Annotated in this window: 56 protein-coding genes and 2 pseudogenes (1 of these 58 only partly in view); 28 read left to right on the top strand and 30 right to left on the bottom strand. The window is 71.5% G+C overall.

The features are described from left to right. Window positions 1-440 carry the 5' portion of a peptidoglycan-binding domain-containing protein gene (locus tag ABT254_RS36270; protein WP_351479989.1) on the bottom strand. Its footprint begins 508 nt before the window's first position, so the window shows 440 of its 948 coding nt (coding positions 1-440); its start codon is at window positions 438-440; the stop codon falls past the left edge of the window. Window positions 441-608: 168 nt separating this feature from the next. Between ABT254_RS36270 and ABT254_RS36265 the strand changes: the two genes are divergently transcribed. Next, window positions 609-2,690 (top strand): MDR family MFS transporter, encoded by a 2,082-nt coding sequence (locus ABT254_RS36265; RefSeq protein ID WP_351479986.1) that lies wholly within the window; start codon window positions 609-611, stop codon window positions 2,688-2,690. Here ABT254_RS36265 and ABT254_RS36260 read toward each other — a convergent pair. Then, window positions 2,683-3,180: a GNAT family N-acetyltransferase gene (locus ABT254_RS36260; protein WP_351479983.1), complete on the bottom strand. Its 498-nt coding sequence runs from the start codon at window positions 3,178-3,180 to the stop codon at window positions 2,683-2,685. The genes ABT254_RS36265 and ABT254_RS36260 overlap by 8 nt on opposite strands. A 50-nt stretch (window positions 3,181-3,230) precedes the next feature. Further along, window positions 3,231-3,935 (bottom strand): hypothetical protein, encoded by a 705-nt coding sequence (locus ABT254_RS36255; protein WP_351479980.1) that lies wholly within the window; start codon window positions 3,933-3,935, stop codon window positions 3,231-3,233. Between the two features lie 64 nt (window positions 3,936-3,999). Here ABT254_RS36255 and ABT254_RS36250 point away from each other — a divergent pair, with 64 nt between their 5' ends. From ABT254_RS36250 to ABT254_RS36240, 3 genes are all read left to right on the top strand, one after another. Continuing rightward, a complete protein-coding gene (locus ABT254_RS36250; protein WP_351479977.1) occupies window positions 4,000-4,491 on the top strand; it encodes a CGNR zinc finger domain-containing protein in 492 nt (163 codons plus the stop codon). A gap of 102 nt (window positions 4,492-4,593) precedes the next feature. Then, entirely contained in the window at window positions 4,594-5,265 is a 672-nt protein-coding gene (locus ABT254_RS36245) for a hypothetical protein (protein ID WP_351479974.1), read from the top strand. 5 nt (window positions 5,266-5,270) lie between these two features. Then, on the top strand, window positions 5,271-5,738 hold the full coding sequence (locus ABT254_RS36240; protein WP_351479972.1) for a hypothetical protein: 468 nt from the start codon (window positions 5,271-5,273) through the stop codon (window positions 5,736-5,738). Here the strand turns inward: ABT254_RS36240 and ABT254_RS36235 are convergent. Then, the gene (locus tag ABT254_RS36235) at window positions 5,727-6,188 is read right to left on the bottom strand and encodes a DnaJ family domain-containing protein (protein WP_351479969.1); all 462 of its coding nucleotides are present in this window, start codon (window positions 6,186-6,188) and stop codon (window positions 5,727-5,729) included. The two genes, ABT254_RS36240 and ABT254_RS36235, sit on opposite strands and share 12 nt — an antisense overlap. An 81-nt stretch (window positions 6,189-6,269) precedes the next feature. Here ABT254_RS36235 and ABT254_RS36230 point away from each other — a divergent pair, with 81 nt between their 5' ends. Next, window positions 6,270-6,662, top strand: a complete 393-nt coding sequence (locus ABT254_RS36230) for a hypothetical protein (protein WP_351479966.1) — start codon at window positions 6,270-6,272, stop codon at window positions 6,660-6,662. A 23-nt stretch (window positions 6,663-6,685) separates the two neighbouring features. On the opposite strand, the gene ABT254_RS36225 is transcribed toward ABT254_RS36230, so the two are convergent. Together ABT254_RS36225 and ABT254_RS36220 are read right to left on the bottom strand one after the other, a co-directional pair. Further along, window positions 6,686-7,357, bottom strand: coding sequence for an O-methyltransferase (locus ABT254_RS36225; RefSeq protein WP_351479963.1), 672 nt, complete (start codon window positions 7,355-7,357; stop codon window positions 6,686-6,688). A gap of 101 nt (window positions 7,358-7,458) precedes the next feature. Beyond that, entirely contained in the window at window positions 7,459-8,592 is a 1,134-nt protein-coding gene (locus ABT254_RS36220; protein ID WP_351479960.1) for a DUF2330 domain-containing protein, read from the bottom strand. A 166-nt stretch (window positions 8,593-8,758) separates the two neighbouring features. On the opposite strand from ABT254_RS36220, the gene ABT254_RS36215 reads away from it, so the two are divergent. Continuing rightward, window positions 8,759-10,810, top strand: coding sequence for a bifunctional glycosyltransferase 87/phosphatase PAP2 family protein (locus ABT254_RS36215; protein WP_351479957.1), 2,052 nt, complete (start codon window positions 8,759-8,761; stop codon window positions 10,808-10,810). Window positions 10,811-10,865: 55 nt separating this feature from the next. Here ABT254_RS36215 and ABT254_RS36210 read toward each other — a convergent pair whose 3' ends face one another. Next, window positions 10,866-12,101 carry a cytochrome P450 gene (locus tag ABT254_RS36210; RefSeq protein WP_351479954.1) on the bottom strand — a complete coding sequence of 412 codons (1,236 nt, stop codon included), beginning with the start codon at window positions 12,099-12,101 and terminating at the stop codon, window positions 10,866-10,868. A gap of 249 nt (window positions 12,102-12,350) precedes the next feature. Between ABT254_RS36210 and ABT254_RS36205 the strand changes: the two genes are divergently transcribed. The 4 genes from ABT254_RS36205 (at window position 12,351) to ABT254_RS36190 (ending at window position 14,963) form a co-directional block, all read left to right on the top strand. Next, window positions 12,351-13,520 carry a steroid 3-ketoacyl-CoA thiolase gene (locus ABT254_RS36205; protein WP_351479951.1) on the top strand — a complete coding sequence of 390 codons (1,170 nt, stop codon included), beginning with the start codon at window positions 12,351-12,353 and terminating at the stop codon, window positions 13,518-13,520. A gap of 49 nt (window positions 13,521-13,569) precedes the next feature. Further along, window positions 13,570-13,809 carry a hypothetical protein gene (locus ABT254_RS36200; protein WP_351479948.1) on the top strand — a complete coding sequence of 80 codons (240 nt, stop codon included), beginning with the start codon at window positions 13,570-13,572 and terminating at the stop codon, window positions 13,807-13,809. A gap of 91 nt (window positions 13,810-13,900) precedes the next feature. Next, window positions 13,901-14,449: a GNAT family N-acetyltransferase gene (locus ABT254_RS36195; RefSeq protein WP_351479945.1), complete on the top strand. Its 549-nt coding sequence runs from the start codon at window positions 13,901-13,903 to the stop codon at window positions 14,447-14,449. 55 nt (window positions 14,450-14,504) lie between these two features. Beyond that, window positions 14,505-14,963: a hypothetical protein gene (locus tag ABT254_RS36190; protein WP_351479942.1), complete on the top strand. Its 459-nt coding sequence runs from the start codon at window positions 14,505-14,507 to the stop codon at window positions 14,961-14,963. A gap of 25 nt (window positions 14,964-14,988) precedes the next feature. Here the strand turns inward: ABT254_RS36190 and ABT254_RS36185 are convergent, their stop codons facing one another. After that, window positions 14,989-17,271: a helix-turn-helix domain-containing protein gene (locus ABT254_RS36185; RefSeq protein WP_351479939.1), complete on the bottom strand. Its 2,283-nt coding sequence runs from the start codon at window positions 17,269-17,271 to the stop codon at window positions 14,989-14,991. Between the two features lie 118 nt (window positions 17,272-17,389). Here ABT254_RS36185 and ABT254_RS36180 point away from each other — a divergent pair, with 118 nt between their 5' ends. Beyond that, window positions 17,390-18,223, top strand: coding sequence for an alpha/beta fold hydrolase (locus ABT254_RS36180; RefSeq protein WP_351479936.1), 834 nt, complete (start codon window positions 17,390-17,392; stop codon window positions 18,221-18,223). 19 nt (window positions 18,224-18,242) lie between these two features. Here the strand turns inward: ABT254_RS36180 and ABT254_RS36175 are convergent. Then, window positions 18,243-18,819 (bottom strand): annotated as a pseudogene (locus ABT254_RS36175) (YoaK family protein). Window positions 18,820-18,922: 103 nt separating this feature from the next. Between ABT254_RS36175 and ABT254_RS36170 the strand changes: the two are divergent. Further along, a complete protein-coding gene (locus tag ABT254_RS36170) occupies window positions 18,923-20,179 on the top strand; it encodes an alpha/beta hydrolase family protein (protein WP_351479933.1) in 1,257 nt (418 codons plus the stop codon). A 16-nt stretch (window positions 20,180-20,195) separates the two neighbouring features. On the opposite strand, the gene ABT254_RS36165 is transcribed toward ABT254_RS36170, so the two are convergent. From ABT254_RS36165 to ABT254_RS36140, 6 genes are all read right to left on the bottom strand, one after another. After that, window positions 20,196-20,615: an aggregation-promoting factor C-terminal-like domain-containing protein gene (locus ABT254_RS36165; RefSeq protein ID WP_351479931.1), complete on the bottom strand. Its 420-nt coding sequence runs from the start codon at window positions 20,613-20,615 to the stop codon at window positions 20,196-20,198. Window positions 20,616-20,928: 313 nt separating this feature from the next. Next, window positions 20,929-21,741, bottom strand: coding sequence for an ECF transporter S component (locus ABT254_RS36160; RefSeq protein WP_351479928.1), 813 nt, complete (start codon window positions 21,739-21,741; stop codon window positions 20,929-20,931). Then, entirely contained in the window at window positions 21,738-23,522 is a 1,785-nt protein-coding gene (locus ABT254_RS36155) for an ABC transporter ATP-binding protein (protein ID WP_351479926.1), read from the bottom strand. The genes ABT254_RS36160 and ABT254_RS36155 overlap by 4 nt, the downstream gene beginning before the upstream one ends. After that, window positions 23,519-24,658: a CbiQ family ECF transporter T component gene (locus tag ABT254_RS36150; protein WP_502972106.1), complete on the bottom strand. Its 1,140-nt coding sequence runs from the start codon at window positions 24,656-24,658 to the stop codon at window positions 23,519-23,521. The genes ABT254_RS36155 and ABT254_RS36150 overlap by 4 nt, the downstream gene beginning before the upstream one ends. An 85-nt stretch (window positions 24,659-24,743) precedes the next feature. Beyond that, window positions 24,744-25,388, bottom strand: a complete 645-nt coding sequence (locus ABT254_RS36145; protein WP_351479921.1) for an SCO2322 family protein — start codon at window positions 25,386-25,388, stop codon at window positions 24,744-24,746. Beyond that, window positions 25,385-26,629: an SCO2321 family membrane protein gene (locus ABT254_RS36140; protein WP_351479918.1), complete on the bottom strand. Its 1,245-nt coding sequence runs from the start codon at window positions 26,627-26,629 to the stop codon at window positions 25,385-25,387. The genes ABT254_RS36145 and ABT254_RS36140 overlap by 4 nt, the downstream gene beginning before the upstream one ends. A 325-nt stretch (window positions 26,630-26,954) precedes the next feature. Here ABT254_RS36140 and ABT254_RS36135 point away from each other — a divergent pair, with 325 nt between their 5' ends. Beyond that, window positions 26,955-27,614 (top strand): phosphotransferase, encoded by a 660-nt coding sequence (locus ABT254_RS36135; protein WP_351479915.1) that lies wholly within the window; start codon window positions 26,955-26,957, stop codon window positions 27,612-27,614. A gap of 5 nt (window positions 27,615-27,619) precedes the next feature. On the opposite strand, the gene ABT254_RS36130 is transcribed toward ABT254_RS36135, so the two are convergent. The 3 genes and pseudogenes from ABT254_RS36130 to ABT254_RS36120 all read right to left on the bottom strand — a co-directional run bounded on the left by ABT254_RS36130 (window position 27,620) and on the right by ABT254_RS36120 (window position 29,545). Next, entirely contained in the window at window positions 27,620-27,955 is a 336-nt protein-coding gene (locus ABT254_RS36130) for a RidA family protein (RefSeq protein WP_351480016.1), read from the bottom strand. Between the two features lie 72 nt (window positions 27,956-28,027). Beyond that, window positions 28,028-28,474 (bottom strand): annotated as a pseudogene (locus ABT254_RS36125) (nuclear transport factor 2 family protein); the annotation flags it as partial. Between the two features lie 42 nt (window positions 28,475-28,516). After that, entirely contained in the window at window positions 28,517-29,545 is a 1,029-nt protein-coding gene (locus ABT254_RS36120) for a Strvi_7410 family MBL fold metallo-hydrolase (RefSeq protein ID WP_351479912.1), read from the bottom strand. 189 nt (window positions 29,546-29,734) lie between these two features. On the opposite strand from ABT254_RS36120, the gene ABT254_RS36115 reads away from it, so the two are divergent. From ABT254_RS36115 to ABT254_RS36105, 3 genes are all read left to right on the top strand, one after another. Continuing rightward, window positions 29,735-31,192 carry an aldehyde dehydrogenase gene (locus ABT254_RS36115; protein WP_351479910.1) on the top strand — a complete coding sequence of 486 codons (1,458 nt, stop codon included), beginning with the start codon at window positions 29,735-29,737 and terminating at the stop codon, window positions 31,190-31,192. Between the two features lie 6 nt (window positions 31,193-31,198). Continuing rightward, window positions 31,199-31,432 (top strand): ferredoxin, encoded by a 234-nt coding sequence (locus ABT254_RS36110; RefSeq protein WP_351479907.1) that lies wholly within the window; start codon window positions 31,199-31,201, stop codon window positions 31,430-31,432. Between the two features lie 313 nt (window positions 31,433-31,745). Further along, window positions 31,746-32,609: a tetratricopeptide repeat protein gene (locus ABT254_RS36105; protein ID WP_351479904.1), complete on the top strand. Its 864-nt coding sequence runs from the start codon at window positions 31,746-31,748 to the stop codon at window positions 32,607-32,609. A gap of 19 nt (window positions 32,610-32,628) precedes the next feature. Here ABT254_RS36105 and ABT254_RS36100 read toward each other — a convergent pair whose 3' ends face one another. After that, window positions 32,629-33,279 carry a TetR family transcriptional regulator gene (locus ABT254_RS36100; protein ID WP_351479901.1) on the bottom strand — a complete coding sequence of 217 codons (651 nt, stop codon included), beginning with the start codon at window positions 33,277-33,279 and terminating at the stop codon, window positions 32,629-32,631. A gap of 210 nt (window positions 33,280-33,489) precedes the next feature. Between ABT254_RS36100 and ABT254_RS36095 the strand changes: the two genes are divergently transcribed. From ABT254_RS36095 to ABT254_RS36085, 3 genes are read left to right on the top strand one after another with little or no spacing between them, the layout of a single operon-like run. Further along, window positions 33,490-34,905, top strand: a complete 1,416-nt coding sequence (locus ABT254_RS36095; protein WP_351479899.1) for a glycosyltransferase family 4 protein — start codon at window positions 33,490-33,492, stop codon at window positions 34,903-34,905. Next, on the top strand, window positions 34,899-35,633 hold the full coding sequence (locus ABT254_RS36090; RefSeq protein ID WP_115908450.1) for a class I SAM-dependent methyltransferase: 735 nt from the start codon (window positions 34,899-34,901) through the stop codon (window positions 35,631-35,633). The genes ABT254_RS36095 and ABT254_RS36090 overlap by 7 nt, the downstream gene beginning before the upstream one ends. Beyond that, window positions 35,630-36,712 (top strand): prenyltransferase/squalene oxidase repeat-containing protein, encoded by a 1,083-nt coding sequence (locus ABT254_RS36085; RefSeq protein WP_351479896.1) that lies wholly within the window; start codon window positions 35,630-35,632, stop codon window positions 36,710-36,712. The genes ABT254_RS36090 and ABT254_RS36085 overlap by 4 nt, the downstream gene beginning before the upstream one ends. Before the next feature lie 10 nt (window positions 36,713-36,722). On the opposite strand, the gene ABT254_RS36080 is transcribed toward ABT254_RS36085, so the two are convergent. The 4 genes from ABT254_RS36080 to ABT254_RS36065 all read right to left on the bottom strand — a co-directional run bounded on the left by ABT254_RS36080 (window position 36,723) and on the right by ABT254_RS36065 (window position 40,012). Then, window positions 36,723-37,010, bottom strand: coding sequence for a hypothetical protein (locus ABT254_RS36080; protein WP_351479893.1), 288 nt, complete (start codon window positions 37,008-37,010; stop codon window positions 36,723-36,725). A 55-nt stretch (window positions 37,011-37,065) separates the two neighbouring features. Next, window positions 37,066-38,076 (bottom strand): LLM class F420-dependent oxidoreductase, encoded by a 1,011-nt coding sequence (locus tag ABT254_RS36075; RefSeq protein ID WP_351479890.1) that lies wholly within the window; start codon window positions 38,074-38,076, stop codon window positions 37,066-37,068. Between the two features lie 116 nt (window positions 38,077-38,192). Continuing rightward, a complete protein-coding gene (locus tag ABT254_RS36070; protein WP_351479887.1) occupies window positions 38,193-38,960 on the bottom strand; it encodes a DUF5336 domain-containing protein in 768 nt (255 codons plus the stop codon). Window positions 38,961-39,043: 83 nt separating this feature from the next. Then, window positions 39,044-40,012, bottom strand: coding sequence for an N-acetylmuramoyl-L-alanine amidase (locus tag ABT254_RS36065; RefSeq protein WP_351479884.1), 969 nt, complete (start codon window positions 40,010-40,012; stop codon window positions 39,044-39,046). Between the two features lie 137 nt (window positions 40,013-40,149). Here ABT254_RS36065 and ABT254_RS36060 point away from each other — a divergent pair, with 137 nt between their 5' ends. Both ABT254_RS36060 and ABT254_RS36055 read left to right on the top strand, forming a co-directional pair. Continuing rightward, window positions 40,150-40,425, top strand: coding sequence for a type II toxin-antitoxin system Phd/YefM family antitoxin (locus ABT254_RS36060; RefSeq protein WP_123964784.1), 276 nt, complete (start codon window positions 40,150-40,152; stop codon window positions 40,423-40,425). Then, window positions 40,422-40,682, top strand: a complete 261-nt coding sequence (locus tag ABT254_RS36055; protein ID WP_351479880.1) for a Txe/YoeB family addiction module toxin — start codon at window positions 40,422-40,424, stop codon at window positions 40,680-40,682. The genes ABT254_RS36060 and ABT254_RS36055 overlap by 4 nt, the downstream gene beginning before the upstream one ends. A 90-nt stretch (window positions 40,683-40,772) precedes the next feature. Here the strand turns inward: ABT254_RS36055 and ABT254_RS36050 are convergent, their stop codons facing one another. Next, on the bottom strand, window positions 40,773-41,423 hold the full coding sequence (locus ABT254_RS36050; RefSeq protein WP_351479877.1) for a class I SAM-dependent methyltransferase: 651 nt from the start codon (window positions 41,421-41,423) through the stop codon (window positions 40,773-40,775). 193 nt (window positions 41,424-41,616) lie between these two features. Continuing rightward, a complete protein-coding gene (locus ABT254_RS36045) occupies window positions 41,617-43,350 on the bottom strand; it encodes an MFS transporter (RefSeq protein WP_351479874.1) in 1,734 nt (577 codons plus the stop codon). 215 nt (window positions 43,351-43,565) lie between these two features. Here ABT254_RS36045 and ABT254_RS36040 point away from each other — a divergent pair, with 215 nt between their 5' ends. The 4 genes from ABT254_RS36040 (at window position 43,566) to ABT254_RS36025 (ending at window position 47,684) form a co-directional block, all read left to right on the top strand. Continuing rightward, on the top strand, window positions 43,566-44,756 hold the full coding sequence (locus tag ABT254_RS36040) for a lipid-transfer protein (RefSeq protein WP_351479870.1): 1,191 nt from the start codon (window positions 43,566-43,568) through the stop codon (window positions 44,754-44,756). 73 nt (window positions 44,757-44,829) lie between these two features. After that, entirely contained in the window at window positions 44,830-46,260 is a 1,431-nt protein-coding gene (locus ABT254_RS36035) for an MFS transporter (RefSeq protein ID WP_351479867.1), read from the top strand. Between the two features lie 63 nt (window positions 46,261-46,323). Then, a complete protein-coding gene (locus ABT254_RS36030; protein ID WP_351479864.1) occupies window positions 46,324-46,866 on the top strand; it encodes a SigE family RNA polymerase sigma factor in 543 nt (180 codons plus the stop codon). A gap of 29 nt (window positions 46,867-46,895) precedes the next feature. Next, window positions 46,896-47,684: a hypothetical protein gene (locus ABT254_RS36025; protein WP_351479861.1), complete on the top strand. Its 789-nt coding sequence runs from the start codon at window positions 46,896-46,898 to the stop codon at window positions 47,682-47,684. A 15-nt stretch (window positions 47,685-47,699) separates the two neighbouring features. On the opposite strand, the gene ABT254_RS36020 is transcribed toward ABT254_RS36025, so the two are convergent. The 5 genes from ABT254_RS36020 to ABT254_RS36000 form a co-directional block, all read right to left on the bottom strand. Next, complete coding sequence (locus tag ABT254_RS36020; RefSeq protein ID WP_351480014.1) at window positions 47,700-48,332, bottom strand: response regulator; 633 nt, start codon at window positions 48,330-48,332, stop codon at window positions 47,700-47,702. 5 nt (window positions 48,333-48,337) lie between these two features. Further along, window positions 48,338-48,559 (bottom strand): hypothetical protein, encoded by a 222-nt coding sequence (locus tag ABT254_RS46605; protein ID WP_502972109.1) that lies wholly within the window; start codon window positions 48,557-48,559, stop codon window positions 48,338-48,340. A 106-nt stretch (window positions 48,560-48,665) separates the two neighbouring features. Beyond that, the gene (locus ABT254_RS36010; protein ID WP_351479858.1) at window positions 48,666-49,943 is read right to left on the bottom strand and encodes a sensor histidine kinase; all 1,278 of its coding nucleotides are present in this window, start codon (window positions 49,941-49,943) and stop codon (window positions 48,666-48,668) included. A 17-nt stretch (window positions 49,944-49,960) separates the two neighbouring features. After that, window positions 49,961-50,677 carry an ABC transporter permease gene (locus tag ABT254_RS36005; RefSeq protein ID WP_351479854.1) on the bottom strand — a complete coding sequence of 239 codons (717 nt, stop codon included), beginning with the start codon at window positions 50,675-50,677 and terminating at the stop codon, window positions 49,961-49,963. Continuing rightward, window positions 50,677-51,612, bottom strand: coding sequence for an ABC transporter ATP-binding protein (locus ABT254_RS36000; protein ID WP_351479851.1), 936 nt, complete (start codon window positions 51,610-51,612; stop codon window positions 50,677-50,679). The genes ABT254_RS36005 and ABT254_RS36000 overlap by 1 nt, the downstream gene beginning before the upstream one ends. Window positions 51,613-51,867: 255 nt before the next feature. On the opposite strand from ABT254_RS36000, the gene chsH3 reads away from it, so the two are divergent. Genes chsH3 through ABT254_RS35985 form a run of 3 tightly spaced genes read left to right on the top strand, consistent with a single transcriptional unit; the run spans window position 51,868 to window position 54,805 of the window. After that, a complete protein-coding gene (chsH3, locus tag ABT254_RS35995) occupies window positions 51,868-52,725 on the top strand; it encodes an enoyl-CoA hydratase ChsH3 (protein WP_351479848.1) in 858 nt (285 codons plus the stop codon). A 29-nt stretch (window positions 52,726-52,754) separates the two neighbouring features. After that, on the top strand, window positions 52,755-53,831 hold the full coding sequence (locus ABT254_RS35990) for a Zn-dependent alcohol dehydrogenase (RefSeq protein ID WP_351479845.1): 1,077 nt from the start codon (window positions 52,755-52,757) through the stop codon (window positions 53,829-53,831). 11 nt (window positions 53,832-53,842) lie between these two features. Beyond that, window positions 53,843-54,805, top strand: a complete 963-nt coding sequence (locus ABT254_RS35985) for a 3-oxoacyl-ACP reductase (protein ID WP_351479843.1) — start codon at window positions 53,843-53,845, stop codon at window positions 54,803-54,805. The last annotated feature ends 99 nt before the right edge of the window (window positions 54,806-54,904 follow it).

Genomic DNA, 54,904 nt, shown 5'->3' with positions numbered 1-54,904 from the left:
AACAGCCCGCTCGCCATCCCGGCCGCCGTCATCACCGCGACGACCGCCCCGCCGACACCGAGCAGCACCGTCCGGTGTCTGCGGCGCCCCCTGTCCGCCGCGTCGTCCTGGTCGTGCGGGCCCTCGGTGCCCTCGGCACCCGTGCCCTCGAACAGGCGCAGATCTTCGGCGCTCGCCACCTCCGCGCCCACCGGCCGTAGCGGCATCGTCGCCTCGACCGCGGGCGCGGGAGGAGGTGCGACGGGCTCGCTGCCCGTGCCCTCCAGTTCGACATACGGCCGTATCCGAAGCGGGTCGAAGTCCTCCGCCGCGGCCTGCTCGGCCGTACGCGCGTCGCGCAGGGCGTCGGACGCCCGTTGAGTGCAGCCGCAGGACGGGGTGTTGTCGGCCGCTCTGGGCGCTCCGCACTCCGGGCACTGGTGACCTTTCGGGTCTGTCACGCGTTCGTCCCTCCCTTCACGCTCCCCTCGCGAACTTCAGAGGTTATCCAGATCATCTTCACGCTGCGGCCGTAGCCCCCGGAATATCGGGTTCCAACAGGACTCAACAGGCCATAACCGGTCACACCGATCACCATGGACGTGTAACGAGAGCGGCAGGAGGTCTTCATGGCCGAGGACGCGCACGGTATGACGGCGAATGTGCGAGACGCACAGGCATCCGGAAAGCCGCCGCAGCGGGGCAGCGCCACCCAGGAGCACGTGTCGGGGAACGTACTCGTGTCGATCGGCGCCCTGCTCCTCGGGATGCTGCTCGCCGCCCTCGACCAGACCATCGTGTCGACCGCGTTGCCCACCATCGTCAGCGACCTCGGCGGCCTCGACCATCTGTCCTGGGTGGTCACCGCGTATCTGCTGGCCTCGACCGCCGCGACCCCGCTGTGGGGCAAGCTGGGCGACCAGTACGGTCGCAAGCGGCTGTTCCAGACCGCGATCGTGATTTTCCTCATCGGTTCCGCGCTCTGCGGAATGGCGCAGAACATGCCCCAGTTGATCGCGTTCCGGGCGGTGCAGGGCCTGGGCGGCGGCGGGTTGATGGTGCTGTCGATGGCGATCGTCGGGGATGTCGTCGCGCCGCGCGAACGCGGCCGTTACCAGGGCCTGTTCGGGGCCGTCTTCGGCGCGACGAGCGTGCTGGGGCCGCTGCTCGGCGGGCTGTTCACCGAACACCTCAGCTGGCGCTGGGTCTTCTACGTCAACCTTCCCGTCGGCGTCGTCGCGCTCGCCGTGATCGCGACCGCGCTGCGCATCCCGCGCCGGACCGCGCAGCACGTCATCGACTACCTCGGCACCTTTCTCATCGCCGCGGTCGCCACCTGTCTGATCCTGGTCGCCTCGCTCGGCGGTACCACCTGGGGCTGGGGCTCGACACAGATCGTCGGGCTGATCCTGCTGGGCGTCGGACTGGCCGTCGCGTTCGTCGCCGTGGAGCGGAGGGCCGCCGAACCCGTCCTGCCGCTCAAGCTGTTCCGCATCCGCACCTTCGCCCTCTCCGCGGTCATCAGCTTCGTCGTCGGCTTCGCCATGTTCGGCGCGATGACCTATCTGCCGACCTTCCTCCAGGTCGTCCAGGGCGTGACGCCGACCATGTCGGGGGTGCACATGCTGCCGATGGTGTTCGGCCTGCTGCTGTCGTCCACGGCCTCCGGCCAGATCGTCAGCCGCACCGGCCGCTGGAAGGTTTTCCCGATCGCGGGCACGGGCGTCACCACCCTCGGTCTGCTGCTCCTGCACCAGCTCGACGAGAACAGCTCCACGGCCGAGATGAGCGCCTACTTCTTCGTCTTCGGCCTCGGACTCGGCCTGGTCATGCAGGTGCTGGTCCTCATCGTGCAGAACGCCGTCTCGTACGAGGATCTCGGCGTCGCCACCTCGGGCGCGACCTTCTTCCGCTCGATCGGGGCCTCCTTCGGCGTGGCGATCTTCGGCACGGTCTTCGCGAGCCGCCTCGGCGACAAGCTGACGGACGCCTTCAGCGGCACCCGGCTGCCCGCGGGTCTCTCCGCGGACGCCCTCAAGTCCGACCCGCGCGGCATCGGCTCACTGCCGCCCGCCCTGCGCGAGCCCGCCCTGCACGCGTACGCGGCGGCCATCACCGACGTCTTCCTGTACGCCGCGCCCGTCGCCCTCCTCGGGTTCGTCCTGGCCTGGTTCCTCAAGGAGGACAAGCTGCGCGGGTCCGTCACCGCGCCCGATGTCACGGAGACCCTGGCCAGCAATCCCGTCGAGCGGTCCTCGTACGACGAGGTGTGCCGCGCGCTGTCCCTGCTGGGCACGCGGGAGGGCCGGCGCGAGATCTACCGGAAGATCACCGAACGGGCGGGCTACGACCTGCTGCCCGCGGCGAGCTGGCTGCTGCTGCGGATCAAGAAGCAGGGCTGGGCGGAACCGGCCGTGCTCGCCGAGCGCAGCACGGTGCCGCTCCAGGTCGTCATGGATGCGGCCCGGCAGGTCGAGGAGCGGCGCCTTGCCATCCGGGAGGGCCTCGACATGGTCCTCACCGACCAGGGCCTCGTGGTGGCCGAACGGCTCGCGCAGGCCCGTGAGGAGTCGCTCGCGGAACTGCTCGGCGACTGGTGGGGCCCGGACCGGCCGACCGACCTGAACCGGCTGGTCAAGGAACTCAACGACGAGATGTGCGGCTCGGACCGGGAGCAGCCGCACAAGGAGTCGGCGGCGAAGGTCAGTTGAGGTCCTTGCGGAACCAGTGCTCGGCGTAGATGTCGTCGTTGTGCGGCTCGGTCTCCGTGTAGCCGAGCCGTGCGTACAGGGAGCGGGCCTCCACGAGGTCGCTTCGGGTGTCGAGGATCAACTGGCCGGCGCCGAGGTCCCGGGCGGCCTCCTCGGCGGCGCCCACGAGGAGCGCGGCCCCGCCCTTGCCGCGCATCCCCTCGTACACGAACACCCGGGTGAGCTCGGCGGTCGTGGCGTCCAGCAGCCGTACACCCGCCGACCCGGCGGGCTCACCGCCGTACCGTGCGATCAGCAACCGTCCGGTCGGCGGCGCGAGTTCGGCACCGGTGCGGGCCGCGATCTCCCGCTCCAGCTCGGCCGGATCGGTCCGCCGGCCCTCGTGCAGGAGGTAGTAGCGGTCGCTGACCTCCGTGTAGTACGCCCGCCAGAGGTCCGCCGCCACGGGGCAGTCGTAGGGCTCGGGGGCGATGGTCCAGGTCGTCGTCATCCGGCCATTCTGCGGAACCGGCGTGTCGCCCACGCAAGCGAATATGCGGATCAGTCCTCGGACAGGAGCCAGCCGATGCGCAGTTCCTCCGCGGCGGGGCGGAACGTCCGTATGAGTTCGGCGCGTTCCGGGTCGGACTCCGGAAGGCTGTCGGCGAGGAGGGCCTGCGCGGCGACCGTCTGGGGACGGGCGCCGAGGGCGGCGCGCAGGTGGAGTGAGCGGCGCAGCATCGCGAGTCGCTCGGCGGGCTCCTTGTGCGGGGCGAGGTGGCGGATGATGTAGGACTCGAAGTAGCCGTCGCCGGTCTTCGTGGCGATCTCCAGAGCCGACTCGTAGAGGGGGAGCGCGCCGGCCGGGTCCTCGTCGATGTTGTCCAGCAGGACGGCCCAGTGGTACTCGGCCCAGGCGCGCTGCTTCTCGTCGCCGCTCTCGGCCGCCGCGCGGTAGCCGGCCTCGGCCGTGGCGCGGTCGTCGGGGCGGGGGGCGACACCGGGGGCGAGACGGGGGTCGCGGCCGAACAGCAGTCGGCTGTAGGCCAGTCGCGCGGTGAGCAGATGCGCGGTCGGCGATGCCGGATCGAGCGCGGTGACCGCCTTCTCGGCCTCCTCGTGGCCCTCGGTCCGGAAGAACCAGCGGTCGACAGCGATCTCCGCGCGCAATTCGGGATCGGCGTCCGCGCCCAGGACGGCGAGCGCGGCGTCCCACTCTCCGAGCATCGTCAGACGCCGGGCCGTGTAGGTGTCGTCAGCTATCATGGCGCCTACATTAAGAAGCGGCGATGTAGGTGGTCAAGTGCAATACGGTGACTACATTGGGAACGTGACACGGCTGGCCGTCGAGTTGGCCAACACCGGGACCCTCGACGAGCGGGGCGAACTGGTCGCCACCTTCTTCGCGGAGCACGGGATCACCCCGCCGCCGGACGGCGACTACGGCGAACTGCCGGACCTCGTGCGCAGGGCGCTGGCGCAGGCGGTCGACGGCACCGCCCCCGACGCCGTGCACCGGCTGCTGCGCGACTATCCGCCGGAGATGCACCTGTCCGACCATGACGGACTCGGCGGCTGGCACATCCACTTCAGCCGCAACGGCACCCCGGCCCGACGCTGGGCCGGTCAGCTGATCGCGGCCCAGCTCGCCCTGGTCGTGGCCGGGGAGCCGGTGGTGACGCTGGGACGGTGCGCCGCGGCAGGCTGCGGGAACTACTTCGTCGACCAGTCCCGCAACCGCACCCGCCGCTTCTGCTCCAACGCGTGCGCGAGCCGCACGACGGTCGCGGCGCATCGGGCCCGGGCGGCGAAGAAGCCGTAGCTCCCGAAGAGGCGTCCGGGTGCCCGCGTCGTTTGAGCGGGGGCTTCCGGGTGACCCGTCCGGAGAACCGGCCCGCCTGGGCCGACACACCGGAAGGCACCCATGTCCACTGGCATGATCATTGCTCTCATCGTGATCGTGGCGGCCGTGGTCGTCGTAGCGGCCGCCCTGACCCTGCGTGCCAAGGGCCCCCGCGGCGGCCGGGACCTGAAGCGGCGCTTCGGGCCCGAGTACGACCGGACGCTGGCCCGGCACGACGGGGACGCCAAGGCCGCCGAGCGTGAGCTCACGGAGCGCGTGCAGCGGCACGGATCGCTGCGCGAGAAGCCGCTGGAGCCGGGCAGGCTGGAGGAGTTCACGGCCCGCTGGACGGCCGTGCAGGAGCACTTCGTCGACGCGCCGCGGGAAGCGGTCGCCGAGGCGGACCGGCTGCTCGCGGAGCTCGCCGCCCTGCGCGGCTTCCCTGACGGCAGCCACTACGAGGAACAGCTCGCCGCCCTCTCCGTCCACCACGCCGACCACGTCCACGGCTACCGGCACATCCACCGTGTCGCACGCGTCGGCGTGAACGGACAGGACGGCGACCGGGCCGACACGGAGGAGATGCGCGAGGCCATGGTGGAGGCCCGGGCCCTCTTCGAGGACCTGACCGCCCCGCCCCGCCGCACCGAGAAGGCTCCGGCGTCCGCCGCCACCCGCACCAAGGCCCACAGGCACGAGAGCCGCGGCCATCTGCCCTGGGCCCTCAACCGACGTCACGCCAAGGGGAGTTGAGCCACATGACGGACGCGACGACCGGCCCCGCAGCCGAAGGCACCGAGGCCGACGACAGGACCAACCGCACCACGGTGACGCCCACCCCGCACGAGGTGACGGAGGAGGCAGGCCAGGGCGAGGCCCACGAGGGCACCACTCCCGTCCGGACCACCGGCACTTCCGCCACCACAACGCCCACCGGCACTTCCGCCACGACAAAGCCCACCAGCGGCCGCCTCCTCCCGCAGGACGAGTGCGACAAGCTGGATCTCCGTCTTCGCCAGGCGGTCTCCGGGTTCGTGGACGGGCCCCGGGACTCCGTCGAGGAGGCCGACCACGTGGTCGAGGAGATCGCCGGGCGGTTCACGGAGGCCCTGACCCGGCGCCGCCGCACCCTGCGCATGTCCTGGCAGGACGGCGAGGACACCGAACAGCTCCGGCTGGCCCTGCGGGACTACCGCAACCTGGCGGAACGACTCCTACACGGGTGACCCGTTCGAAGTACCCGAAGCACCCGTGCCCCTCTCGTCGTCCCCGGCCGTCGCCCGGCGCTCCCGCCACTCCCGTACGACCTCCTCGACGTCGTACGGCTTCATCCCGAGCGGGGGGCCGGGCGGCGGCTTGAACATCATGTCGCGGATCTTGACGTTGACATCCGTGACGATCTTCCGCGCGATCCGCTCCGAGGGCGCCGCATACGCCGCCACCAGCGCGTCCTCGGCCTCCTTGCGCAGGGCGAGCGTGGGCGGCAGCACGGAGAGTCCCTCGCGGGCCATCTTCTGCCTGATCCACCACAGTTCGTCGTACGAGGTGTCGGTACCGGCGGGCAACGGCTTGCCCGCGCCGGGCAGTTGGGCGAAATCGCCGCGTCGTTCGGCATCACGGATCTGTTTGTCGACCCAGGACTCGAACGGCACACCCGGTGGCTTTCGCTCGGTCATGACTCCATTGTGCCGGACGCGGCATGCCCGGGCGATTTATCATGCGGCCGCCGTGTTAGGACACTTCAAGAGGAGCAGCGCGTGCTCGAACTGACCATGGCCACCGTCTCCGGGGCGGAAGAGGGGGCCACGGCCGGCATGCTCATGGCCGACGCACCCAGTGAGCCCGGCGCCGTGCTGCGGGTGGGGCGGGACACCTCCGTGTGCCGTCTCGCGACGCCCGACGACTGGCTGTTCATCTCCCGGGTCCACCTGGAGTTCCTGTGCGGCCCCGAGGGGACCTGGCAGCTGACCTGGCTGCGCGGCTCCCAGGCCGACCCGTCCTCCGAGGTCCGGCTGATCGTCGGCGAGTACGCGCAGCCCCTCGTCTACGGCGGGACCGTGGCGCTGCCCCGAGGCGGCAGCGGCGAGATCGTCGTCCAGGACCGCACCGCCCCGCGCAGCGTCAACGTCGGCTTCTACCACGAGTTCTGACCCAGCAGCCCAGGCCGTGAGGGCTACGCCAGCACGCGCGCCAGCGCGAAGCCGTCGTGGCCCTTGCTGCCCACCGTCTGGATCGCCGTGCCGCTCAACCGCGGGTGCGAGCCGATCAGTTCGACGGCGGCGCGGCTGCCCAGCACGTCGGGCGCCTTGCTGTCCGCGTCGGCGACCCGGCCGCCGCGCACCACGTTGTCCACGACGATCAGGCTGCCCGCGCTGGTCAGCCTGAGGGCCCACTCCACGTAGTTCGGGTTGTTGACCTTGTCGGCGTCGATGAAGACCAGGTCGAAGGGGGGCGGGTTCTCGTCGGCCAGCTTGGGCAGCGACTCCAGGGCGGGGCCGATCCGCACCTGGACGATCCGCTCGAGGCCCGCGCGCGCGATGTTGCGGGCGGCGACCTCGGCGTGCTTGGGGTTGTACTCGAGCGAGATCAGCCGGCCGTCCTCGGGCAGGGCGCGGGCCAGCCAGATGGTGCTGTAGCCGCCGAGGGTGCCGATCTCCAGGATGCTGCGGGCGCCCTGGATCTGGGCGAGAAGTTGCAGGAACTTGCCCTGGAGCGGGGTGACCGAGATCTGCGGGAGCTCGGCGGCGTCACTGTCGCGGAGGGCCGCTTCGAGGGCGTCGTCGTTCCGTGAGAGGTGGGTGGTGAAGTACTCGTCCACGTCGTCCCAGAGCTGCGACTCGCTCATTCGCTGTGCCTTCCGTGTGACTGCTTAGCGCTTCTAACTAGCTGCCCTAATGAATATAGCGGCGGGCCGATGCCCCCTCAGGGAGATCATGACGGCCGGGTTCAGCTGATCGGTGGAGGCGCGTGCACCGGCGGCGGAGGCGGCACCGGGCGCCGGGAACGCCGTACGGCGAACACGGTCACGGCCGCGACCGCGAGGGCGAAGGAGCCGACCACCGTCAGCAGCCACGCCGGGATCCCCGCCACCGTGCGCAGCCGGTCCTCGTAGATCACCTGCTGGAACGGGGTGTCCGCGGACGCCCGGCGCAGCACGTGGTCGCCCGAGATCGACGGCGGGTACGGGAACTCCTGGCCGATCGCGGTCAGGAACGGTGTGCCCGCGGCCAGCTCGGCCAGGGGACCCGATGTCGCGGTGACCCGTCCGGCGTAGGTGACGCGGGGCCGCTCGCCGCCGATCGCGGAGCGGGTCTCCATACGGTGCGCGGCGAGGACGTACAGGCCCAGGGACTGCGGGGTGCGGGCGAGGCGGGACAGGCGCATCGGGTAGACGGGCTGCCCGGACGCGAAGGTGAGGTGCAGGGGGTCGAGCCTGCCGTTCAGCGGGGTGTTCGCGGTGTCGGGGGACAGGCGCACGGCGACGTACTCCCAGCGGTGGCTCACATACGGCTGGAGGGCTTCCTGCAGCCGGGGCGGCATGGCGAAGCCGTTGGTGTCGAGCCAGTCGTCCAGGGCGGCCGGGTCGGTGGCGGTCAGGCGGGCCACGTCGAAGGGGCCGAGCTTCTGGCGGCCGACCACGCCCACGCCGGGCGCGGCCGCACCGGCCCCGGGCGGCCCGGCCGCGCTGCTGCCGTCGCCGGTCGCCAGCGGCCAGTCGCCGTCCTGCGGCCAGAAGTGGTAGCGCTCGCGGTGGACGGGCGCGGTGGTGGCGGCGAGCTGGGTGAACAGCGCCGGATCCCCGAGCCCGACCGTCGCGCGGTGCGGCACCGGCATGACCCAGGCGGCCCGGTCCGCGTCCCCGCCGACCGTCAAACTCATCACGATCTGTTCCCGGCGGCCGTCCCAGCGCACGACGGACTCCTCACGGCCCACGCTCACCCGCCGCTGCCCGTCGGGGATCATCGCGCCGCAGCCGCATGCGTACGCCGGTGCGATCAACGACCCCAGCTGTGTCGCCAGCAGGGTCACCACGACCGCCAGTAACCGCACACGTGTGCATTTCCGCAGGAAACAGACCATTCCCCGAAGCCTCCGTGCTGCCGTGGACAGAGCTTCACACGGTACGGGGGCCGTGGCGGTTCCGGAGGCGATCGCTCATCGGGCGCACTATGGTCATCCCGATAAATAGGGACGATGTAATTCATTGATCGTGAAAAGGGGCGAATGGGCGGGAGGCCGACCAGGCGTGGCGAACGTGGAGCACAGCGGGCGACCGGCGGAAACCCTCGGCGCGACAGCCGTCGGAGGAGCTCCCAGACGCCTGCATGTGATCCGCCTCGGTCTGTGGCTGGTCGCCGCCGTGCTCGCCGTCCGCCAGGTGGCCGCCGTCCTCAGTACCCCCCAGGGTGAACGGCTGACGGATCTGGAGACCTGGGTCGGTCCGCACGGCGTCCTGCATGTGAAGGGTTCGCTGTACGACTCGACGCGGTTCACCGGCACACCGTTCGGCGGACTGGTCCTCAAGCCGCTCACCCGGGCGGCCGAACAGGCCCTCGGCTGGGGCTGGACCTTCGGCACGCTGCTCCTGGTGGTCGCGCTCGGCCTGATCGCGGCCCGTGCGCTGCCGCAGCCGGTGAGCCGCCGGACCTCCCTGTTCGCCGCACCGCTCGCGATCAGCCTGCTGATGCTGTCACTGCCTGTGCGCAGCGCGCTGTGGCTGGGGCAGACCAGCATCATGCCGGTCCTGCTGGTGCTGGTCGGCTGCTTCGTCGTCCGCGGTGAGCGCGCCGGCGGCCTGCTGATCGGGCTCGCGGCCGCCCTCCAGCCGACCGTGCTGCTCTTCTCGCCGCTGCTGTGGTTCACCGGCCGCCGCCGCGCCGCGGCCTCCACCGGGATCACGTTCGCCGCCTGCACGCTGCTCGCCTGGGCCGCGATGCCGCACGACTCCGCCACCTACTGGGTGCACCACATCGCGGGCGCCGGCCTCGGCGGCAGGGCCGACGGCCTCGCCAACCAGTCCCTGCACGGCGCGCTGCTCCGGCTCGGCTGCTCGGGCCCCGCGGAGATCGTGCTCTTCCTCGCGCTGGGTACGGCGGTCGCCGTGCTCGGGGTGCGCCGAGCCGTGCGCTACGCCCGCGACGGGCAGCTGCTCCTCGCGGTCGCCGTCACCGGCTGCGCGGCGATCGCGGTGTCGCCGACCGCCTGGCAGCACCAGCTGCTGTGGGTGCTGCTCGCGGTCGTCGGACGGGTCGGCAGACGGTCCTGCGACCGCTATGTGTGGCCGGTCGCCGTCATCCTGGTGATGACACTGCCGGCGAAGATGCTGCTGCCGCACATGGAGCGGCTGAACTCGCTGCGGGACAACACGGTGCTGATCGCCGCTCTCGCCGCGGCCATCCTCGTGCCGTTCCTGTCCCGCACCTCGCCGTACTACCAGTCCCCGGTCCCGCCCGAGTACGCCGCCCCGGTACCGTCCCGCTTCCGGCACGTGCCCGTCGTCCCGTTCCTGCCCCGCGTCCTCACCCGCCCGAACCTGCTGCTCGAACTCCTCCTGATGCGCGTCACCTACGCCGCCTACCAGCGGATCCGGCTGGGGGTGACCGCAGACCGGGCCACCGCGGAACACCACGGCCACCAGATCCACCGGATCGAGCTGTGGCTGTCCGTCGATTTCGAGCACTGGGTCAACCACACCGTGGCGAAGGTCGACTGGCTGCGCGGCTTCCTCGACTACTACTACCTGTCGTTCCACTTCGGCGTCCCGCTGACCATCCTCGCCGTGCTCTATGTGCGGCGCCCCGTGGACTACCGCTGGGCGCGCTCGGCACTGGGCCTCGCGACCGGGTTCGGTCTGATGGGCTTCTGGCTGTACCCGCTGGCGCCGCCGCGCCTGATGCCGGGGCTCGGCTTCATCGACACGGTGCACGGCGTCCAGGACTTCTCCAAGCCCAACTACGGCACGCTGACCGAGTTCACCAACCAGTACGCGGCCATGCCGTCCCTGCACTTCGCCTGGGCGCTGTGGTGCGGCATCGTGATCGTGACCCTCGCGCCCAGATGGTGGCTGAAGCCCTTCGGTCTGCTGCACCCGCTGTTCACGCTGTCCTCGATCATCGCGACCGGCAACCACTGGTTCCTGGACGCGGTCGGCGGGGCCACCGTGGTCGGGGCGGGCTTCGGGCTGCAGTACCTGGCGTCGGGCCCGCGGGCGGCCACTGCGGCCGCCACCGCCGTAAAGGACGAATCCGCCTCGGACGCGGAGACCGCGCACACCGGCCGGGCGCCCTTAGGGCAGTGACGGGCCGGCGGCGCCGGGAGGCCGCCGGCCCGAGACCATGGCCGGCCGGAGACCGTCAGCGGACCTGGACCTGGAGGTGCTTCACGCCGTTGATCCACGCCGAGCGCAGCCGGGACGGGTCGCCGGCCAGGGTGAGGCCCGGCAGGGCGTCGGCGATCGCATTGAAGATCAGGTCGATCTCCAGGACGGCCAGGGACTTGCCCAGGCAGTAGTGCGGGCCCCCGCCGCCGAACCCGAGATGGGGGTTGGGGTCGCGCAGGACGTCGAAGGCGTCGGGGTCGGTGAAGACCTCCGGGTCGTGGTTGGCGGAGGCGTAGAAGATCCCGACCCGGTCGCCCTTCCTGATCAGCTTCCCGCCCAGTTCGGTGTCCTGGGTGGCCGTGCGCTGGAAGGAGTTGACCGGGGTCGCCCACCGCACGATCTCCTCGGCCGCGGTCTCGGGGCGCTCCCGCTTGTACAGCTCCCACTGCTCGGGGTGGGTCAGGAACGCATGCATCCCGTGGGTGATGGCGTTGCGGGTCGTCTCGTTGCCCGCGACGGCCAGCATCAGCACGAAGAAGCCGAACTCGTCGGAGTTGAGATTGCCCTCGTCCTCGGCCGCCACCAGCGTCGTCACGATGTCCTTCGCCGGGCACTGCTTGCGGTCGGCGGCCATGTTCATGGCGTAGGCGATCAGCTCGGTGGCCGACTCGGCGCCGACCTCCTCGGTGATCGCGTACTCCGGGTCGTCGTACGAGATCATCTTGTTGGACCAGTCGAAGATCTTGGCCCGGTCGTCCTGCGGGATGCCGATGAGTTCGGCGATCGCCTGCAGGGGCAGTTCGCAGGCGACCTCGGTGACGAAGTCGAAGGGGCCACTCTGCGCGCGGGCGTTCCGCGCGATGGTGTGGGCCCGCTCGCGCAGGCGGTCCTCCAGCGCCCGGATGGCACGCGGGGTGAAGACGCGCTGCACGATCTGGCGGACCCGGGTGTGCTCCGGTGGGTCCATGTTGAGCAGGATCAGCCGCTGCGCGTCGATGGCGTCGCGCTCGATGTGCTCGTTGAAGCGGATGATCGCCGTGTTGAGGTACGAGGAGAACAGCTCCGGGTGGGTGGAGACGTACTTGACGTCCGCGTGCCGGGTGACGGCCCAGTACCCCTCGTCCTGGAAGCCGGCGATGTTGCCCGACTGCGGGATCCAGCGGACCGGTTCGGCCCGCCGCAGCTCGGCGAACTCCGGCAGGGGCACACGGTGGTGCAGCAGGTCGGGGTCGGTGAAGTCGAACCCGTCGGGGAGAGCAGGACAGGACATGGGCGACTCCGGCTCGAATTCTGACGGACCATCAGGTTTCAGGTTTGCCGTGAAGGTAGTAACGGGTTCTACAAGAGGCAAGGGGTGCGGCAAGCCGAATTGGAGCCGTATTGCATGCACGACTCTTGCGGTTGTGGACGGGCTGTCAGCAGACTGCTGCCAGAACTAGAACACGTACTAGTTCAGCGTGGCGGGGCCGGCCGGGACGCCCCCGCGCCGCGCGGGTACCGGAGGAGAGGATCCCCCACCATGGCCGCGGAACCCGTGATCGTCGAAGCCGTACGCACTCCCATCGGCAAGCGCGGCGGCGCGCTCGCCAACCTCCACCCCGCCTACCTCCTGGGCGAGACCTACCGCGAACTCCTCGGCCGCACCGGGATGCCGGCCGACGCGGTCGAACAGATCGTCGGCGGCACGGTGACGCACGCCGGCGAGCAGTCCATGAACCCCGCGCGCACGGCCTGGCTGACCATGGGCCTGCCCTACGAGACGGCGGCGACGACGGTCGACTGCCAGTGCGGCTCCTCGCAGCAGGCCTCGCACATGGTGGCCAACATGGTCGCGGCGGGCGTGATCGACGTCGGTATCTCGTGCGGCGTCGAGGCGATGTCGCGGGTGCCGCTGGGGTCGGGGTCGAAGCACGGTCCCGGAAAGCCGTTCCCCGACGAGTGGAACGTCGACCTGCCGAACCAGTTCGAGGCGGCGGAACGGATCGCGCGCCATCGCGGCCTGACGCGCGAGAACGTCGACTCGCTGGGCCTGATCTCGCAGGAGCGGGCCGCCGCGGCCTGGGCCGAGGAGCGCTTCAAGCGGGAGACGTTCGCGGTCCAGGTCCCCACCACGGAGCAGGAACAGCGCGCCGGACAGGGCATGTGGCGGCTGGTCGACCGGGACGAGGGGCTGCGCGACACGACCATGGAGGCGCTCGCGGGCCTGAAGCCGGTCATGCCGACGGCCATCCATACGGCGGGCAACTCCTCGCAGATCAGCGACGGTGCGGCGGCGATCATGTGGGCGTCCAAGCGGATGGCCCGCGCGCTGAAGCTGAGGCCGCGGGCGCGGATCGTGGCCCAGGCGCTGGTGGGGGCCGACCCGCACTTCCACCTCGACGGACCGATCGACGCGACGCGGGCGGTGCTGGGCAAGGCGGGCATGTCCCTGAAGGACATCGACGTCGTCGAGATCAACGAGGCGTTCGCGTCCGTGGTGCTGAGCTGGGCGCAGGTCTTCGAGCAGGACCTGGAGAAGGTCAACGTCAACGGCGGCGCGATCGCTTTCGGACATCCGGTGGGGGCGACGGGTGCCCGGTTGATCACCACCGCGCTCCATGAACTGGAGCGGGCGGACAAGGAGTTCGCGCTGATCACCATGTGTGCGGGGGGCGGGCTGGCGACCGGGACGATCATTCAGCGGCTGTAAGAGGGCAAGTGAGTGGCGCTGATTGACGCGGACTGGTCAACTTGCCCCCATGCTGATCAATGTGATCCTCCGCGTCCTGCCCTTCTACATCCGCGAGCCGCTGATCATCGGCGTCTGCCTGTCCTTCGCCGGCCTGGCCCTCTACTGGTTCGTCCAGGTAGGGGGCTTGGGCAGGGGCGGCTTCGGGCTGCTGTTCCTGGCGATCGCGGTGCTGCGCGCCTACTTCTTCCGCAAGGAGCTGAGATCCCACCGGGCGGCGAAGGCGGGGGCTGCCGGCCCTCAGGCGTAACGCCGGCCCGGCGGGGTTCCCGCGGCGGTGGTCCCACGGTCGGCGGTGGTAGGACGGTGTGGTTGGACTGTGCGCGGTGAGGCGGTCAACCATGGAGGAGGACAAGGGCATGGGCGGCACCCCCGTGGCGGTGCGTGAGATGACGCCGGAGGACGAGCCGGGGGTCGCCGCCCTGTTCGCGTCCTGCGAGGACTACTTCGCCGCCGCGACCGGCGGTCCGGCGCTCCCCGCGGACGTACAGAGCCTGTACTACGCGCTTCCCGAGGGCGCGGACCCCGATCAGAAGCGGCTGCTGGTGATGTGCCGGGGCGAGAGCGTCGTCGGGCTGGTCGACGTCGTGGACCGGCACCCCCATGTCGCCGGCTGCTCGGTGGGGATGTTCCTCGTGGCCCCCGAGGCGCGGCGCGGCGGGATCGGTACGCACGTCGCCCGCCGGCTGCTGGAGGAGGCCGCCGGGCGCGGGATGCGGGACGTGACCGCCACCTGCCCGTCGGGGTGGGAGCCGGGGCTGGGATTCCTGCGAAGCCTGGGCTTCGAGATCGGCCCACCGCGGGAGGCGCCCGGCGGGACCGTGGGCAACCGGCTGCGACGGCCCGAGGAGACCGGGCTGCGCACGGCGCGCTTGCGGCTGGCTCGCTGAGCGATGAGTTTCGCCTGCCTCAGCCGTCTGCACTGACGAGAGGGAGGTGCTCGCGATGCGCGCAGCGGCACAGCAGGAAGCCTTGGAACGGCTGGACGTCCTGGTCGGGGAGTGGGTGGTGGAGGCCGAGTTCCCCGGCCTCGAGGTGCCACCGGGGCGCAGTGTGTTCGAGTGGACCCTGGACGGACGGTTCCTGATCCAGCGGATGGAGGCGCCGAACCCCGCCCCCGACAGCATGGCGATCATCGCCGTCGACCCGGAGACGGGCGGCTACACACAGCACTACTACGACTCGCGGGGCGTCGTACGGCTGTACGCGATGACCTTCGCCGAGGGGACCTGGCAGCTGCTGCGGGACACCCCGGACTTCTCACCCCTGGACTTCCGGCAGCGGTACACCGCGCAGGTCGGCGAGGACGGAGACACCATCCGCGGTGTCTGGGAGATCCTGCGGGACGACTCGGACGGCTGGCAGCAGGACTTCCCCCTGTCGTACCGGAGGATCCGCCGGTGAATCCCGGTGAACTCGTGCGGGCGGCCTACCGTCCGGCCTCCCTGGTCTCCCCGGCCGGGCGGGTCCGGTCGATTGAGCTGGCCGTTCCGGCGGCCGAGTTTCTGTCGCCTATCTCGGTGAACAGGCGGTGGGCGCGGAGGTAGTGCTGGTGGGCCTCGGGGAGTTCGCCGATGTGTTCCAGGGCCGTGGCGAGGCCGGAGTGGACCCTGGCACGGAAGCGGTCGCTGTCCTTGTAGGTGGGCGGGGGAGTGATGGCCCGGAAGGCCTCCACCGCCTCGGGCCAGCGGTGCAGGGCCGACAGGTCGTAGGCCGTCTCGGTCTGGATGAGGGCCTGGGAGAGGGCGTTGAGGCCCGGTACGTCGCCGGCGGAGCCGCCGAGCAGGGCGCGGTGGATGGCCAGTGCCTCCTCGGGGCGGCCGGCCTCGCGCAGTGCGCTGCCGAGCATCCTCCGCGAGATCGCCGCGCCGGTGGTGTCGCTGAGGGCCTCGAAGAGCTCCACTGCCTTTCCCGCCGACTCGGCCGCCTCCGCGGGGCGGCCCAGATTCATGCAGGCACTGTTGATGTACACCCATGCCCAGGCCTGGAGCGCCCTCTCGCCGGTCTCCTCCGCCAGGCGCAGTGCCTGCCGGGCGAGTTCCTCGGAGCGCGCGTACTCGTGGGCGCCCACCCAGTGCGCCCACGCCAGGCAGTTCAGCTGATGCGCCTCGGCCGCGCGGTCGCCGAGAGCGGCCGCGGACCGGACGCCGTACGTGAACAGGGTCCGCCACTCGGGCGACTTCTCCCAGCGGTCGGAGAACCAGTACAGGGTGCGGGCCGTGTGCAGGATCTCCGCATGCCGGTCCGCCGCGAACATCAGGGGCAACGCCCCCACCCAGTGGGCGCGTTCGGCTCTCAGCCACCTCTCCGCCTCCTCGGCGGAGGCGGGTGTGAAGGGGGCGGGCCCGCCCGGCCACGGCTCCGGCGCGCCGGGCGCCTCGAACCAGCGGCCCGCCGCGGAGGCCGAGCGCAGCAGCCAGTCGGCCATGCGGAGCTGGACCTCCCTGACCGTCGACTCCTTCTCCTCGGCGTGCAGTTGCTCGCGGGCGAAGAGCCGCACCAGGTCGTGCAGGTCGTAACGGCCGGGCGTCGGTTCCTCCAGCAGACCGCGGTCGACCAGCACATCCAGGGAGTCCTCGACCGCGAGCGAATCGTCGTCGGTCAGGAGGGCGGCCAGCTCAGGGCCGGTGTCGCGGCCGGGCAGCAGCGCGAGCCGGCGCAACAGCAGCCGGTGGGGGCCGGTGAGCTGGCCGTAGGAGAGGGCGAGGGCGCTGCGCACCGCGAGGTCGCCGGCGATCAGGCCGTTCAACCGCCGTTCCTCGTCGCCGAGTTGGTCGGCCAGACGGGACGGGGGCCAGCCCGGGCGGCTGGAGAGGCGGTTGCCGACGATCCGCAGGGCCAGCGGCAGATGCCCGCACAGCCCGGTCAGCCGGGCGATCGCCTCGGACTGGCCCCCGGTGCGCGCGGACCCGAGGATCCGCTCCAGCAGCACCGCCGACTCATGGCCGCTGAGCCCGCCGAGCCTGATCCGCCGTACGCCTTCGAGACCGGCCAGCGGCCGTCTGCTGGTGACCAGCACGAAACTGCCCTCGGCGTCCGGCAGCAGCGGCCTGGTGCGCTCCTCGTCGGCCGCGTCGTCGAGGACGATCAGCGCCCGCCGGGCGGCCAGGGTGGCCCGGTAGACGGCTTCCCGGGCGACCGGGTCCACCGGGATCCGCTCGGGGGGATGACCGAGGGCCGTCAGCAGCAGCACCAGCGCCTCGGCGGCGGGCAGCGGCGCCTCGCTCATGCCGTGCAGCCGCACACTGACACAGCCGTCCGGGAAGTGCCCGGCCAGCCGCCGCGCGGCCTCCGCGGCGAGCGTCGTCTTGCCCTGCCCGCCCGGCCCGAACAGCACCGCGGCCCGGGTGCCGGCACCGGTGACGAGCGCTTCCAGGTCGGCCAGCTCCTGCTCCCGGCCGGTGAAGTCCGCGACGGTCCGCAACAGATACGGCGACGGGCTCGGGCCGCCGCGTTCCCGGCCCGCGTCGGCCAGGCGCTGGAGGCGCTCACGCTGCTCGCCGTCCAGCGCGAGCGCGGCGGCGAGCGCGTCGACGGTGCGGCGCTGCGGTCCGCGGCTGCGTCCGCGCTCCATGTCGCCGAGCGCGCGGACGCTGACCCCGGACGCCCCGGCCAGCTCTTCCAGCGTCATCCGGGCGGCCCGGCGCAAAGATCGCAGCATCACCCCGAAGGGCGTCCCGCCCCGGGGTGTGTCGGAAACATGACTTGTCATCACGACAATTACAGCAAGCGCTGTCCACTTCTGCCTGCCTTTCTGCCTGGTGACATCCCGTCACGAGTGGTGAGCTGGAACCCGTACCCGAAGTTCCGTCCACGGAGGGGGATCCCACATGCCGTACATCACCGTCGGCGAAGAGAACAGCGCACCCATCGAGCTCTACTACGAGGACCACGGCACCGGGCAGCCGGTCGTGCTCATCCACGGCTACCCGCTCGACGGCCACTCCTGGGAGCGGCAGGTGCCCGCCCTGCTGGAGGCCGGCCACCGGGTCATCACCTACGACCGCCGCGGCTTCGGCCGCTCCTCGCAGCCGACCAAGGGCTACGACTACGACACCTTCGCCGCCGACCTGGACAAGGTGCTGACCACGCTGGACCTGACGGACGCCGTCCTGGTCGGCTTCTCGATGGGCACCGGCGAGGTGGGCCGCTACCTGGGCACCTACGGTTCGGGCCGGGTGGCGAAGGCCGCCTTCCTGGCCTCGCTCGAGCCCTTCCTGCTCAAGACCGACGACAACCCGGCGGGCGTCGACCAGCACGTCTTCGACAGCATCCTGGAAGCCGTCAGCAAGGACCGGTACGCGTACTTCACCGCGTTCTACCAGGACTTCTACAACCTGGACGAGACGCTCGGCAGCCGTATCAGCGAGGAGGGCGTGCGCAACAGCTGGAACGTGGCGGCCGGTTCCTCGGCGCACGCCTCGGTGGCCTGCGTGCCGACCTGGATCACCGACTTCCGCGCGGACGTGGCGAAGGTCGACGTGCCGACGCTGATCCTGCACGGCACCGGCGACCGCATCCTGCCGATCGACTCGACCGGGCGGCCCTTCCGCGCCCTGCTGCCCTCCGCCGAGTACGTGGAGATCGAGGGCGCCCCGCACGGCCTGCTGTGGACCCACGCGGACGAGGTCAACGCGGCACTGCTGAGCTTCCTCAGCAAGTAGTCGGCACCGGGGCGGGAGGTCACTCCCGCCCCGACGCCACCACCGCCAGCACGCCCGCCGTCACCGCCGCGACCAGCAGCGGAATGCCCAGGCCGTGGTGGAGGACCAGCCAGGCACCGAGGCAGGCGCCGGCGGCCATCGCGACGACCGAGGCCGAGCGCCGTGGGGAGCGGTGGCCCGAGCCGCCGCCGGCCCGGGAGTCGGAGGCCAGGCCGGTGAGGGTCATCGTCAGGACCGTCGTGGTCAGGTCGGCGATGCCCAGCTTGCGGACCGTGGCGTTGCGCAGGCGTGAGCCCTCGCCCAGCCGTCGCGCGACCCGCCCTCCGGCCACCGCGCCGAGCAGGAAGCAGACCAGCGAGGTCGCGGTGCGCGGTACGGAGAACCCGGGCGCCCCGGCCGCGGCGAAGCCCAGCACGACCACGTTGCCGGTCATGTTCGCGGTGCTGTGCTTATCTGGGGGACACCCCCAGACCCCCGGCGTGCCCGAGCCCCGGATAACTGACGGCGTCGATCAGCCCGCTGACCACGGTCAGCCCCAACAGCGCGAACACCAGGCGCAGTCCGCGCGCCTCCCGTTCGCTCTCACTCACGCTCATCAACTCTCCGGGCAGCCGGACGGGCAGGGTGGACCCAAGTCCACCACGGACGCGGGGGACTCTCGGATGCCGACATTCGATACGCGTCCGTAGCGTCGACGCCATGACCGATCAGACGCGCAAATCCTGTGAAACACCAGCCAGTTGGCGGCCCCGGAGGGCTCTCGCCGCAGCGGCCGCCCTGCTGCTCGCGGGGCTCGCCGCCGCTCCCGTGGCCACCGCCGCCGAGCAGACGCACCACGCGCCGCGACGAGGAGACCTGGTCTCCGTCACCCCGGTCGCGGGCCGCGACGCCGGGCAGGTCAGGAAGTTCGTGGCCGACCGGGGAGTCGCCGCGGACCCCGTGCGGTACGGCGTACGCGCGTACCGGCTGACCTACCGGACGGTGGACCCGTACGGAAGGCCGACGACCGCGACCGGCCTGCTGACCCTTCCCAACGGCGGCGCCCACCGGCTCGACCTGGTGTCCGACACCCACGGCACGATGGTCAAGCGCAGCTACGCGCCCTCCGCGAGCGAGGACTTCGGCCGGATCCCCTCGTATCTGAGCGCGAGCGCCGGGCGTGCCGTGGCCGCCCCCGACTACCTGGGCCTGGGCAGGGGCCCCGGCCCGCACCCCTACATGGACACCCGCTCCTCCGTCACGGCCTCCGTCGACATGCTGCGCGCGGCCCGCACGGCGGCGGGGCGGCTGGGGCGCCCGCTCACCGGGGATGTCTATGCGACAGGCTTCTCACAGGGCGGGCAGGTCGCGATGGCGCTCGGGCGCGCGCTGGAACAGGGCGCCGGGCACGGCTTCCGGCTGAAGGCCCTCGCGCCGATCAGCGGCCCGTACGACCTGGAGGGCCAGGAACTCCCCGCGCTGTTCGACGGCCGGGTCAACGACACCAGCGGGGTGCTCTACATCTCGTACTGGCTGGTCGCGCAGAACCGTCTCCACCCGATCTACAAGGACCCGGCGGAGGTCTTCCGTGCCCCGTACGCGCGCCGGGTCGAGGGCCTCTACGACGGAAACCACGAGGAGGACGACGTCATCAAGAGCCTCGCCCCCACGGTGAAGGACCTGCTCACGCCCGCTTTCCAGGAACGGCTCCGGCACCCGACGGGCGCGCTGCTGGACGCGACGCGCGCCGCCGACCACACCTGCGACTGGAAGCCGGACGTGCCGGTGCGGCTGTACGCCGGCGCCAACGACACCGACGTGCCCATCGGCAACGCCCGCACATGCGCCCGCACCCTCGCCGGTCAGGGAACGAGGGTGCGGGTGGTCGATCAGGGAGCCGTGGACCACTTCGGCTCCTTCGCCGTGTCGGCTCCGCAGGTGGTGCGGTTCTTCGACGGCGTACGGGCTCGGGGGTGAGCCCGGGGGCGGCGGCTCAGTACCAGCCGTTGGCCTGCCAGAACGCCCAGGCGGCGGTCGGGCTGCCGTAGCGGGAGTTCATGTAGTCCAGGCCCCACTTGATCTGGGTCCTGGGGTTGGTCTTCCAGTCCGAGCCGGCGCTGGCCATCTTCGAGCCCGGGAGGGCCTGGACCAGGCCGTAGGCGCCGGAGGAGGAGTTGGTGGCGGTGACGTTCCAGCCGCTCTCGCGCTCGACGATCTTGCTGAAGGCGTTGTACTGCGCCGCGTTCGGGATCATCTTGTGCGCGATCGCCTGAGCACTGGCGGCCGAGGAGGCGGTCGCGGCGTGAGCGGGAGCCGCGGTCAGCACCATGCCGGTGGCGGCGGCGGCCACGGCGGCGGAGGCGAGGGCCTTCTTCGGGGACGCGATGCGGCGGGCGATGCGGGAGACGAACACGGGGAACCTTTTTCTTCGGGGACAGGGGGTCGCACGCAGTCCGCGGGAGTCGTGAGAGAACCCGGGGGGCATACGTCGGCGCCGTGGCCCTGTGGGCACATCGGCGCCGTGCGACGTCATCCAGAGAAGCAGGCTCGGAAGGGGTCCGCAATGACCGTATTTGCTAGTTGTGGTCGTATGTGGGCGGGGCGGGGTTCGTGTGACCTGGCTCTCAAAGTGCAGGTCAGGGGCGGTTATGGCGTGGACATGGCGTCCGGTTTGCACTACTAGGGCAGGTAGTGGGTGATGTGGGTCATGTGGGGTGCTTCACCGGTCAACGGGGGTCGAAAGTGACCGCCGTCTCGAAAGCCGCCCTGCGGGTGGCTCTGCGTAGCGCCCTGAGCACGGCCGGGCCGAGCGTGAGCGTCAGTACGACGGTGACGACGGCCCGGCCCAGGTCCCAGCCCAGCGAGGTGGCCGCGCAGTACGCGAGGAAACGGGCCAGGTTGGCGGGGACGGCGGCCTGCGGGTCGAAGGCGATGCCCGAGGCGAGCGCGCCCATGAAGGGCCAGCCCGCCAGGTTCATGACCGTGCCGTAGGCGAAGGCGGCGAGGCAGCCGTAGCCGGCGAGCAGGGCGAGCTCGCCCCGGCCGCGCAGACGGTCCGGGCCCGGCAGCAGCCCGGCCCCCATCGTGAACCAGCCCATCGCCAGCATCTGGAACGGCATCCACGGGCCCACCCCGCCCGTGAGCAGCGCGGACGCGAACATGGTGAGCGAGCCGAGGGTGAAGCCGAAGCCCGGGCCGAGCACCCGCCCGCTCAGCACCATCAGGAAGAACATCGGCTCGATGCCCGCGGTCCCGGCGCCGAGCGGGCGCAGGGCCGCGCCGGTCGCCGCGAGCACCCCGAGCATGGCGACCGCCTTCGGGCCGAGCCCGGACTCCGCGATGGTCGCGGCCACGACGGCGACCAGCAGCACCAGCAGACCCGCGAAGAGCCAGGGGGCGTCCTGGGCGTGGGCGCCGAGCTGTGAGCTGGGCGGGGCGAGGAAGGGCCAGCCGAAGGCTGCCACACCCACGGCGCTGACCAGGCCGAGGGCCGTGAGGGAGCGGGGGCCCAGGCGGATGGGGCGGGCCTGCGGTGTCATCCCAGGGCCTCCCGTACCTGCGCGACCGTGAGCCACTGCTGCGGGGCGAGGATCTTGGTGACCTGCGGGGCGAAGGACGGGGACGAGACGACCACCTCGGCCGTCGGTCCGTCGGCGATCACCTCGCCGTCGGCGAGCAGGACCACGCGGTGGGCGAGTTCGGCGGCCAGTTCCACGTCGTGCGTGGCCAGGACGATCGCGTGTCCCTCGGCTGCGAGGTTTCGGAGCAGGGCTACGAGGCGGGCCTTTGCCGCGTAGTCCAGGCCGCGGGTCGGTTCGTCGAGGAGGAGCAGGGGTGGGCGGGCGGTGAGGACGACCGCCAGGGCGAGGGTGAGGCGTTGGCCCTCGGAGAGGTCGCGGGGGTGGGTGACGTCGGTGACGCCGGTGAGCTCCGGGAGGAGGGTCGAGAGGAGGGTGCGGCAGGTGCCGGGGGTGGCGTCGGCGTCGCGGTCGGCTGCGGCGCACTCGGCTGCGACCGTGTCGGCGTAGAGGAGGTCTTGGGGTTCCTGGGGGACCAGGCCTACGTGGCGGATGAGGGTGGGGGGTGGTGTGCGGTGGGGGGTGAGGCCGGCGACGCTCACTGAGCCCGTGGTGGGGTGTGTCAGGCCTACGAGGGTGTTGAGGAGGGTGGATTTGCCGGCGCCGTTGCGGCCCATTAGGGCGAGGGTTTCGCCGGGGGTGATGGTGAGGTCTATGTGGCGGAGGGCTTGGATGGTTGCGCGGCGGACGGACAGGGCGTGGATCTCCGCGGTGGGTTGGACCGTGGCTGGGGGTGTGGGCTTGTGCTTGCGGAGGAGGGCTCGCCATCGGCGGGTGGGGGCTGAGGCAGGGGCGGTGTCGCTGGCCCGCGCTTGCGGGGTGCCGCCTGCGCCCACCCGTGCCGCCCTAGGCGGCACGCATGCCCGCAGGCTACGGGGCCGAGCGGCAGGACTGTCCGCAGGCTGCGGCGGGTCCGCGGGCGGCGTCAGTGCCAGCTGCTCGCGCAGTGCCCCTGCCCGGCGGCGGGCGTCCCGTACCGTCAGTGGGAGTGGGGACCAGTCGGCCAGGCGACCCAGGGCCACCACCGGGGGGTACACCGGTGACACGGCCATCATGTCGGCCGGGAGGCCGAGTTGTAGGGGGGCTCCTGGAGCAGGTAGCAGGGCGACCTGGTCCGCGTACTGGATGACCCGTTCCAGGCGGTGTTCCGCCATCAGGACTGTGGTGCCCAGGTCGTGGACGAGGCGTTGGAGGACCGCCAGGACTTCTTCCGCCGCCGCCGGGTCGAGGGCCGAGGTCGGTTCGTCCAGGACCAGGACCTGGGGGTGCGGGGTGAGGACCGAGCCGATGGCGACGCGTTGCTGCTGGCCGCCGGAGAGGGTGGCGATGGGGCGGTTGCGGAGGTCGGCGAGGCCGAGGAGGTCGAGGGTCTCCTCGACGCGGCGGCGCATCACATCGGGTGCGAGGCCCAACGACTCCATTCCGTAGGCGAGTTCGTCCTCGACGGTGTCCGTGACGAAGTGGGAGAGCGGGTCCTGGCCCACCGTGCCCACCACGTCCGCGAGTTCACGCGGCTTGTGCGTACGGGTGTCACGGCCCGCCACCGTGACGCGGCCCCGCAGGGTGCCGCCCGTGAAGTGCGGGACGAGACCGCTGACCGCGCCGAGGATCGTCGATTTGCCCACTCCTGAAGGGCCGACCAGGAGGACCAGTTCGCCTTCCGGAACCTCGAAGTCCACGCCCCGCACGGTGGGTTCGGCCGCCCCCTCGTACGTCACGGAGACATCCTCGAAGCGGATCACGACGGCTCCTTCGGGGCGATGAGGGCGGGCAGGAGAGCCAGGAGTACGGCGGCCGCCGGCCACAGGGGGAGGGTGGGGGCGACGAGCGGGACGACACCGGGGTGCAGGGCCGCCGGATCGGTGTGGGCGGCGAGGGTGAGCAGCGCGGCGACCGCGGCGCCGGAGGCGGTGACCAGCCAGGCGCGGATGCCCCAGCGGTCCGGGCGGTAACGGGTGCGCGGGCTGCGCCGGCCGCCCAGCCGCAGACCGGCCAGGGCCGAGGCGAGGCCGGCGAGCAGCAGGGGCAGGCCGTACGTGCCGCCTTCGGCGGTGAGCAGTCCGTACGTCCCCGCGCAGACGCCGAGCAGACCGCCGAGGGTGAGGGCGGCGGTGGTGCGGCGTACGGCGGGCGGGACCTCGGCGGTGCGGCCGTAGCCGCGGGCGTCCATCGCGGCGGCGAGCGCGACCGAACGCTCCAACGGCCCCTCCAGGACCGGGAGTCCGACCTGCAGCAGGCCGCGGATGCCGCTGTCCGGTCGGCCGCGCAGACGGCGGGCGGCGCGCAGCCGCTGGACGTCGGCGATGAGGTTCGGCGCGAAGGTGAGGGCGACCACCACCGCGACGCCGGTCTCGTACAGGGCGCCCGGCAGGGACTTGAGGAGACGGGACGGGTTGGCGAGTGCGTTCGCGGCGCCCACGCAGATGAGGAGCGTGGCCAGCTTCAGGCCGTCGTAGACGGCGAACAGGAGCGACTCGGCGGTGACCCTGCCGCCCAGGCGGATGCCCTGCGCCCAGTGGGGGAGCGGGAGTTCGGGGAGCGTGACGATCACATGGGTGCCGGGGATGGGGGAGCCCAGTGCCACCGCGAAGACGAGGCGGATGAGGAGGACGGCGAGGGCGAGTTTGAGGAAGGCGGAATAGGAGTGGGACCAGGGGGTTCGGGGGCGGCAGGTGGCTACGACGTAGGCGGACGCGGCGATGAGGAGGGAGAGGAGGAGGGGATTGGTGGTGCGGGTGGCCGCGGTGCCCAGGCCCAGGGACCAGAGCCACCAGGCGCCGGGGTGGAGTTGTGCGGGGCGGTGGGGGCGGGTGGGATCGCTCACCGGCGCCGGCCGGGCGCCGCCTCTCGTTGGGTCGGGAGCCGCCCTGGGCGGCACGAATGCCCGCAGGCTACGGGGCCGAGTGGCACGATTGCCCGCAGGCTGCGCAGGCTGCGCAGGCTGCGCGGGCTTGGCGGCGCGGCTATGCATGGTTGCGTCGCCGTGCCTGCCACAGCGCTGCCGCGCCCAGCAGTGCGACCGCGCCCGCCCCCGCCAACAGGCCCACCGACGGGCCGCCGTCCTGCTTCCCGTTCTTTCCGTCCTTCGCGGCAGCCGTGGGCCGCTTGCCCGATGCGACCTGCTCCCCGCACCCCTTCCGCGGATACCCCCCGATCGCGCACAACAGCGCGTTCGTGTCGTACCGCAGCGGCTTCGCCACCGCCGCCAGCGCATCCGCCGTCGTACCGTCGGCGGACACCCGCGCGCAGACCGTGCGACGGGCCGGTGGCTTCTCGCCGGAAGGTGCGTCGGCCGCCGTGCCGAAGTCGAGGACCAGCGCCACGCGCTTCTTGCCCTCCTGCGCGGGCGTCCGCGCGCAGATCATTGGGAACGACACCGGCCCGCGCGGCTTCGCCGAGTCGGCCGAGTCCTCGCTCACCGAGAAGCGGAAGCCCTGGACGGCGCCGTCCGAGGGGCGGGCGGTGGCGGGGCCCTGGGTGGCGTACGTCCAGTGGCCGGCGTCGTAGTCCCAGAAGGACCAGTAGCGGTAACCGGCGGCCTGTGCCTGGCCGCTGCCCGTCAGGGCAAGCAACAGCGCCGCCAGGAGCGGGACGAAGCGGCGTATCACGGCTGTCGCCTCTTGTTGCGGCCGCTGAGCAGGAAACCCAGGCCGATGCCCGCGACGAGCCCCACGCCGACGATCCACCAGACCCCGAGCCCCGAGTCCTTCTCCGAGGCCTTCTTCGCGGCGGAACTCCCGGCGCTTTCCGAGGCCTTGCCGGGGTAGGCGCCGGCCGTCGGAAGGGCGGCGGGCTTCGGGCCGGTCGCGTTGAGGAGCTCGACCAGGTCCTGGCCGCCGAAGTCGTTGTAGTCGGCGGTCTCCGCGCGCGCCGCGAGGATCAGCTGTGCGTACGCGGCCGGTCCGGCCTGCTTCGCCCACGCGCCGGAGTTGGCCTCCAGCCAGCGCATCGCGTCGGCGGCCTTGTCGCCGTGGCCCGCGGTGGCGAGGGCGAGGACCGCGTCGGCCGTGTTGCCGTAGTCGGGCTGGGGCTCGGCGCCGGGCAGCGTCGACGTCAGGTGCTTGTCCTTGGCCAGGGCCTTGACGAGGTACGCGGCACCGTTCTGCGCGGCCTGCTCGCGGCCGGTGGCCTTCTTGCACGTCGGAGGGGTGCCGGTGGGTTTCGGGGAGTCCCCGGCCAGCCCCTTGCCGAGTGCGCCCACGACCGCGGCCGCGCTCGCGTCCGCGTTGGCGGACAGTTCGCCCTTCTTGTCCGGCTGGAAGGCGAAGGCGCCCGAGCCGTCCCCGGCGCAGGGGAGGGCCAGCTTCAGCAGGGCGTCGTAAGGGGACTTGCCGTCCTTGAGGACCTGGTCCGGCTTCTCGCCCACGGCGGTCAGCGCGCCGATGACGACGGACGTCGAGTTCGCGTCGCTCGCTCCACCCGGGGCGTAGCCCCAGCCGCCGTCCTTGTTCTGCACGGACTTCAGCCAGGAGACCGCCTTGCCGGTGACGCTCTCGTGTCCGCCGAGCGCGGCGAGGGCCTGGACGGCGGCGCCCGTACTGTTCGTGTCGACCATGAGCTTCGCGTCACAGGCCTTCGCCGTGTCCGCGCGGAACGGCGCGAAGGCCCCGTTCGCACACTGCTGTCCTGCCAGCCAGTCCACCGCCTTCGCCGCCGGCTTCACACCCACGGTGTCCTGCGCGAGCAGCGCCAGCGACTGGCGCCACACGCCGTCGTACTTCGGATCCGACGTGCCGTACAGGCCGTCGGGCAGGGACGCGGAGGGGGACGCGGCGAAGGCGGGGACAGTTGCACCCAGTACGACGGTGCCGGCGGCCAGTACCGCGACGCTGTGGCGGACGACGTTCATGATCGGCGGGTGCCTCTCCCTGCGGGAGCGGGCAGCACGGGACAACCCCGGCGGCTCGGCTCCGTATGCCTCGATGGTGCCGCGCGCCGACGGGTTGCCGACGCACGTGAGCCGGTCACAACCGCGCGGGGCAGGCCGGCTGACCGCCCGGTGCGGGCGGGTCACGGGTGGGGGCACCTCCCAGGCCCTTAAGGCACTGGGGAGGGGCAGCGCCGGAATTGCACCGGCTTCCCCCCGTACGGCGTGATGACGACCCGGCCACTGTACCGGCCCGTAGGAACACGCTGAGAGCCGCCCGTGACGCGCGCGGCGCTATGTTCTGCACATGGCAACGGGGAGGCTGCTCGGCACGGGCCGGGTCAACGACGTGTACGAGCTCGACGCGCGGTGGGTGCTGCGGCGCAACCGCGAGGGATGGGGCGACGCTCTCGCCGAGGGGGCCGTGATGGAGCACGTACGCGCGCACGGATACCCCGTGCCCCGGGTACGGCTGTCCGACTCCACGCCCACCGAGTTGGTGATGGAGCGGCTGTCCGGGCCCACGATGCTCGAGGCGTGCCTGACCGGTTCGCTCGGGGCCGAGGAGGCCGGCGCTACGCTCGCCGACCTCCTGCGCCGACTGCACGCCGTCCCGGCCCGCGATTCCGCGTCCGGCTGCCGAGTGCTCCACCTCGACCTGCACCCGGACAATGTGATGGTCACGCCCGAGGGGCCGTACGTCATCGACTGGAGCAACACGGAGGAGGGTCACCCGGGCCTGGACTGGGGCGTCTCCGCCGTGATCCTCGCGCAGGTCGCCGTCGGGGACCAACCGCTCGCCGACGCCGCACGCGCCATGCTGGCCGCCCTCCTCGCCGACGCCTCCCAGCTCACCGACGACGGCCTGAAGGAGGCCCGGCGGCGGCGCGCGGCCAACCCGACGATGAGCCGACGGGAGGTCGAACTCCTCGGGGAGGCCGAGGAGTTGATCCGTACGTTCACGTAGGGAGGTCAGCCGACGACGGCCACCGCGTCCATCTCGACCAGCACACCGTCCCGGACCGGCCGCGCCACCACCGTCGTACGAGCGGGCAGGGGTGAGCAGTCCGTGAAGAACTCCCGGTAGACGTGGTTGAACTCGGCGAAGTGGGTGCGGTCGGCCAGATAGCAGGTGCAGCGGGTGATCGACCGCCGGTCGCCGCCCGCGGCCGCGACGACGGCCTCGACGTTGGCGAGCACCTGCCGCGCCTGCCCGCCGAAGTCCGCGGGCATCTCGCCGGTCGCCGGATCCAGCGGCCCCTGTCCTGAGGTGAACAGCAGCGGACCGCTGCGCACCCCTTGCGACAGCGGCGGCGCGCTGCCGTCGGCGAAGGGGACGAAGGGCGCGCGGTCGGTGCGGACGGGTTCGAGGGGGCCGCGGCCGACGTGCGGGGTCGGGCCGCCGAAGGGGAGGCGCAGGGTGCGGGAGGCGAGCAGCCAGCGGCCGTCGACGCGGCGGAAGGTGTCCTCGTAGTGGCCCACTTGGACGGGCGGGCCGGCCGCGACCATGCCGCCCGTCCAGCCCTCGATCCGGTACGTCGTGAAGTACGAGGTGGCCTCGGCCGTGTCCGCCGAGGTCACCGTGACACGGATGTTGGACATGACCCGCCGCGAGAGCTTGTCCGCGGGCCGTGCGCCGAAGTACGTCCGCAGCGCCTCCCGCCCCTCCGACCGCCGGCCGTCCCCCGGAGGCGGCCACTCCCACCGGCCGTCCTCGGTGAACAACTCGGCCACGGAAGCGGGTTCGCCGAGGTCCAGGCGGTGGACGAAGTCGAGGATCAGACGCTCGCAGGCGCGTTCGGCGAGGAGTTGCTGCAACGGGTCCATGGAGCCGTTGGTACCAGCGGCGGATCACCGCACGCGACCGCTTTACACAGCCACGTACGTCACCGGGTCGCTCCCCGCCACCGCCTCCGCCCGCCCCAGCTTCACCAGCCGCCGCAGATGCGCCTCGGCCTCCGAGACCGCGATGTTCCTCGACCCGTACGGGATCTGGGCCCAGGGCCGGTTCCACTCCATGCGCTCGGCGAGCTGCCAGGGGGTGAGCGGCTCCACCAGGAGGGACTGGAGGCCGGTGAGCCGCTCCTCGTGATGGTCCAGCAACTCCCTTACGCGGGCGGGCGCGTCCGCGAACACGTGCTGGTGGGCGGGGAGCACCTCGGCGGGGGCGAGACGGCCGACGCGTTCGAGGGAGTCGAGGTAGTCGCCGAGGGGGTCGGTGACCGTGGTGTCGTCGGGGTCCTCGTACAGGCCGATGTGCGGGGTGATCTCGGGGAGCAGGTGATCGCCGGAGAACAGCCGCCCGTGACCGGGCAGTTGAGCCGGATGCTGCTCCTCCAGGTGCAGGCAGACATGGCCGGGGGTGTGGCCCGGCGTCCAGATCGCGCGAAGCCGGCGGCCCGGGAGGTCGAGCAGCTCGCCGGGGACGATCTCCCGGTCGGGCAGGGCGGGGGAGAAGCCCGGCAGGGTGGTGCGGGGGGCCGCGTCGCGCAACGGCGCCACGTGCTCCTCGGGGGCGCCCGCGGCGACCAGCTTGGCGGTCATGTACGCGAACCAGCGCCCCGGCCGGGTGTCGCGGGTGCGCCGCACGATCGCCGTGTCCGCGGCATGCATGGCGATCCAGGCGCCGGACGCCTCACGCACCCTGCCGGAGAGGCCGTGGTGGTCGGGGTGATGGTGGGTGACGACCACGCCGTGCACCTCGCCCACCGCCGTACCGCAGGCCGTCAGCCCCTCGACGAGCGTGTCCCAGGAGGCGGGGTCGTCCCACCCGGTGTCGACCAGTACCGGCCCGCGGTCGGTGTCGACGACGTAGACCAGCGTGTGGCCGAGCGGATTGTCCGGGATGGGGACCTTGATCGACCGGACGCCTCCGCCGTGGTCGTACACCTGCGTCATGGGCTCCCCAATCACCGCGGACCGGCCACGCTCGGCCCACTATAACTAGAACGCGTTTCGATGGGAGCCCAAGTCACCTGTCCGCGCGGTCAACTCGTGTGCGGCCCGTGGACTCCTCCGAGGGGAACTGGTATCAGTGCCGTATCTGATGAACCGTCAGAGACAGGCGCTCCGGGGAGGCAGTCGGCCATGACCGAGCTCGTGGAACACGGACAGCTGTTCATCGGCGGGGAGTTGACCGACCCCCTCGGCAAGGACGTCATCGAGGTGATCTCGCCGCACACCGAGGAGGTCATCGGGCGGGTGCCGCACGCCTCCCGGGAGGACGTCGACCGTGCCGTCGCCGTCGCGCGCCGCGCCTTCGACGAGGGCCCCTGGCCGCGGATGACACTCGACGAACGGATCGAGGTCGTCACCCGCATCAAGGACGCGATCGCCGTACGGCACGAGGAGATCGCCCGTGTGATCTCCTCCGAGAACGGGTCCCCCTACTCCTGGAGCGTCCTCGCGCAGGCGCTCGGCGCGATGATGGTGTGGGACGCGGCGATCACCGTCGCCCGCGACTTCACCTACGAGGAGCGGCGCGACGGGGTGCTCGGGAAGATCCTGGTGCGGCGTGAGCCGGTCGGGGTCGTGGCGGCCGTGGTCCCCTGGAACGTCCCGCAGTTCGTGGCCGCCGCCAAGCTGGCGCCCGCGCTGCTCACCGGCTGCACGGTGGTGCTCAAGCCGTCGCCCGAGTCGCCGCTGGACGCGTACATCCTGGCCGACATCACCCGCGAGGCCGGGCTGCCCGAGGGGGTGCTGTCGATCCTTCCCGCCGACCGCGAGGTCAGCGAGTACCTGGTCGGACACCCCGGGATCGACAAGGTCGCCTTCACCGGTTCGGTGGCGGCGGGCAGGCGCGTGATGGAGGTGGCGTCCCGCAACCTCACCCGCGTGACACTGGAGTTGGGCGGCAAGTCGGCGGCGGTCGTCCTGCCGGACGCGGACGTGGCCACCACCGTCGCGGGCGTCGTCCCGGCGGCCTGGATGAACAACGGCCAGGCGTGCGTGGCCCAGACCCGCATCCTGCTGCCGCGCTCGCGCTACGACGAGTTCGCGGAGGCCTTCGCGGCGGCGGCCAGTGCCCTGGTCGTCGGCGACCCGCTGGACGCGGCGACCCAGGTCGGCCCCCTCGTGGCCAGGCGCCAGCAGCAGCGCAACCTCGACTACATCCGCATCGGCCAGGAGGAGGGCGCCAAGATCCTCACCGGCGGCGGCCGCCCGCCGGGCCTGGACCGCGGGTGGTACGTCGAGCCGACCCTCTTCGGCGACGTCGACAACTCGATGCGGATAGCCCGGGAGGAGATCTTCGGCCCGGTGATCTGCCTGCTCCCGTACGGCGACGAGTCCGAAGCCCTGAAGATCGCGAACGACTCCGACTACGGGCTCAGCGGCAGCGTGTGGACGGCGGACGTGGCCCGCGGCATCGAGGTCGCCCGCCAGGTCCGCACCGGCACGTACTCGGTGAACACCTTCAGCCTCGACATGCTCGGCCCCTTCGGCGGCTACAAGAACTCCGGGCTGGGGCGGGAGTTCGGCCCCGAGGGCTACGGCGAGTACCTCGAACACAAGATGATCCATCTCCCGGCCGGCTGGGAGGGCTGAGCGACCATGGGCGACCGCTGGCACGTCGAGGTCGACCGTTCCGTGTGCATCGGCTCGGCCCAGTGCGTCCACCGGGCGACCGGGGCCTTCCGCCTCGACTCCGCCATGCAGTCGCACCCCGTCGAGCCGGAGCCCGACGCCAACGAACGCATCCTGGAGGCGGCCGAGAACTGCCCGGTGGAGGCGATCGTGATCACGCTGCTGGGGAGCGGGGAGCCGGTGTTCCCGCCCGAGGAGTAGCGCCCGAAAAAGTACTCTTTCAGGGGTTTCATTCCCGCTCGGAGGTTCTATTCTGGGAATTGGCCTACGGGACGAGTGAGGGAGTCCGAACCGGAGTAGCCGATTCTGGCGTGAAGCAGTCAGTCCGCTGGGACCGACGTCGACGGTCCGGGCTGAGAGGCCGGAAGGTCGTGGACCGCAGGGTCCACGGCTGGAAGGCGACCTCCACCACCTGACCCGGGTAATGCCGGCGAAGGGAACCCGTCTCGTAGGTCCTTCGCGTGCCGGCGCTAGGCTCCTGCGGTTGTCGTAGGAGCGATCAGGGCGGGAAAGCGTGCGCAAGGCCGAGGCCGGAAAGCTGATCAAGCAGGCTCGTGAGGCGTGGGAGGCCGAGGAGTGGCTGCGCTCCGCCGGTCTCTACGAGCAGGTGCTCGCCCATTTCCCGGACGAGGAGCCGAGCCCGGTGTGGTGGTACGACGCCGCGCTCGCCCACAAGTTCCTGCGCAACTGGGCCAAGGCGTACGAGCTCGGACGCGAGGCCGCCGCGCGCAGCCCGCGAGGTGAGGGCGACCCGGCGTTCTGGAACCTGGGGATCGCGGCGACCATCCAGCGCGACTGGGCGACGGCCCGCGACGCCTGGGCCGGCTTCGGCATCGACCTCCCGGACGGCGAGGGTGAGATCGTCGGCCGCTTCGGCAACGCGTGCGTGCGGCTCGACACCGACGGCCGGCGCGAGGTCGTATGGATCGAGCGGCTGTGCCCGACGCGCGGGCGGGTGGTCAACGTACCCGTGACCGGAGGGCGGCGGTACGGCGAGATCGTCGTGCACGACGGCGAGCCGAAGGGGGAGCGGATCCTCGACGGCGTGACCTTCCCCGTCTTCGACGAGCTGCTCCTCTTCGAGGCCTCCGAACTGCCCACCCTGGAGGTGACCGTGGCGGCCGGCGAGGCGGACGACCTGCGGGCCCTGCTCGACCTGTTCGGCGAGCACGACTACGGCGCCGAACCCGCCAGCAGCGTCCGCGTGCTCTGCGCCTGCTGCAGCGAGGGCACCCATCAACAGGACCGCGGCCTGCCCGCGGGCACCCAGACGGTGTCCCTAGCGGCCCCCGAGGAGGACGCCCGAAGGCTGCTGACGCAGTGGGCGGACGGCACGCCGATCGGACGGAGCTGGAGCGGGCTGGCGGCGGTCGGCTGAAGGGGCCCGAGGGCAGGGGCTAGGACGGTTTCCCGGACGCCGTCGGATCCGTCAGGTCGATCAGGCGGCACACCGTCTCGATGTCGATCTTGACCTGGGCGATGGAGGCGCGGCCCGAGAGCCAGGTGATCAGGGCCGAGTGCCAGGTGTGCTCGATGACACGGACGGCGGAGAGCTGCTCGGGCGTCGGGTTCTCCAGACCCATCGCGTCCAGGATGATCACGGTGGTCTGGCGGGAGACCTGGTCCACCTCGGGCGAGACGCTCCGGTCGGCGAAGGTCAGCGCACGCACCATCGCGTCGGCCAGATGCGGCTCGCGCTGCAGGGCGCGGAAGGCCCGCATCAGGGTCTCGGCGACACGCTCGGCCGCCGTCTCACCCTGCGGCGGCTTCTTCCGCAGCGTGCCGTGCATGTGCTCCAGCTGGTCCTGCATCGTGGCGACCAGCAGATGGATCTTGGACGGGAAGTAGCGGTAGAGGGTGCCCAGCGCCACCTGCGAGGACTCGGCGACCTCACGCATCTGCACCGCGTCGAAACCACCCCGGCTGGCCAGCTGCGCGCTCGCGTGCAGGATGCGCCGACGACGCGCCTCCTGCCGCTCCGTGAGGGGCGGGGAGGCCGGCTGCGAGGTACGTGCTTCCACCTTGGCCACCTTCGCTTGCGCAGGCATGGATCCCGTTCCGTGACAGTCGGTGAGGGCTGGTGATCGCACCGAGTTTGGCAGGGCCTCAGCCGTGGCGCGAATCACCTGATCCACTGCTCACCGCGCCCCTACCTGCCGGTAGATTCAGAGCCTCCTGGACGATCAAGTCTGAAACTTGTTCTAGATTAGCGTCCCGGCGTAATCTCGCGGGACAGTGCACGCAGAAGGGGGCCCAGAGTGACCGCTGAGGCCAGTCAGGCGGGTCCCCAGGAGGACCTCGCCGCCGACGGCGAGCGACCGCTCCACATCGCGCTCCTCACCTATAAAGGGAACCCGTTCTGCGGCGGACAGGGCGTCTACGTCCGCCACCTCTCCCGCGAGCTGGCCCGCCTCGGCCACCGCGTCGAGGTCATCGGCTCCCAGCCCTACCCCGTCCTCGACGAGGGCGCGGACTACGCGGGCCGGCTGAGCCTGACGGAGCTGCCGAGCCTCGACCTCTACCGCTCGCCGGACCCCTTCCGCACCCCGAAGCGCGACGAGTACCGCGACTGGATCGACGCGCTGGAGGTCGCGACCATGTGGACCGGCGGCTTCCCGGAGCCGCTGACGTTCTCCCTGCGCGCCCGCCGCCACCTCCGCGCCCGCCGCGGCGAGTTCGACGTCGTGCACGACAACCAGACCCTCGGATACGGCCTGTTGGGCGATGTGGGCGCCCCCCTCGTCACCACCATCCACCACCCCATCACCGTCGACCGGCAGTTGGAGCTGGACGCCGCCGAGACCTGGCAGCAGCGCTGGGGCAAACGGCGCTGGTACGCCTTCACCCGCATGCAGAAGCGCGTCGCCCGCCGCCTGCCCTCGGTCCTCACCGTCTCCGGCACCTCGCGCGCCGAGATCATCGACCACCTCGGGGTGCGGGACGACCGTATCCACGTGGTGCACATCGGCGCCGACACCGACCTCTTCTCGCCGGACCCGTCCGTCCCCGTGGTGCCCGGCCGGATCGTGACGACGTCCAGCGCGGACGTCCCGCTCAAGGGCCTGGTCTTCCTCGTCGAGGCGCTCGCCAAGGTCCGCACCGAGCACCCGGACGCCCACCTCGTCGTCGTCGGCAAGCGGCCCACCGAGGGGCCCGTCGCCCAGGCCATGGAGCGTTACGGCCTCGAAGGCGCCGTCGAGTTCGTCAAGGGCATCTCGGACGCCGAACTGGTCGACCTCGTCCGCTCGGCCGAGGTCGCCTGCGTGCCGTCCCTGTACGAGGGCTTCTCCCTCCCGGCGGCCGAGGCGATGGCCACCGGCACGCCCCTGCTCGCGACGACCGGCGGTGCGATCCCCGAGGTCGCCGGACGCGACGGCGAGACGTGCCTTGCGGTGCCGCCGGGTGACCCCGGCGCCCTGGCCGCGGGCCTCAGCCGCCTGCTGGGCGATCCGGAGCTGAGAGTGCGGCTCGGCCGCGCCGGCCGTGAGCGGGTGCTGCGGCACTTCACCTGGGCCCGCGCCGCCGAGGGAACGGTCGCCAGATACCGCGAGGCCATCTCCGGCACCCCGGCGCCGGAACCCGCCTCGGCCGCACCGCCGAAGGCCCTCGTCGAAGCCGTAGAAGCCGTAGAAGAACTAGCCGCCACCCATCCCGAAAGCAGGGCCACGTGCTGACCGTCGACTTCTCCCGGTTCCCGCTCGCCCCGGGCGACCGCGTCCTGGACCTCGGCTGCGGGGCCGGCCGGCACGCGTTCGAGTGCTACCGGCGCGGCGCCCAGGTCGTGGCGCTCGACCAGAACGGCGAGGAGATCCGCGAGGTCGCGAAGTGGTTCGCCGCGATGAAGGAGGCGGGCGAGGCCCCGGCCGGCGCCACCGCCACGGCGATGGAGGGCGACGCCCTGGCGCTGCCCTTCCCCGACGAGTCCTTCGACGTCGTCATCATCTCCGAGGTGATGGAGCACATCCCGGACGACAAGGGCGTCCTCGCCGAGATGGTCCGGGTGCTCAAGCCCGGCGGCCGCATCGCCATCACCGTCCCGCGCTACGGCCCCGAGAAGGTCTGCTGGGCCCTGTCCGACGCCTACCACGAGGTCGAGGGCGGCCACATCCGCATCTACAAGGCGGACGAACTGCTGGCCAAGATCCGCGAGGCGGGCCTCAAGCCCTACGGCACCCACCACGCGCACGCGCTCCACTCCCCGTACTGGTGGCTGAAGTGCGCGTTCGGCGTCGACAACGACAAGGCGCTGCCGGTGAAGGCGTACCACAAGCTCCTGGTCTGGGACATCATGAAGAAGCCCCTGGCCACCCGGGTCGCCGAACAGGCCCTCAACCCCCTGATCGGCAAGAGCTTCGTGGCCTACGCGACCAAGCCCCACCTGCCCTCGGTGGACGCCCGGTGACCACTCCCCGGACAGAACACCTCGTCCTGCCCGGGGTCCTCACCGCCGAGCAGGCTGCCGCGACCGTGCGCGGCATCCTCGCCGTACAGCGGGAGGACGGCGCGATCCCGTGGTTCCGGGGACACCACCTGGACCCCTGGGACCACACCGAGGCCGCGATGGCCCTGGACGCGGCGGGCGAGCACGAGGCCGCCAAGCGGGCGTACGAGTGGCTCGCACGGCACCAGAACAAGGACGGCTCCTGGTACGCGGCCTACGCCGACGGGGACGCCGAAGACATCACCGACCGCGGACGCGAGACGAACTTCGTCGCGTACATCGCGGTGGGCGTGTGGCACCACTACCTGTCGACGGGCGACGACACGTTCCTGGACCGCATGTGGCCGTCCGTCTACGCGGCCATCGAGTACGTGCTGCGGCTCCAGCAGCCCGGCGGCCAGATCGGCTGGAAGGGCGAGGACGACGGGACGTTCACCACCGACGCCCTGCTGACCGGCTCCTCCTCCATCCACCACGCCCTGCGCTGCGCGCTCGCCGTCGCCGAACAGCGCGAGGAGCCGCAGCCGGACTGGGAGCTGGCCGTCGGCGCCCTCCGCCATGCGATCCGCCGCCACCCGGAGCGGTTCCTCAACAAGGACCGCTACTCCATGGACTGGTACTACCCGGTGCTGGGCGGTGCGCTGACGGGTGCGGAGGCCAAGTCCCGTATGGAGGAGGACTGGGACCGCTTCGTCGTCCCCGGCCTCGGCGTGCGCTGCGTGGTCCCCAACCCGTGGGTCACCGGCGGGGAATCGGCCGAACTCGCCCTCACCCTCTGGGCGATGGGCGAGTCCGACCGCGCGCTGGACATCCTCCAGTCGATCCAGCACCTGCGGGACCCGGAGACCGGCCTGTACTGGACGGGCTACGTCTTCGAGGACAAGGCGATCTGGCCACGCGAGCTGACCACCTGGACGGCGGGCTCACTGCTGCTGGCGGTCGCCGCCCTCGGCGGCCACGAGGCGACCTGCACGGTGTTCGGCGGCGAGCAGCTGCCGAGGGGGCTGGATCCGGACTGCTGCGGTTCGGTGGCGCCCTGAGGCGGCGCGCTCAGTGCCGGGTCATCCGTCCGGCGATCGCGTGGCCGATGAACAGGTAGACCACCGCCGCCAGGCCGTAGCCTGCGATCACGCGGGCCCAGGCCTTGTCGAAGGTGAACAGGTCACGCGACCAGCCCGCCAGCCAGTTGGCCGCGTTGTGGACGAACTGCACCAGGTCGTTGGCCCGGTTGGCGTCCAACAGGTACATCAGGATCCACAGGCCCAGGATGAGGGCCATGATGTCGGCGACGATCGCTATGACCGCGCCGGCCCGATTGCCGCTGCTATATCGAGACATGCTTTTCGGATTGCCGCCGAATCCTGTATGAAACCCGGACGGGTTTGTCCGAGGGCTAGGAGTTGAGCTCCGCCAGCACCCGCAGCGACTCCCGGTCGGGCGACAGCGCGAGCAGATCCGTCACCGGCCCCTTGCGCCACAACTCCAACCGCTCGGCGATCCGTTCCCGCGGCCCCACGAGGGAGATCTCGTCGGCGAAGGCGTCCGGTACGGCGAGGACGGCCTCCTCGCGCCGCCCGGACAGGAACAGCTCCTGGATCCGGCGGGCCTCCTCCTCGTACCCCATCCTCGCCATCAGATCGGCGTGGAAATTGCGCGCCGCGTGCCCCATCCCGCCGATGTAGAAGCCCAGCATGGTCTTCACGGGCAGCAGGCCTTCGCTCACGTCGTCGCAGACCCGGACCTGTGCCATGGGGGCGACGAGGAAGCCCTCGGGGGCATCGGTGAGCGAGGCCTCGTAGACCTCCGGTCGGGTCGGCGACCAGTACAGGGGGAGCCAGCCGTCGGCGATCCGGGTCGTCTGCGCGACGTTCTTCGGCCCTTCCGCGCCGAGGAGGACGGGAAGGTCGGGACGCAAGGGGTGCGTGATGGACTTGAGGGCCTTGCCGATGCCGGTGCCGTCCGCGCCGCTGTACGGATGGGAGTGGAACCGTCCGTCGAGCACGACCGGCCCCTCCCGCCTGAGCACCTGCCGTACGACGTCCACGTACTCCCTGGTCGCGGTCAGCGGCGACTTCGGGAACGGCCGCCCGTACCACCCCTCCACCACCTGCGGCCCCGACAGCCCGAGGCCGAGCATCACGCGGCCGCCGGAGAGGTGATCCAGGGTGAGCGCGTGCATGGCGGTGGTCGTCGGGGACCGGGCGGCCATCTGGGCAACGGCCGTCCCCAGCTTGATGGTCGACGTCTGGGCGGCGATCCAGGTCAGCGGGGTGAAGACGTCGGACCCCCACGACTCCGCGGTCCACACGGAGTCGTACCCGAGCCGCTCGGCCTCCTGCGCGAGCGGCACCTGGTCGGGGGAGGGGCCGCGGCCCCAGTAGCCGAGGGCGAGACCGAGTCGCATGACGCCTCCATCAGGTATCTGACGGTTAGTCAGTTACGGGTTGGGAGCTGCGACTGTACGACAACGGCCCCCCGCCCGGAAGGGCGAGGGGCCGCTGGTTGCTCGGTCGGCGGGTGTCAGCCGCGCTGGATCCCGGAGGTGTCCTGCAACACGCCGCGACGGCCGTCCTGCGTCTGGGCGACCAGGGCCGGGCCGCGCTGCTCGACGGCCAGGTACCAGGTGCCGGGCGCCAGTTCGGCGATCGGCGTGGGCGAACCGTCCTCCGCGAACAGCGGCCGCGGCACCGGAACGGCGAACCAGAACGGCGAGAAGTCGCCGGCCGGCGGCTGCCCCTGCTGCGGCTGCTGGGCCCCGTACGGCTGCCCGGGCTGCGGCTGTCCGCCGTAGGGCTGCTGCTGGGCGCCCGGGTAGCCGTAACCGCCGGGAGGCTGGGCGCCGTAGGGCTGGGGGGCGGCGGGCTTGGGGGCGGGGATCAGGGCGGCCTGGAGGGCGGGGACGAGGGGGGTGGCGATGGCGGCGCCGGCCAGGACCAGGGCGGCGATGAAGCCGAGGATGAGGCCGGCGGCGGGGCTGGTGTTCTTGCCGCTGTCGACCAGGTACCAGAACAGGGTCCAGGCCGAGAGGACGCTGAACGCCACGCCCGCCACTCCGAGGTCGAGCCCGGCGACCTTGCGCGGCTGCGGGAGGCAGCGGTTGACGACGATCAGTGCGGCGCCGATGACCCCGCCCATGAACACGCCGAGACCCGTGCCGAGGCTGTCCCACGCGTTCACGTCGATGTCGAACCCGGACACGCTGTAGAGGTTGAGGAACGACGCGATGAAGAGCAACACCGCTGCTCCGATCACCACGCCGTCGCCTCGTGTGAGGGAGCGGATATTCACTTCAGGTCCTTCGTAAGTCGTCTCGTCGTCGGTAGACACTATCGTCCGTCCGAGCAAGGCGTCCGCCGGGATCGGCCCGCTGATCACGAACCGTGCAGGAAACTCACGATTCCATCAGAAATTCCTTGCGCGGCTTTCTGTCGCCAGGCACCGCTGGTGAGCCGTGCCGCGTCCTTGCTATCGCGCATGTTCCCGCATTCGATGAACACCTTGGGAACCGTTGACAGATTGAGACCGCCCAGGTCCTTACGCGTGACGAGACCGGTGCCGTCGCCGATGTAGTTGGAGGGCGGTTCACCCGTGACGCGGACGAAGTTGCCCGCGATGCGCTCGCCGAGGGCGGCGGAGGAGGCGACGATGGGGCGGGTGTCGGCCGCGCCAGCGTGGACGGAGCCGGGAAGGATGACGTGGAAGCCGCGGTTGCCGGCCGCGGAGCCGTCCGCGTGGATGGAGATGGCGGCGTCGGCATGGGCCCTGTTGCCGATCTGCGCCCGCTGGTCCACGCAGGGGCCCCAGGCGGGGGAGTTGCCGTCGTGGGTCAGCTTCACCGTGGCGCCCAGCTTCTGGAGCAAGGCCTTGAGGCGATGGGACACGTCCAGGGTGAACTGGGCTTCCGTGTAGCCCGAGTTGGTGGACGTACCCGTCGTGTCGCACTCCTTCTTGTTGGTGCCGATGTCCACCTTGCGGGCGATCTCGGTGGTGTGCCGGAAGTTGCCGGGGTTGTGGCCGGGGTCGATGACGACGACCTTGCCCTTGAGCGGGCCGGAGGCGGCGGGCGCCGACGAGGTGGGGGCGGCGAGGGTGGGCGGCGGGCTGTTCGGGTTCTTGTCCTCGCCGGCGGGGGAGGAGGCGGGCGCGCCGGACGTCGCCGTCGTGGACGTCCGTACGGTCGCCTGGGCCGCCCCGCCGCCGCCCCCGCTCCCGCCCATGGCCTCGTACACGAGCCACCCGAGCAACGCTCCCGGCACGAGTGCGGCGACCGCCACGGTCAGGGGGCTGCGCCGGGGACGGCGGGGCTGGGGAGGATCGAAGTCCGGGCCTACGTACGACACGGCTGCCACCCTACGGGGCGTCAGACCGATCCGCAGGCTTCCTGAGTTCGTGTGCCGACCTTGTGTGGTACCCGAAACCTGTACCGGTGCGGTACCGTTCTTAGGTACAGTTCACTTACGGGAGGAGAGTGTGGCACATGTCGATAAGCGCTACCGAGGCCAGGAGGACCCTGTTTCCGCTCATCGAGCGCGTCAACACTGATCACACCCCCGTGAGGATCAGCTCGAAGAGCGGCGATGTCGTGCTGATGTCTGCCGATGACTACGACGCATGGCAGGAGACGGTCTATCTCCTGCGTTCCCCTGCCAACGCTCGACGCCTCATGGAGGCCGTCGCGCGCGACAAGGCAGGTGAGGCGGGCATCGCGAAGTCGATGGATGAGCTCCGCGACCTGGCTGGGGGCGAGGCGTGAGGGGTGTTTCCTTCGACCCGGACGGGTGGGAGGACTTCCTGTACTGGCTTGCTGCCGACCGCAAGACAGCTCGGAGGATCGCGCGGTTGATCGGCGAGATCCAGCGCACGCCCTTCGAGGGGATCGGCAAGCCGGAGCCGCTGAAAGGCGAGCTGTCCGGCTACTGGTCTCGACGGATCGACGACGAACATCGTCTGGTGTACAGGGCAGACGACAAAGAAGTGAAGATCCTCAAAGCCCGCTATCACTACAGCTGAGCCTCGCCAGCGTTCGCTTCGACGCATCACGCACGATGAGGCTGAGGACGTGCCCCGGCTCTTCCGGGCAGGTGGCCGGGACGAGCGTGCTCAGATTCCGGTCCCCGTCCGCCGCAGAACCCGCAGGGAATCCGTGACTGACACCTCCGTGAACGCGCCGGACTCCAGCGCCCGCAGGTAGACCCGGTACGGCGCCTGACCCGTGAACTCGTCCTTCGGGTCCGGGAAGACGTCGTGGATGAGGAGCAGGCCGCCTTCGGCCACATGGGGGGCCCAGCCCTCGTAGTCGGCGGTGGCGTGCTCGTCGGTGTGGCCGCCGTCGATGAAGACCAGGCCGAGCGGGGTCCGCCAGAACTTCGCGATCTGCGGAGAGCGGCCGACCAGCGCCACCACGTGCTCCTCCAGACCGGCCCGGTACAGCGTCCGCCGGAACGTCGGCAGCGTGTCCATCAGCCCGATCTCGGGGTCGACCGTCTCGGGGTCGTGGTAGTCCCACCCCGGCTGCTGCTCCTCGCTGCCGCGGTGGTGGTCGAGGGTCAGCGCGGTGGCCCCGGTCTCGCGGGCGGCATCCGCGAGCAGGATCGCGGAGCGCCCGCAGTACGTGCCGACCTCCAGCAGGGGCAGCCCAAGGCCGCCCGCCTCGACGGCCGCCGCGTAGAGCGCCAGCCCCTCATCCACGGGCATGAACCCCTTCGCCGCTTCGAACGCGGCCAGGATCTCGGGCTTGGGGGCCGCGGCCATGGGGTTCCTCCCGGTCGTACGTACGTCTGCGGCTTCCCATGCTGCCGCACCCCCGGTCACAGATTCGACAGGGGGTGCGGCACGGCTTTTGTCTTTCAGGGGCGCGGGGCTGTATCAATATGCGGCTCCGCCGCGTGGGCGCGACAAGCCACAACGGCGAGTCCAGCCGCAAAGCAACAGAACCAGCCGAGTGCTACGCGCTGACAGCCTCACCGGGCAACGCCAGATCCAAGTCCACCGCAGCCTCACCCGGGTGCGTAGCCGAAGACGCAAGCGGCCCATGCCCCGAGGCCCGTGCGGCCAGCACATACGCCCCCTCGGTCGGCACGGCAAGCGCATAGCTGCCGTCCTCCTCGGACAGCGTCGCGCCCGCCTGCCGGCCCCGCCGGTCGATCAGCGTGACCTTGGCCCGGGCCACCGGAGAGCCGTCCGCACCGAGCACCCGGCCACGGAACCCGCGCAGCACTTCCTCCGCGAGCTCCACGACGGCGTCGTCCTCCTCGCTGCTCGCGAGCAGCTGCGGCGCCCGGTTCGGCTTGGGCAGGAACAGGGCCATCAGCAGGCCCACGGCGACCGCGCCGGTCGCGATCAGGAAGGAGACGCGGAAGCCGTGCATGGTCGGGATCGCGACGCCGCCGACGTTGTTCGCGGTGTTGGCCAGCACCATGCCGATGACGGCGCTGGACACGGACGTACCGATGGAGCGCATGAGCGTGTTGAGACCGTTCGCCGCGCCCGTCTCTGAGGCCGGGACCGCGCCCACGATCAGCGCGGGGAGGGACGAGTAGGCGAGGCCGATGCCCGCGCCGAGCACCACCGCGATGACCAGGCTCTGCCACGGCGCGCTCATCAGGCCGAGCCCGGCGCCGTAGCCGATCGCGATGATCAGCAGGCCGATGATCAGGGTGACCTTGGGGCCGTACTTCGCGGAGAGGCGGGCGTAGACCGGCGCCGTGAACATCATCGTCAGGCCCAGCGGGGCCACCAGCAGGCCCGCGACGACCATCGACTGGCCGAGGCCGTAGCCGGTCGCCTTCGGGAGCTGGAGCAGCTGGGGAAGGACGAGGGAGACGACGTAGAAGGAGACACCGACCATGATCGACGCGAGGTTGGTGAAGAGGACGGCCGGGCGGGCCGTCGTCCGCAGGTCCACCAGCGGGGCCTTCATACGGAGTTCGAGAACGCCCCAGAGCACGAGTACGACGGCCGACGCACCGAACAGGCCGAGCGTCGTGCCGGAGGTCCAGCCCCAGTCGCTGCCCTTGGTGATCGGCAGGAGGAAGAGGACCAGGCCGGTGGAGAGGCCGAGTGCGCCGAGCAGGTCGAAGGAGCCCTCGGCGCGCATCGGGGATTCCGGTACGACCAGGAGGGTGAGCAGGATCGAGAGGGCGCCGAGGCCCGCGGCGCCGTAGAAGAGGGCGTGCCAGTCGGCGTGCTGGGCGACCAGGGCCGCGAGCGGCAGGGCGAGACCGCCGCCGACGCCGATGGAGGAGCTCATCAGGGCCATCGCCGAGCCGAGCTTCTCGCGGGGCAGCATGTCGCGCATCAGGCCGATGCCGAGCGGGATGGCGCCCATGGCGAAGCCCTGGAGCGTTCGGCCGGCGATCATCGTGAGCAGTTCGCTGGTGAGGGCGCTGATCAGGGCGCCGACCACCATCACGGCGAGGCTGAGGATCAGCATGCGCCGCTTGCCGTAGAGGTCGCCGAGGCGGCCCATGATCGGCGTGGCGACGGCTCCTGAGAGGAGTGTCGAGGTCAGGACCCAGGTGGCGTTGCTGGGTGCGGTGTCCAGCAGCTGCGGCAGGTCCTTGATGACCGGGACGAGCAGGGTCTGCATCACCGCGACAACGATGCCCGCGAAGGCGAGTACGGGGACCACGGCCCCGCTCGCCCGCCGGGCGGGCTGTTCGGTCGTCGTGTGCGTCATGGGGTGAGGCCTCCAGGCCGTACGAGATGAAGAGCTGTGCGAGATAAGTGCTGGGTAAACCTCGTATGCACAGGCAACTATTCCGTTGCTTCGGGCCTCTAATGAATTCTTGACCCAGTCATGGGACTCTGATCGTTCGTCAGGTCTGGCGGGTTGGTGGAACGTGTTCTAGTCTCGCGCGCCATGAAGGCATACCGCGCAAGGCATACCGCGCCGTGAAGGCCTACCTCGTCGGGGTCGGGATGACCCGGTTCGAGAAGCCCGAGACCCGTGACTGGCAGTACTGGGACATGGTGCGGGAGGCCGGTGGTGCAGCCCTGGTCGACGCGGGGATCTCGTACGGCGATGTGGAACAGGTTCCAGTCGGCTACTGCTTCCAGCCCTCGACCGCCGGACAGCGCGCCGCGTATGAGCTGGGTCTCACCGGCGTACCCGTCTACAACGTCAACAACAACTGCGCGACCGGCTCGACCGCCCTGATGCTCGCCCGGCAGCTCGTGGAGGGCGGGGCCGCCGACTGCGTACTGGCGCTGGGCTTCGAGAAGATGAAGAAGGGGGCGCTGGGCGGGGGTGCCGACAGCGGAGACTTCTCCACCTCACCGGTGGCCCGGCACTACGGCGTCATGGCCGCCCGCCACGGCTTCGAGATGACCCCGCCCACCGCCCAGATCTTCGGCGACGCGGCCCGTGAGCACATGGAGCGATACGGCACGACCGAGGCGCAGCTCGCCGCCGTGGCCGCCAAGAACCACCGGCACTCGGCGCACAATCCGTATGCGCAGTTCCGCGACGTGTACGAGGTGGACGACATCCTGGCCGCGCGCACGGTCCACCGGCCGCTGACCAAGCTCCAGTGCTCCCCGACCTCGGACGGCGCGGCGGCCGCACTCGTCGTCTCCGAACGGTTCGTGGAGCGGCGGGAGCTGGGCGCGAAGGCCGTCGAGATCGTCGCGCAGGCGATGACGACCGACACGGAGGAGTCCTTCGCGTCGGGGTCGTGCATCGACGTCGTGGGCCGGCCGATGTCCCGGGAGGCGGCACGGCAGCTCTACGAGCGGGCCGGGCTCGGGATCGGCGACGTGGACGTCGTGGAGCTGCACGACTGCTTCTCCGTCAACGAGCTGCTGACGTACGAGGCGCTCGGGATGTGCGCGGAGGGGGAGTCCGGGAAGCTGGTCGAGTCCGGGGCGACGACGTACGGCGGGCGGTGGGTGGTGAACCCGTCCGGCGGGCTGATCTCCAAGGGGCATCCGCTGGGGGCGACCGGGATCGCCCAGGTGGCCGAGCTGGTGTGGCAGCTGCGGGGCGAGGCGGGGGAGCGGCAGGTGCCGGGGGCGCGGGTCGGGCTCGCGCACAACATCGGGCTGGGCGGGGCGGCGGTGGTGACGCTCGTACGGGCGGTGTAGGTCCTGCGGAGGAGGACCCTGTGCGGCGAAATCCCGATGCAAGGGGCGTAAGTCGGTTGAGAGCATGACAGGCATGCTGGAAGCCGCTGACGTCACCCGGAGTTCGTCCCGCCGTTCCGCCCCTCCCACCTGGCTGGTCGTGGCGCTCGCGTGCGCAGGGCAGTTCCTGGTGGTGCTCGATGTGTCGGTCGTCAATGTGGCGCTGCCGTCGATGCGGGCCGACCTGGGGCTGAGCCCGCAGGGGCTGCAGTGGGTGGTGAACGCCTACGCGATCGCCTTCGCCGGGTTCATGCTGCTCGGCGGACGCGCCGGGGACCTGTACGGGCGCAAGCGGATGTTCCTGGTCGGGCTTGCCCTGTTCACCGCCGCCTCGCTGGGCGGCGGGCTCGCGCAGGAGGGCGGTCAGCTGCTGGTCGCGCGGGCCGTGCAGGGGCTGGGGGCCGCGGTGCTCGCGCCCTCGACGCTGACGATTCTCACCTCGGCCGTTCCGGAGGGGGCCGCGCGGGCGCGGGCGATAGCGACCTGGACCGCGGTGGGCGCCGGCGGTGGAGCTGCCGGCGGGCTGGTCGGCGGGGTGCTGGTGGACGGGCTGTCGTGGCGGTGGGTGCTGCTGATCAACGTGCCGGTCGGCGCGCTGGTGCTGGCCGGCTCGATGCGGTGGCTGGCGGAGAGCCGCAACGGGGACGGGCGGCGGCTCGATCTGCCGGGCGCGCTACTGGTGACGGCGGGGCTCGGGACGCTGGCGTACGGGATCTCACAGACCGAGGCGGAGGGGTGGACGGCGGCGGCCACCATCGTGCCGCTGGCTGCCGGGCTCGCGCTGATCGCGCTGTTCCTGGTCGTCGAGGCGCGCACGGCGGCGCCGCTGATGCCGCTCGGGCTGTTCCGGGTGCGGGCCGTGTCCTCGGCGAACGCGGCGATGTTCGTGAACGGGTCCGCGATGTTCTGCATGTGGTTCTTCATGACCTTGTACGCGCAGAACGTGCTCGGCTACACACCCTTCGAGGCCGGGCTGGCGCTGGTGCCGAGTTCTCTGGCGGTGCTGCTCGGCTCCAAGTCGGCGCCCCGGTTCCTGCCGGTGTTCGGCGCGCGGAACGTGGCCGTGCTCGGGACGCTCCTCGCTGCGGCGGGCTTCGCCTGGCAGTCGATGATGACGCCCGAGGGCAACTATCTGACGGAGATCATGTTCCCGGGGATCCTGATGATGCTGGGTGCGGGTCTCACGGCGACCCCGCTCGCCGCGCTCGCCACCTCCGGGGCGGCTCCGGGGGAGGCCGGGCTGGTGTCGGGGCTGGTCAACACCTCGCGCACCATGGGCGGTTCGCTGGGGCTCGCGGTGATGTCGACGATCGCGGCCACGCGCACGGCGGGCAGCGGCACTCCCGGCGCGCTCACGGAGGGGTACGCGCTGGTGTTCCGGACGGGCACCGGGGTGCTGCTCGCGGGGGCGGTGCTGATGCTGGTGTGGCTGCCGCGCAGAATTTCCGCGAAGCCGGCGAAGTAGTCGGGGGAGCGAGGCAACGGTTCGGGCTGCCCATGGACTCCTTTACACATCTAGGAGGTGCCCATGGGGGATCGCAAGGAGGCTCGGGACAAGGAGTTCCAGAGCTTTGTCACCGGCCGCTGGCCGCGGCTGCTGCGCACGGCATTTCTCCTCACGGGGGAACAGCACGCCGCGGAGGACCTGGTCCAGTCGACGCTCGAGCAGGTCTACGTGGCCTGGCGCCGGGTCGGCTCGGCGGACGACCCGGAGGCGTATGTACGGCGCGTGATGATCAACGCGCATGCGCGCAAACACCGCAGAAAACTGCGGGAGTTCCTGGCGCCGAAGGACGACTCGGGGCTGGTGCGCGAGATCGCCGACACGGGTGACCGCATCGCGCAGGCCGACGACCGGGGCGTCCTGCTGAAGGCGCTCGCCCAACTGCCGGTGCGGCAGCGGGAGGCGGTGGTCCTGCGGTACTGGGAGGACCTCACCGAGACACAGGCGGCGGAGGCGATGGGGTGCAGCGTCGGCTCGGTGAAGAGCAACGCGGCCAAGGGGATCGCGAAACTGCGCGCCATACCGGGACTGGCGGACGTGGTGATCAGTGGGGGAGGGCGCAAGTGATGAGTGCGGACCGGGAAGCGAGCCAGGACATGACGGACAGGGACATCGCCCTCCTGCTGGCCGACGCCGCGGACGGGGTCGAGATCGGTATAGCCCCCACCCAGGCGGTCATCCGGGGCGGCCGACGGCGCCGGACGCGGCGGTGGGCGGTGGGCGCGGCCGTGGCGCTGGCCCTCGCGGGGTCGACGGGAACCCTGGCGGCAGCGGGCCTGACACACGGCGACGGGAACGGCCCGGCGCGGGTGGCGACGCAACCCCCGGCACCCAAGCCACGCCATGTGGACCAGCCGAGGACCAGCGCGCTCGCGATCGGCTTCGAGGACGACAAGCGGTGGGAGGTCGACCTCCAGGTGTGGGACGCCCCGCGCGACAAGGCGGAGGCCGAGTCCCAGTTCGCGGCGATGGCACTGTACGGACTGTCCCCGGCCGGCGTCTCCCGGGCGTCCGACCTGGTCGGCAGAACCTCGTACTCCGTCAGTCGTATCTACGGGGACGCGGACAAGCCGAAGACGGTCATGTTCGACACGGTCAGGCACTGGGACCCCATGACGGGCAAGGACATCGAGGCCGCGGCGATCCCGCTGACGGGCAGCGGTGGACCGCAGCGCCTCGTCATCGGCCAGGTCGCCAAGACGGCCCGCGAGGTCACCTGCCGGTGGAAGGACGGCACCAGCACGGCTGTCCGTCTCACCACCGACCCCGGCTCCCTCAACGTGGGGGACATGACCATCCGGCCGGCCGACGGCAGCCCGGTCAACTGGTTCGTCTGCCTCGCGTCGAAGGACACCGCGTACAAGTCGGTGGAGGTGACCAAATAGGCCAGGACGCGGGCGTCACAGCCACCCCTGCTGCCGGGCCTCCCGCATGGCCTCCATGCGGTTGCGGGTGCCCGTCTTGCCGATCGCGGACGAGAGGTAGTTGCGGACCGTCGACTCGGACAGGTGCAGCTTGGCGGCGATGTCCGCGACGGTCGCGCCGTCCACGGACGCCTTGAGGACGTCGCACTCACGGGCGGTGAGGGGGCTGGGCCCGGCGCTGAGCGCGGCGGCGGCGAGCGCGGGGTCGATCACGGTCTCGCCGGTCAGCACCCGGCGGATCGAGGCGGCCAACTCCTCGACGGGACCGTCCTTCACGAGGAAGCCGGCCGCTCCGGCCTCCATCGCGCGGCGCAGATAGCCGGGCCGCCCGAAGGTGGTGAGGATCAGCACCCGGCAGTCGGGGACCTGCTCGCGCAGCTCGGCCGCCGCGTCCAGGCCGCTCATGCCCGGCAGTTCGATGTCCAGCAGGGCCACGTCGGGCCGGTGGGTGAGCGCGGCGTCCACGATCGCGTCGCCCGCAGCGACCTGGGCGACGACCTCCAGGTCCGCCTCCAGGCCGAGCAGTAAGGCGAGCGCGCCCCGCATCATTCCCTGGTCCTCGGCGAGCAGGACCCGCACGTTCTTCGACGGCCGGTGATCCCGGGGCATCTCGTTCACGGTCCCAGAGTAGGGCGCGGAGGGGGCCGCGGTGCGGGCGAACATCGTCTCCGTCGGCTACGGCGGCGCGACCGGCTCCACCGGTTCGCTGACCCCGGGTTCGGAGATCTCACTGCGCGCGACGACCTCGTGCTGCACGGGCGACTACATCTCGCCAGACCGCGGTGGACGATCCAGGTGGCGTCGCTCTTGTCGAGTGCCGAACTGCTCGAGGTGATCGGGGAGATGACCGCCTTGTCGTTGTAGTGGCGGACACGGCGAGCAACGGCGGCTCCAATACCTGGGACAGCTCCACGTCCTGGGCGGACGACGTGAGCTGGGTCGTCAGTTCGCCGTGGGCGCCGTAGCCGCCACCGGTTCGGACACGTCGTCGGCCTCCACCGGGAGTTCGGCGGTGACGGTGAAACCGCCTCGCGGCGAAGGGCCGGCCCGCAAGGAGCCGCCGGCCGCCGCGAGGCGTTCCGTCAGCCCCTTCAGGCCGGTACCGCCGATGCCCGGCAAGGACGGGGAGGAGGGCGTGGACGGCACGCCCTCCCCGTTGTCCGCGACCGTGAGGCTCACCCGCTCGGACGTGCTCTGCACGGTGATCTCGCAGCGTGTGGCGCCCGCGTGCCGCACGACGTTCGTGACCGCCTCCCGCACCACCCAGCCCAGCAGTGCCTCGGTCTGCGGGGCGAGGGGCGCGCCCGAGCGCAGGACCACCGGTTCGACGGCCGCCGCGGACAGGGCCGAGCGGGCCCGGTCCAGTTCGGTGGCGAGGCTGCCCTCGCGGTAGCCGGTCACGGCCTCGCGGATCTCGGTGAGCGCCTGCCGGCCGACGGACTCGATGTCGCCGATCTGGGTGAGCGCGGCGTCAAGGTTGCGCGGGGCCAGCCGCCGGGCCGCCTCCGACTTCACCACGATCACCGACAGGGTGTGCCCGAGCAGGTCGTGCAGATCGCGGGAGAAGCGCAGGCGCTCCTTCTCGACGGCCTGGTGGGCCAGCTTCTCGCGGGCGGCCTGCAACTCCCGTACCGCCTCGGACAGGGAGAGGATCGCGGCGGTGACCATCGTCGACAGGAAGGTGCCGTAGGCGATGGTCACGGCGTCCGAGCCGTCGCGGTACACGGAGACGGCACCGGCGAACGCGGCGAGCAGGATTCCCGTCCGGCCCAGCCACGGACCGCGCAGGACCGCGCCCGTGGCGAGACCGAGCAGCGGGAAGAACATCAGCCAGTTGCCGCCGTAGCCGAGGGCCAGAGCCGTGGTCAGCAGGGCCATCAGCAGCAGCGCGACCCGGGTGGACCGCTCGCCGCGCTTGCACCGGTCGAAGGAGCGGAACGTCACATAGATGTAGAGGGAGTTGAAGGCGAGCAGCCCCAGGCCGCCGAGCCACGGGTTGGCGGCCTTGCCCTGGATGACGTTGGAGAACGAGCCCATCCCCATCAGCAGCCACGGCAGCAGCCCGAAGCCGGTGGGCGGCGGGCCCGCGTGCTCGGGCCGCTTCCCGGTCCTGACGGCCTCCTTCTGTGCGGCCTTGAACTCCGCCATGCCCGCCCTCCACCGTGCCCGCGCCGCGCGCCAGTGGTTCACCTGACAGGCGACCCCTCGTATCCAGGACATGTCTCCGCTCCCCCCGTTCAGACGGTCCGTCCGGACCGCCGGTACGACAGCACAGCGTACGAACCGAAGGCCAGCAGCCAGAGGGTCAGCACCGCGATCGCGCCGAGGGCCGGGGCGCGGCCCTCGGCCGCGGAGGTGCCGAGCTGGGCGAAACGGTAGGTGGGCGTGTACGCCGACAGGGTGCGCAGCCAGTGCGGGAAGAGGGTGACCGGGAACCACAGGCCGCCGAGGACCGCGAGGCCCAGGTTGCAGGCCATGTTGGTCACGCCGGTGGTCTGCCCGGTCAGCCGGTAGCCGTTGCCCAGGCCCAGCAGAGTGAAGGGCAGCGAGCCCAGCCACAGCAGCGCCGCTACCGCCGCCCACTGCCAGGCCTCCATCCGTACGCCGTTGAGCAGGCCGCCCGCGGCGAGCACCGCGAGGATGGCGGGCAGCACCGTCACCGAGCCGGTCAGCGTCCGGCCGACGACGACCTGGCGCGGGGTCATCGGGGTCACCCGCAGCTGCCGCAGCCAGCCGATCGCCCGGTCCTCGGCGACCCCGCCGCCGGTGTTGAGGGCGCAGCCGACGGCGCCGTATCCCGCCATGCCGACCATCGCGCCGGTCTTCCAACTCCCGTCGGCCGTACCGAGGTTGGTGAACAGCAGATACATCAGCACCGGCATCGCGATCCCGCCGATGACAAAACCCGCGTCCCGCAGGGTCCGGCGCACTTCGAGCCGCAGATAGTCCAGCATCACGCCGCCTCCGTCACACGTGCGGTCAGAGCCAGGAACGCGTCGTCGAGCGAGGCGGGCGCGACCTCCAGGCGGCGTATCGCGCCGAGTTCTGCCAGTGCGACCACCGTCGCGTCCGGGTCGTCGGTGCGCAACCGTGCCCGCTCCCCGCGCACTTCCACCGACCGCACCCCCGGCAGCAGTTCCAGACCCTGCGTGCCCCGCCCCGCGAGGTCGAAGGCGACCAGGCTGCCGCCCACCGCCCGCTTGAGCTGCTCGCCGGTGCCGTCCGCGACGATCCGGCCCCGGTCGATGACGAGGATGCGGTCGGCATGCGCGTCCGCCTCCTCCAGATGGTGGGTGGAGAACAGCACGGTGTGGCCGAGACGGGCGTAGGACCGCATCGACGCCCAGAAGGCGAGCCGTGCCTCCACGTCCAGGGCGGCGGTCGGCTCGTCCAGGACGATCACCGAGGGGTTTCCTGCGAGCGCCACGGCGAACCGCACGCGCTGCGTCTGGCCGCCCGACAGCCGGTCCACGCGCCGCCCCGCCAGCTCGGTGATCCCGGCCAGGTGCAGGGCACGCGCGACCGGCATCGGGTTCGGGTAGCGGCCGGCCACGAAGGCCACCAGCTCCCGCACGGTGACCCGGGGCACCGCGCGCCCCTCCTGGAGCATCGCACCGATCCGCCCGGCGCGCACCGACTCCCGCGGGGGAGCGCCGAAGACCCGTACCGTGCCCTCGTCGGGCTCGTTCAGGCCGAGCAGCAGCGAGATCGTCGTCGACTTGCCGGCACCGTTGCGGCCGAGCAGGGCCACGGTCTCGCCCTGCGATATCTCAAGGTCCACGCCCTGCACGGCGCGCACGGCGCCGAAGGTCTTGACCACCCCCGTGAAGGACACGGCGGGCGGCGCCCCGGCCGTCGTCCCTGTCGTCATCCCCGTCGTCTTCGTCATGCCTACGACGCTACGGAGATCAGGCGCCCGCCCGGCAGATGCGCTTGTACGGACTCCGGCAGGACAAATGTCACGGCCGCCCGCGCACTCAGCTGACACAGTGTCAGGAGCCTTCACAAGTGCGGAGCGCTGGGCTATACAGAGGGCGCCGGACTGGAACGCGTTCTAGATCGGCACTCGTGACGACCTCGGTCGCGGCCGACGGTGCGGACGGCCGCGCCGAGGTCTTGAGCCATCCGAGCCACCAGGAGCCGTATGCCCATCGACGAAGCCTTGGCCCTCGCCGCCGAACCCCGCTCCGGCGAGATCACCTGGGACCGCAAGGACGTCCAGCTCTACCACCTCGGCATCGGGGCAGGCATCCCGGCGACCGACCCCGACGAGCTGCGCTACACCCTGGAGTCCCGGCTGCACGTCCTGCCCAGCTTCGCCACCGTCGCGGGCAACGGCTCGCCCGGGGTGATCAGCGGCCTGTCCATGCCCGGCGTCGACGTGGACCTGGCCCGTGTCCTGCACGGCGGGCAGTCCCTCACCCTGCACCGCCCGATCCCCGTCGAGGGCACCGCGACCGCCACCGGCCGTATCGCCGCCGTCTACGACAAGGGCAAGGCGGCCGTCCTCGTCATGCGCACCGAGGTGGCCGACGCCGACGGCCCGCTGTGGACCAACGACGCCCAGATCTTCGTACGAGGGGAAGGCGGCTGGGGCGGAGACCGCGGGCCCTCGACCCGCCTGGACCCCCCGGCAGGCGACCCCGACCGCACCGTCGAGCGCCCGATCCGCGAGGACCAGGCCCTGCTCTACCGCCTCTCCGGCGACTGGAACCCGCTGCACGCCGACCCGGACTTCGCCAAGACCGCCGGCTTCGAAAAGCCCATCCTGCACGGCCTGTGCACCTACGGCATGACGCTCAAGGCGGTCGTCGACACGCTGCTCGGCGGGGACGTGACGCGGGTGCGGTCGTACGCCACCCAGTTCGCGGGCGTCGTGTTCCCGGGGGAGACCCTGCGCATCCGCATGTGGCGGGGGGACGCGCAGGTCCGGGTGGCCGTGAGCGCAGTGGAGCGGGACGACGCGCCCGTTCTCGCCGACACGATCGTCGAACACTCTTGATCCAGCAGGCAGTTGAGGGGAGCCGCACCATGCGCGCAGCCGTACTGCACGAGATCGGCCAGGACAAACTCGAGGTCTTCGAGGACGTCGAGGCGACGGGCTTCGGGCCCGGCAAGGTGAGGATCCGGGTGCGGGCCACCGGGCTGTGCCACTCGGACCTGTCCGCGATGAGCGGGGTGCTGCCGCAGCCGGCGCCGTTCGTGCCCGGGCACGAGGGCGCGGGCGAGATCGTAGAGGTAGGCGAAGGCGTCGGCCACCTGAAGGCGGGCGACCGGGTCGTGGTCTGCTGGCTGCCGGCCTGCGGCGCCTGTCCGGCCTGCAAGCGCGGCCAGACCGAGCTGTGCCTGGCCGGGTTCATGAACGCGGGCACCCCCAACTTCCGCCGACCCGGCGGTGACGTCTTCGGCTTCGCGGGCACCGGCACCTTCGCCGAAGAGGTCGTCGTGGACGCGGGCTGCGCGGTGCCGATCCCGGACGACGTGCCCTTCGACATCGCCGCCCTGATCGGCTGCGGGGTGACGACCGGCCTGGGCGCCGCGCTCAACACGGCCGACGTGGAGGCCGGTTCGTCGGTCGCGGTCATCGGCTGCGGCGGCGTCGGCATCTCCGCGATCCAGGGCGCGCGGCTCAAGGGTGCCGCCGAGATCGTCGCCGTCGACCCGGTCGCCTCGCGCCGCGAGTCCGCCCTCAGGTTCGGCGCCACGAAGGCGGTCTCGCCGGACGAGCTGGCCGACGCCAAGCAGAACGTCACCGGCGGCGAGGGCTTCGACTACGTCTTCGAGGTCGTCGGCAAGTCGGCCACCGCCCGCACCGCGTACGAGAACACACGGCGCGGCGGCACCCTCGTCGTCGTCGGCGCGGGCGCCATGGACGACTTCCTCCAGCTCAACATGTTCGAGCTGTTCTTCGACGAGAAGCGGATCCTGCCCTCGATGTACGGCGGCGGCGACGTCCTGCGCTCCTACGAGCGGACCATCGCCCTGTGGCGGGCGGGCCGCGTGGACCTGGCGGGCCTGATCACGCACCGGGTGCCGTTGAGCGAGATCAACGAGGCGCTGGACCAGATGCGGACGGGCGCGGCGCTGCGCACGTGCATCGAGATCTGACGGGGGTGGCCGTGTCGCTGCCACAGCAAGGACCGCAGCAGGGGCCGCTGGAGGGCCTGTCCGCCGTCGTGACCGGGGCCGGTCGCGGCCTGGGCCGGGCCGAGGCGCTCGAACTCGCCCGGCTCGGTGCCGCGGTCGTCGTCAACGACTTCGGGCAGCCGGGCCGGGACGGCTCGGGGGAGGCCTCGGCGGGCCCCGCCGAACAGGTCGCCGCCGAGATCCGCGCCGCGGGCGGCAAGGCGCTCGCCCACACCGGGGACGTGGCCGACTTCCAACAGGCGCGAGAACTGGTGGAGTTGGCGGTCGGCGAGTTCGGCAAGCTGGACATCCTCGTCAACAACGCCGGCATCCTGCGTGACCGCATGGTCTTCTCCATGACCGAGGACGAGTGGGACGCGGTCATCCGGGTCCACCTCAAGGGCCACTTCAACACCACCCACTTCGCGGCCGCGCACTGGCGCGAGCGGTCCAAGGCCGCGGGAGCGCCCATCTACGGACGGATCGTGAACACCTCGTCCGAGGCCTTCCTGGCGGGCTCGGCAGGCCAGCCCAACTACGCGGCCGCGAAGGGCGGAATCGTCGGCCTGACCACCTCCACGGCCCTCGCGCTGGCCAAGTACGGCGTCACGGCCAACGCGATCTGCCCGCGCGCCCGCACCCGGATGACCGAGGACGTCTTCGCCGGCTTCGAGCAGCCCGCCGAGGGCCTCGACCCGCTCGCCCCCGAGCATGTCGCCCCGCTCGTCGGCTATCTGGCCTCGCCCGCCGCGGCCCGTGTCAACGGCCAGCTGCTCGTCGTGCACGGCGGCATGGTCGCCGTCGTCGACCGCCCGCGGGTGCAGGCGAAGTTCGACAGCAAGCAGGACACCTTCACCTACGACGAGCTGGACGCCGTGCTGACTCCGCACTACGCGGACCGGCCGCCGGGCGAGACGTTCGCGGCGGCGGAAGTACTGGGCCTCAAGCGGGCGTAGACGGACGTAGACATACGGAAGGGGGGGGGGGGGCGCCGCCGGGGGGGGGCGGCGCCCCGCCGGCGACCAGCGAGCCCCCCGCCCGTGCGGGGGCCCCGC

It is taken from the genome of Streptomyces sp. NPDC001137 (genome assembly GCF_040298885.1).
Lineage (GTDB): Bacteria > Actinomycetota > Actinomycetes > Streptomycetales > Streptomycetaceae > Streptomyces.
The sequence above is the reverse complement of the archived record's forward strand: the minus strand, read 5'-3'. Positions and strand labels throughout refer to the sequence as shown.

What these genes read in the sequence shown, in the direction of transcription:
- chsH3 (WP_351479848.1), top strand. Translation starts at nt 51,868, where the DNA reads ATGCCCATCGACGAAGCCTTGGCCCTCGCCGCCGAACCCCGCTCCGGC.
- ABT254_RS36255 (WP_351479980.1), bottom strand. Translation starts at nt 3,935, where the DNA reads ATGATAGCTGACGACACCTACACGGCCCGGCGTCTGACGATGCTCGGA.
- ABT254_RS36035 (WP_351479867.1), top strand. Translation starts at nt 44,830, where the DNA reads ATGCTGGAAGCCGCTGACGTCACCCGGAGTTCGTCCCGCCGTTCCGCC.
- ABT254_RS36240 (WP_351479972.1), top strand. Translation starts at nt 5,271, where the DNA reads ATGACGGACGCGACGACCGGCCCCGCAGCCGAAGGCACCGAGGCCGAC.
- ABT254_RS36210 (WP_351479954.1), bottom strand. Translation starts at nt 12,101, where the DNA reads ATGTCCTGTCCTGCTCTCCCCGACGGGTTCGACTTCACCGACCCCGAC.
- ABT254_RS36110 (WP_351479907.1), top strand. Translation starts at nt 31,199, where the DNA reads ATGGGCGACCGCTGGCACGTCGAGGTCGACCGTTCCGTGTGCATCGGC.
- ABT254_RS36205 (WP_351479951.1), top strand. Translation starts at nt 12,351, where the DNA reads ATGGCCGCGGAACCCGTGATCGTCGAAGCCGTACGCACTCCCATCGGC.
- ABT254_RS36185 (WP_351479939.1), bottom strand. Translation starts at nt 17,271, where the DNA reads ATGACAAGTCATGTTTCCGACACACCCCGGGGCGGGACGCCCTTCGGG.
- ABT254_RS36060 (WP_123964784.1), top strand. Translation starts at nt 40,150, where the DNA reads ATGTCGATAAGCGCTACCGAGGCCAGGAGGACCCTGTTTCCGCTCATC.
- ABT254_RS36160 (WP_351479928.1), bottom strand. Translation starts at nt 21,741, where the DNA reads ATGACACCGCAGGCCCGCCCCATCCGCCTGGGCCCCCGCTCCCTCACG.
- ABT254_RS36030 (WP_351479864.1), top strand. Translation starts at nt 46,324, where the DNA reads ATGGGGGATCGCAAGGAGGCTCGGGACAAGGAGTTCCAGAGCTTTGTC.
- ABT254_RS36000 (WP_351479851.1), bottom strand. Translation starts at nt 51,612, where the DNA reads ATGACGAAGACGACGGGGATGACGACAGGGACGACGGCCGGGGCGCCG.
- ABT254_RS36245 (WP_351479974.1), top strand. Translation starts at nt 4,594, where the DNA reads ATGTCCACTGGCATGATCATTGCTCTCATCGTGATCGTGGCGGCCGTG.
- ABT254_RS36235 (WP_351479969.1), bottom strand. Translation starts at nt 6,188, where the DNA reads ATGACCGAGCGAAAGCCACCGGGTGTGCCGTTCGAGTCCTGGGTCGAC.
- ABT254_RS36170 (WP_351479933.1), top strand. Translation starts at nt 18,923, where the DNA reads ATGACCGATCAGACGCGCAAATCCTGTGAAACACCAGCCAGTTGGCGG.
- ABT254_RS36180 (WP_351479936.1), top strand. Translation starts at nt 17,390, where the DNA reads ATGCCGTACATCACCGTCGGCGAAGAGAACAGCGCACCCATCGAGCTC.
- ABT254_RS36260 (WP_351479983.1), bottom strand. Translation starts at nt 3,180, where the DNA reads ATGACGACGACCTGGACCATCGCCCCCGAGCCCTACGACTGCCCCGTG.
- ABT254_RS36100 (WP_351479901.1), bottom strand. Translation starts at nt 33,279, where the DNA reads ATGCCTGCGCAAGCGAAGGTGGCCAAGGTGGAAGCACGTACCTCGCAG.
- ABT254_RS36120 (WP_351479912.1), bottom strand. Translation starts at nt 29,545, where the DNA reads ATGACGCAGGTGTACGACCACGGCGGAGGCGTCCGGTCGATCAAGGTC.
- ABT254_RS36190 (WP_351479942.1), top strand. Translation starts at nt 14,505, where the DNA reads ATGCGCGCAGCGGCACAGCAGGAAGCCTTGGAACGGCTGGACGTCCTG.
- ABT254_RS36220 (WP_351479960.1), bottom strand. Translation starts at nt 8,592, where the DNA reads ATGGTCTGTTTCCTGCGGAAATGCACACGTGTGCGGTTACTGGCGGTC.
- ABT254_RS36200 (WP_351479948.1), top strand. Translation starts at nt 13,570, where the DNA reads ATGCTGATCAATGTGATCCTCCGCGTCCTGCCCTTCTACATCCGCGAG.
- ABT254_RS35990 (WP_351479845.1), top strand. Translation starts at nt 52,755, where the DNA reads ATGCGCGCAGCCGTACTGCACGAGATCGGCCAGGACAAACTCGAGGTC.
- ABT254_RS36050 (WP_351479877.1), bottom strand. Translation starts at nt 41,423, where the DNA reads ATGGCCGCGGCCCCCAAGCCCGAGATCCTGGCCGCGTTCGAAGCGGCG.
- ABT254_RS36020 (WP_351480014.1), bottom strand. Translation starts at nt 48,332, where the DNA reads ATGCCCCGGGATCACCGGCCGTCGAAGAACGTGCGGGTCCTGCTCGCC.
- ABT254_RS36005 (WP_351479854.1), bottom strand. Translation starts at nt 50,677, where the DNA reads ATGCTGGACTATCTGCGGCTCGAAGTGCGCCGGACCCTGCGGGACGCG.
- ABT254_RS36075 (WP_351479890.1), bottom strand. Translation starts at nt 38,076, where the DNA reads ATGCGACTCGGTCTCGCCCTCGGCTACTGGGGCCGCGGCCCCTCCCCC.
- ABT254_RS36265 (WP_351479986.1), top strand. Translation starts at nt 609, where the DNA reads ATGGCCGAGGACGCGCACGGTATGACGGCGAATGTGCGAGACGCACAG.
- ABT254_RS36025 (WP_351479861.1), top strand. Translation starts at nt 46,896, where the DNA reads ATGACGGACAGGGACATCGCCCTCCTGCTGGCCGACGCCGCGGACGGG.
- ABT254_RS36010 (WP_351479858.1), bottom strand. Translation starts at nt 49,943, where the DNA reads ATGTCCTGGATACGAGGGGTCGCCTGTCAGGTGAACCACTGGCGCGCG.
- ABT254_RS36115 (WP_351479910.1), top strand. Translation starts at nt 29,735, where the DNA reads ATGACCGAGCTCGTGGAACACGGACAGCTGTTCATCGGCGGGGAGTTG.
- ABT254_RS36080 (WP_351479893.1), bottom strand. Translation starts at nt 37,010, where the DNA reads ATGTCTCGATATAGCAGCGGCAATCGGGCCGGCGCGGTCATAGCGATC.
- ABT254_RS36140 (WP_351479918.1), bottom strand. Translation starts at nt 26,629, where the DNA reads ATGAACGTCGTCCGCCACAGCGTCGCGGTACTGGCCGCCGGCACCGTC.
- ABT254_RS36135 (WP_351479915.1), top strand. Translation starts at nt 26,955, where the DNA reads ATGGCAACGGGGAGGCTGCTCGGCACGGGCCGGGTCAACGACGTGTAC.
- ABT254_RS36045 (WP_351479874.1), bottom strand. Translation starts at nt 43,350, where the DNA reads ATGACGCACACGACGACCGAACAGCCCGCCCGGCGGGCGAGCGGGGCC.
- ABT254_RS36225 (WP_351479963.1), bottom strand. Translation starts at nt 7,357, where the DNA reads ATGAGCGAGTCGCAGCTCTGGGACGACGTGGACGAGTACTTCACCACC.
- ABT254_RS36195 (WP_351479945.1), top strand. Translation starts at nt 13,901, where the DNA reads ATGGAGGAGGACAAGGGCATGGGCGGCACCCCCGTGGCGGTGCGTGAG.